This is a genomic window from Alkaliphilus metalliredigens QYMF (assembly GCF_000016985.1).
Classification (GTDB): Bacteria; Bacillota; Clostridia; order Peptostreptococcales; family Natronincolaceae; genus Alkaliphilus_A; species Alkaliphilus_A metalliredigens.
The window spans coordinates 1,326,443-1,384,113 of the sequence record NC_009633.1; the positions used below are offsets into that span (position 1 = coordinate 1,326,443).

Annotated in this window: 57 protein-coding genes and 1 pseudogene (2 of these 58 running past the window's edge); 38 read left to right on the forward strand and 20 right to left on the reverse strand. The window is 35.6% G+C overall.

Translation table 11 applies throughout. The features are described from left to right. Positions 1-500, forward strand: partial view of a PAS domain-containing sensor histidine kinase gene (locus AMET_RS06290; protein WP_012062522.1) — the 3' portion only. The gene continues 1,051 nt to the left of window position 1, outside the view; 500 of the gene's 1,551 nt are visible here — the last part of the coding sequence; its start codon lies beyond the left edge, outside the window; its stop codon occupies positions 498-500. Positions 501-745: 245 nt separating this feature from the next. On the opposite strand, the gene AMET_RS06295 is transcribed toward AMET_RS06290, so the two are convergent. Continuing rightward, entirely contained in the window at positions 746-1,567 is an 822-nt protein-coding gene (locus AMET_RS06295) for an ABC transporter permease (protein ID WP_012062523.1), read from the reverse strand. Between the two features lie 588 nt (positions 1,568-2,155). Here AMET_RS06295 and AMET_RS24880 point away from each other — a divergent pair. Next, a complete protein-coding gene (locus AMET_RS24880; protein WP_012062524.1) occupies positions 2,156-3,571 on the forward strand; it encodes a sensor histidine kinase in 1,416 nt (471 codons plus the stop codon). 217 nt (positions 3,572-3,788) lie between these two features. Here AMET_RS24880 and AMET_RS06310 read toward each other — a convergent pair whose 3' ends face one another. After that, complete coding sequence (locus tag AMET_RS06310) at positions 3,789-4,298, reverse strand: flavin reductase (protein ID WP_012062525.1); 510 nt, start codon at positions 4,296-4,298, stop codon at positions 3,789-3,791. A 372-nt stretch (positions 4,299-4,670) separates the two neighbouring features. Here AMET_RS06310 and AMET_RS06315 point away from each other — a divergent pair, with 372 nt between their 5' ends. From AMET_RS06315 to AMET_RS06325, 3 genes are read left to right on the forward strand one after another with little or no spacing between them, the layout of a single operon-like run. Beyond that, positions 4,671-5,141: a hypothetical protein gene (locus tag AMET_RS06315; RefSeq protein ID WP_012062526.1), complete on the forward strand. Its 471-nt coding sequence runs from the start codon at positions 4,671-4,673 to the stop codon at positions 5,139-5,141. Next, positions 5,116-5,808 carry an accessory gene regulator ArgB-like protein gene (locus AMET_RS06320; protein ID WP_083760865.1) on the forward strand — a complete coding sequence of 231 codons (693 nt, stop codon included), beginning with the start codon at positions 5,116-5,118 and terminating at the stop codon, positions 5,806-5,808. Before AMET_RS06315 ends, AMET_RS06320 begins: the two co-directional genes overlap by 26 nt. Further along, entirely contained in the window at positions 5,808-5,942 is a 135-nt protein-coding gene (locus AMET_RS06325; RefSeq protein ID WP_041720432.1) for a cyclic lactone autoinducer peptide, read from the forward strand. Before AMET_RS06320 ends, AMET_RS06325 begins: the two co-directional genes overlap by 1 nt. A 150-nt stretch (positions 5,943-6,092) precedes the next feature. On the opposite strand, the gene AMET_RS06330 is transcribed toward AMET_RS06325, so the two are convergent. From AMET_RS06330 to AMET_RS06355, 6 genes are all read right to left on the reverse strand, one after another. Continuing rightward, positions 6,093-6,587: a peptidylprolyl isomerase gene (locus AMET_RS06330; RefSeq protein WP_041721443.1), complete on the reverse strand. Its 495-nt coding sequence runs from the start codon at positions 6,585-6,587 to the stop codon at positions 6,093-6,095. Positions 6,588-6,914: 327 nt separating this feature from the next. After that, positions 6,915-8,012 carry a GerAB/ArcD/ProY family transporter gene (locus tag AMET_RS06335; RefSeq protein ID WP_012062529.1) on the reverse strand — a complete coding sequence of 366 codons (1,098 nt, stop codon included), beginning with the start codon at positions 8,010-8,012 and terminating at the stop codon, positions 6,915-6,917. Between the two features lie 6 nt (positions 8,013-8,018). Continuing rightward, positions 8,019-8,207 (reverse strand): hypothetical protein, encoded by a 189-nt coding sequence (locus tag AMET_RS06340; RefSeq protein WP_198135397.1) that lies wholly within the window; start codon positions 8,205-8,207, stop codon positions 8,019-8,021. Positions 8,208-8,246: 39 nt separating this feature from the next. Next, positions 8,247-9,404 carry a Ger(x)C family spore germination protein gene (locus AMET_RS06345; protein WP_012062530.1) on the reverse strand — a complete coding sequence of 386 codons (1,158 nt, stop codon included), beginning with the start codon at positions 9,402-9,404 and terminating at the stop codon, positions 8,247-8,249. A 38-nt stretch (positions 9,405-9,442) separates the two neighbouring features. Further along, positions 9,443-10,990: a spore germination protein gene (locus tag AMET_RS06350; RefSeq protein ID WP_012062531.1), complete on the reverse strand. Its 1,548-nt coding sequence runs from the start codon at positions 10,988-10,990 to the stop codon at positions 9,443-9,445. Positions 10,991-11,116: 126 nt separating this feature from the next. Continuing rightward, a complete protein-coding gene (locus tag AMET_RS06355) occupies positions 11,117-12,742 on the reverse strand; it encodes a recombinase family protein (protein WP_012062532.1) in 1,626 nt (541 codons plus the stop codon). Positions 12,743-12,926: 184 nt separating this feature from the next. On the opposite strand from AMET_RS06355, the gene AMET_RS06360 reads away from it, so the two are divergent. The 8 genes from AMET_RS06360 (at position 12,927) to AMET_RS06395 (ending at position 21,407) form a co-directional block, all read left to right on the forward strand. Further along, entirely contained in the window at positions 12,927-13,115 is a 189-nt protein-coding gene (locus AMET_RS06360) for a hypothetical protein (protein WP_012062533.1), read from the forward strand. Positions 13,116-13,363: 248 nt separating this feature from the next. Beyond that, positions 13,364-14,362, forward strand: coding sequence for a C4-dicarboxylate TRAP transporter substrate-binding protein (locus AMET_RS06365; protein WP_012062534.1), 999 nt, complete (start codon positions 13,364-13,366; stop codon positions 14,360-14,362). 196 nt (positions 14,363-14,558) lie between these two features. Beyond that, positions 14,559-15,047 carry a TRAP transporter small permease gene (locus AMET_RS06370; protein ID WP_012062535.1) on the forward strand — a complete coding sequence of 163 codons (489 nt, stop codon included), beginning with the start codon at positions 14,559-14,561 and terminating at the stop codon, positions 15,045-15,047. Between the two features lie 35 nt (positions 15,048-15,082). Then, positions 15,083-16,360 (forward strand): TRAP transporter large permease, encoded by a 1,278-nt coding sequence (locus AMET_RS06375; protein WP_012062536.1) that lies wholly within the window; start codon positions 15,083-15,085, stop codon positions 16,358-16,360. A 62-nt stretch (positions 16,361-16,422) separates the two neighbouring features. Continuing rightward, positions 16,423-17,841, forward strand: coding sequence for a glucuronate isomerase (gene uxaC, locus AMET_RS06380; protein WP_198135398.1), 1,419 nt, complete (start codon positions 16,423-16,425; stop codon positions 17,839-17,841). Positions 17,842-17,881: 40 nt separating this feature from the next. Beyond that, complete coding sequence (gene uxuA, locus AMET_RS06385) at positions 17,882-18,949, forward strand: mannonate dehydratase (RefSeq protein ID WP_012062538.1); 1,068 nt, start codon at positions 17,882-17,884, stop codon at positions 18,947-18,949. A 78-nt stretch (positions 18,950-19,027) separates the two neighbouring features. Beyond that, complete coding sequence (locus AMET_RS06390) at positions 19,028-20,644, forward strand: mannitol dehydrogenase family protein (RefSeq protein WP_012062539.1); 1,617 nt, start codon at positions 19,028-19,030, stop codon at positions 20,642-20,644. A gap of 91 nt (positions 20,645-20,735) precedes the next feature. After that, complete coding sequence (locus tag AMET_RS06395; protein ID WP_012062540.1) at positions 20,736-21,407, forward strand: GntR family transcriptional regulator; 672 nt, start codon at positions 20,736-20,738, stop codon at positions 21,405-21,407. A 55-nt stretch (positions 21,408-21,462) separates the two neighbouring features. On the opposite strand, the gene AMET_RS06400 is transcribed toward AMET_RS06395, so the two are convergent. Both AMET_RS06400 and AMET_RS06405 read right to left on the reverse strand, forming a co-directional pair. Then, entirely contained in the window at positions 21,463-22,077 is a 615-nt protein-coding gene (locus AMET_RS06400; RefSeq protein WP_012062541.1) for an ABC transporter ATP-binding protein, read from the reverse strand. A 190-nt stretch (positions 22,078-22,267) separates the two neighbouring features. Next, positions 22,268-22,468 (reverse strand): cold-shock protein, encoded by a 201-nt coding sequence (locus AMET_RS06405; protein WP_012062542.1) that lies wholly within the window; start codon positions 22,466-22,468, stop codon positions 22,268-22,270. 246 nt (positions 22,469-22,714) lie between these two features. Here AMET_RS06405 and AMET_RS06410 point away from each other — a divergent pair, with 246 nt between their 5' ends. The 4 genes from AMET_RS06410 (at position 22,715) to AMET_RS06425 (ending at position 25,196) form a co-directional block, all read left to right on the forward strand. Further along, the gene (locus AMET_RS06410; protein ID WP_408626400.1) at positions 22,715-23,218 is read left to right on the forward strand and encodes a DNA-deoxyinosine glycosylase; all 504 of its coding nucleotides are present in this window, start codon (positions 22,715-22,717) and stop codon (positions 23,216-23,218) included. 144 nt (positions 23,219-23,362) lie between these two features. After that, positions 23,363-24,577, forward strand: a complete 1,215-nt coding sequence (locus AMET_RS24200; RefSeq protein ID WP_012062544.1) for a ComEC/Rec2 family competence protein — start codon at positions 23,363-23,365, stop codon at positions 24,575-24,577. A gap of 18 nt (positions 24,578-24,595) precedes the next feature. Further along, entirely contained in the window at positions 24,596-24,796 is a 201-nt protein-coding gene (locus AMET_RS06420; protein WP_012062545.1) for a DUF3006 domain-containing protein, read from the forward strand. A gap of 211 nt (positions 24,797-25,007) precedes the next feature. Continuing rightward, a complete protein-coding gene (locus AMET_RS06425; RefSeq protein WP_041720437.1) occupies positions 25,008-25,196 on the forward strand; it encodes a DUF6199 family natural product biosynthesis protein in 189 nt (62 codons plus the stop codon). Between the two features lie 65 nt (positions 25,197-25,261). On the opposite strand, the gene AMET_RS06430 is transcribed toward AMET_RS06425, so the two are convergent. Further along, complete coding sequence (locus tag AMET_RS06430) at positions 25,262-25,441, reverse strand: hypothetical protein (RefSeq protein WP_012062546.1); 180 nt, start codon at positions 25,439-25,441, stop codon at positions 25,262-25,264. Between the two features lie 296 nt (positions 25,442-25,737). Between AMET_RS06430 and nagZ the strand changes: the two genes are divergently transcribed. The 8 genes from nagZ to AMET_RS06470 all read left to right on the forward strand — a co-directional run bounded on the left by nagZ (position 25,738) and on the right by AMET_RS06470 (position 34,962). Beyond that, positions 25,738-27,042 (forward strand): beta-N-acetylhexosaminidase, encoded by a 1,305-nt coding sequence (gene nagZ, locus AMET_RS06435; protein ID WP_012062547.1) that lies wholly within the window; start codon positions 25,738-25,740, stop codon positions 27,040-27,042. Between the two features lie 186 nt (positions 27,043-27,228). After that, a complete protein-coding gene (gene glnA, locus AMET_RS06440; protein WP_012062548.1) occupies positions 27,229-28,560 on the forward strand; it encodes a type I glutamate--ammonia ligase in 1,332 nt (443 codons plus the stop codon). 289 nt (positions 28,561-28,849) lie between these two features. Beyond that, a complete protein-coding gene (locus tag AMET_RS06445) occupies positions 28,850-29,557 on the forward strand; it encodes a response regulator (protein ID WP_012062549.1) in 708 nt (235 codons plus the stop codon). A gap of 257 nt (positions 29,558-29,814) precedes the next feature. Next, entirely contained in the window at positions 29,815-30,987 is a 1,173-nt protein-coding gene (locus tag AMET_RS06450; RefSeq protein WP_012062550.1) for an NAD(P)-dependent malic enzyme, read from the forward strand. Next, complete coding sequence (locus tag AMET_RS06455; protein WP_012062551.1) at positions 30,984-31,853, forward strand: radical SAM protein; 870 nt, start codon at positions 30,984-30,986, stop codon at positions 31,851-31,853. Before AMET_RS06450 ends, AMET_RS06455 begins: the two co-directional genes overlap by 4 nt. Before the next feature lie 231 nt (positions 31,854-32,084). Continuing rightward, positions 32,085-32,549 (forward strand): hypothetical protein, encoded by a 465-nt coding sequence (locus AMET_RS06460; RefSeq protein ID WP_012062552.1) that lies wholly within the window; start codon positions 32,085-32,087, stop codon positions 32,547-32,549. 29 nt (positions 32,550-32,578) lie between these two features. Continuing rightward, positions 32,579-32,770, forward strand: coding sequence for a hypothetical protein (locus tag AMET_RS06465; protein ID WP_041720439.1), 192 nt, complete (start codon positions 32,579-32,581; stop codon positions 32,768-32,770). Between the two features lie 332 nt (positions 32,771-33,102). Next, positions 33,103-34,962 (forward strand): IS1634 family transposase, encoded by a 1,860-nt coding sequence (locus AMET_RS06470; RefSeq protein ID WP_041720441.1) that lies wholly within the window; start codon positions 33,103-33,105, stop codon positions 34,960-34,962. Positions 34,963-35,088: 126 nt separating this feature from the next. Here AMET_RS06470 and AMET_RS27475 read toward each other — a convergent pair. Next, a pseudogene (locus AMET_RS27475) lies at positions 35,089-36,423 on the reverse strand (IS701 family transposase). A 77-nt stretch (positions 36,424-36,500) separates the two neighbouring features. Between AMET_RS27475 and AMET_RS06480 the strand changes: the two are divergent. Both AMET_RS06480 and AMET_RS25615 read left to right on the forward strand, forming a co-directional pair. Continuing rightward, entirely contained in the window at positions 36,501-37,022 is a 522-nt protein-coding gene (locus AMET_RS06480) for a hypothetical protein (RefSeq protein ID WP_012062554.1), read from the forward strand. Positions 37,023-37,169: 147 nt separating this feature from the next. Next, entirely contained in the window at positions 37,170-37,328 is a 159-nt protein-coding gene (locus tag AMET_RS25615) for a hypothetical protein (RefSeq protein WP_157047172.1), read from the forward strand. A gap of 268 nt (positions 37,329-37,596) precedes the next feature. On the opposite strand, the gene AMET_RS25620 is transcribed toward AMET_RS25615, so the two are convergent. Together AMET_RS25620 and AMET_RS06490 are read right to left on the reverse strand one after the other, a co-directional pair. Continuing rightward, positions 37,597-37,806: a hypothetical protein gene (locus AMET_RS25620; RefSeq protein ID WP_157047173.1), complete on the reverse strand. Its 210-nt coding sequence runs from the start codon at positions 37,804-37,806 to the stop codon at positions 37,597-37,599. A gap of 66 nt (positions 37,807-37,872) precedes the next feature. Further along, positions 37,873-39,732, reverse strand: coding sequence for an IS1634 family transposase (locus AMET_RS06490; RefSeq protein WP_041720446.1), 1,860 nt, complete (start codon positions 39,730-39,732; stop codon positions 37,873-37,875). 628 nt (positions 39,733-40,360) lie between these two features. On the opposite strand from AMET_RS06490, the gene AMET_RS26460 reads away from it, so the two are divergent. The 6 genes from AMET_RS26460 to AMET_RS06515 all read left to right on the forward strand — a co-directional run bounded on the left by AMET_RS26460 (position 40,361) and on the right by AMET_RS06515 (position 43,878). Next, positions 40,361-40,471, forward strand: a complete 111-nt coding sequence (locus tag AMET_RS26460) for a transposase (RefSeq protein ID WP_242661401.1) — start codon at positions 40,361-40,363, stop codon at positions 40,469-40,471. Between the two features lie 245 nt (positions 40,472-40,716). After that, positions 40,717-41,130, forward strand: a complete 414-nt coding sequence (locus tag AMET_RS06500; RefSeq protein WP_012062559.1) for an IS3 family transposase — start codon at positions 40,717-40,719, stop codon at positions 41,128-41,130. Further along, positions 41,127-41,237 carry a hypothetical protein gene (locus tag AMET_RS27310; RefSeq protein ID WP_157047175.1) on the forward strand — a complete coding sequence of 37 codons (111 nt, stop codon included), beginning with the start codon at positions 41,127-41,129 and terminating at the stop codon, positions 41,235-41,237. The genes AMET_RS06500 and AMET_RS27310 overlap by 4 nt, the downstream gene beginning before the upstream one ends. 315 nt (positions 41,238-41,552) lie before the next feature. Beyond that, a complete protein-coding gene (locus AMET_RS06505; RefSeq protein WP_041720449.1) occupies positions 41,553-41,747 on the forward strand; it encodes a GNAT family N-acetyltransferase in 195 nt (64 codons plus the stop codon). Positions 41,748-41,870: 123 nt separating this feature from the next. Further along, entirely contained in the window at positions 41,871-43,472 is a 1,602-nt protein-coding gene (murJ, locus tag AMET_RS06510) for a murein biosynthesis integral membrane protein MurJ (protein WP_012062560.1), read from the forward strand. A gap of 19 nt (positions 43,473-43,491) precedes the next feature. After that, positions 43,492-43,878, forward strand: coding sequence for a MazG-like family protein (locus AMET_RS06515; RefSeq protein ID WP_012062561.1), 387 nt, complete (start codon positions 43,492-43,494; stop codon positions 43,876-43,878). Positions 43,879-43,940: 62 nt separating this feature from the next. On the opposite strand, the gene AMET_RS06520 is transcribed toward AMET_RS06515, so the two are convergent. From AMET_RS06520 to nifV, 3 genes are read right to left on the reverse strand one after another with little or no spacing between them, the layout of a single operon-like run. Further along, the gene (locus tag AMET_RS06520; RefSeq protein ID WP_012062562.1) at positions 43,941-44,951 is read right to left on the reverse strand and encodes an isocitrate dehydrogenase (NAD(+)); all 1,011 of its coding nucleotides are present in this window, start codon (positions 44,949-44,951) and stop codon (positions 43,941-43,943) included. After that, the gene (locus AMET_RS06525; protein WP_012062563.1) at positions 44,952-46,889 is read right to left on the reverse strand and encodes an aconitate hydratase; all 1,938 of its coding nucleotides are present in this window, start codon (positions 46,887-46,889) and stop codon (positions 44,952-44,954) included. 34 nt (positions 46,890-46,923) lie between these two features. After that, complete coding sequence (nifV, locus tag AMET_RS06530) at positions 46,924-48,066, reverse strand: homocitrate synthase (RefSeq protein WP_012062564.1); 1,143 nt, start codon at positions 48,064-48,066, stop codon at positions 46,924-46,926. A 534-nt stretch (positions 48,067-48,600) separates the two neighbouring features. Between nifV and AMET_RS06540 the strand changes: the two genes are divergently transcribed. The 3 genes from AMET_RS06540 to AMET_RS06550 are packed head-to-tail and all read left to right on the forward strand — an operon-like array spanning position 48,601 to position 51,833. Then, complete coding sequence (locus tag AMET_RS06540) at positions 48,601-48,975, forward strand: GntR family transcriptional regulator (RefSeq protein WP_012062566.1); 375 nt, start codon at positions 48,601-48,603, stop codon at positions 48,973-48,975. Between the two features lies 1 nt (position 48,976). Further along, positions 48,977-49,876, forward strand: coding sequence for an ABC transporter ATP-binding protein (locus tag AMET_RS06545; RefSeq protein WP_012062567.1), 900 nt, complete (start codon positions 48,977-48,979; stop codon positions 49,874-49,876). Beyond that, positions 49,851-51,833: a DUF6449 domain-containing protein gene (locus tag AMET_RS06550; protein ID WP_012062568.1), complete on the forward strand. Its 1,983-nt coding sequence runs from the start codon at positions 49,851-49,853 to the stop codon at positions 51,831-51,833. The genes AMET_RS06545 and AMET_RS06550 overlap by 26 nt, the downstream gene beginning before the upstream one ends. Before the next feature lie 265 nt (positions 51,834-52,098). Here AMET_RS06550 and phnC read toward each other — a convergent pair whose 3' ends face one another. Genes phnC through phnD form a run of 3 tightly spaced genes read right to left on the reverse strand, consistent with a single transcriptional unit; the run spans position 52,099 to position 54,578 of the window. Continuing rightward, complete coding sequence (gene phnC, locus AMET_RS06555; RefSeq protein WP_012062569.1) at positions 52,099-52,854, reverse strand: phosphonate ABC transporter ATP-binding protein; 756 nt, start codon at positions 52,852-52,854, stop codon at positions 52,099-52,101. A 2-nt stretch (positions 52,855-52,856) separates the two neighbouring features. Next, positions 52,857-53,663: a phosphonate ABC transporter, permease protein PhnE gene (phnE, locus tag AMET_RS06560; RefSeq protein WP_012062570.1), complete on the reverse strand. Its 807-nt coding sequence runs from the start codon at positions 53,661-53,663 to the stop codon at positions 52,857-52,859. Between the two features lie 6 nt (positions 53,664-53,669). Continuing rightward, positions 53,670-54,578 carry a phosphate/phosphite/phosphonate ABC transporter substrate-binding protein gene (gene phnD, locus AMET_RS06565; RefSeq protein ID WP_012062571.1) on the reverse strand — a complete coding sequence of 303 codons (909 nt, stop codon included), beginning with the start codon at positions 54,576-54,578 and terminating at the stop codon, positions 53,670-53,672. A 375-nt stretch (positions 54,579-54,953) separates the two neighbouring features. On the opposite strand from phnD, the gene AMET_RS06570 reads away from it, so the two are divergent. Both AMET_RS06570 and AMET_RS06575 read left to right on the forward strand, forming a co-directional pair. Next, a complete protein-coding gene (locus AMET_RS06570; protein ID WP_012062572.1) occupies positions 54,954-55,637 on the forward strand; it encodes a TorD/DmsD family molecular chaperone in 684 nt (227 codons plus the stop codon). A gap of 56 nt (positions 55,638-55,693) precedes the next feature. After that, positions 55,694-57,671, forward strand: partial view of a molybdopterin-dependent oxidoreductase gene (locus AMET_RS06575; protein WP_012062573.1) — the 5' portion only. It continues 587 nt past the right edge of the window; 1,978 of the gene's 2,565 nt are visible here — the first part of the coding sequence; it begins with the start codon at positions 55,694-55,696; its stop codon lies beyond the right edge, outside the window.

Genomic DNA, 57,671 nt, shown 5'->3' on the forward strand with positions numbered 1-57,671 from the left:
TAGCAGAAATCAAAGGAATATCCATCACATTTGATACGGATGTGGAGGAAAAAATTATAGCCTGTGATATTAATATACTTGAAAGAATTATGCTGAATTTAATTTCTAATGCCATTAAGTATTCAGAAGTGGGAAGTGATATCAATGTAATGGTGTGTGGACAAGAGGAAAGTCTCTTAATCTCAGTAAAGGATACGGGGATGGGCATACCTGAAAACCAATTGAGTGCTATATTTGATCGGTTCGTACAAATTGATGATTCCCTTCCAAAGAAGACTGAAGGAAGTGGTATTGGTCTATCTCTAGTAAAGGAATTTGTAGAAAAACTTAATGGGGAAATATCTGTGAAGAGTAAAGTGGACTATGGTAGTGAATTTGTAATTAAACTTCCAGTTGAAGTTTTAGTGGAAGAGAGCATTGAACTGAATAGTCATGACTATGGCAAAAATCTTATTGAAAAGATTAATATCGAGCTTTCGGATATATATTTTTCACAGTGAGGAATATAAAATAAAAGTTGCGGGACCCCCCACAACTTTTACTTAAGTGCGCCATGAGTCGGTGCGATAGCATCAGACGAATTTTTAAGCACTTGAGATTTAAAACAACGCCTGTTTTAAATATAAGTGCGCTATGAGTCGGTGCGATAGCATCAGACGAATTTATTTAAGCACTTGAGATTTAAAACAACGCTCGTTTTAAATATAAGTGCGCTATGAGTCGGTGCGATAGCATCAGACGAATTTTATTGTCTTCCCTTTAAGAATCGATATTCAAGCCAAACAATGAGTTGGTACATGATTGCAGTTGCAATCGCCAATATAATCACACCTGCCATGACGATATCTAACCTAAATACTTGCCCTCCATATACGATTAAGTATCCTAAGCCAGCTTTAGAAACAAGGAACTCTCCGACGATAACACCGACCCAGGTCATACCGATGTTAATTTTCATGGTGTTAATCATTGTGGGAATACTTGCTGGAAAAATCACTTTTTGAAAAATTTGAAGCTTTGTTGCACCAAAGGTCTGTAGCATTTTAACCTTTTCCTCATCAACTTCTTTGTAGCCGTTATAAGTAGATAAAATCGTGACCACTAGAGAGATCATTAAGGCTGTGACAATAATCCCACGCATGCCAGCTCCTGCCCAAATGATAATGATGGGTCCAAGGGCGATTTTAGGCAATGCATGTAAAACGACTAGATAAGGGTCTAATACCCTAGCTACAAATTCAGACCACCAAAGGGCTGTGGCCAGGACTGTACCCAGGAGTGTACCAATGACAAAGGCGATGACGGCCTCTGTTACGGATACTGCCGTATGCTTAAATATAGATCCATCCTGAACAAGCCTTGTAATCAATGCAAAAATCGCTGATGGTTTACTGGTAAAGAATGGATCGATCCATCTCAAGGTAACCACCAACTCCCAAAGCAAAATAAATCCAACTAATAGGGCAACCTGTGAGAGTTTAATGTTTCTTTGGTATCTTTTAACTGAAGAAAGATAGGTTAGATGGCTTGGGGAGTAGGTTTGATCCTCTAAATCTTTACTTAACATAGACATCCAACTCCTTCCATATTTTATTGAAGTAATGCCTAAACTCAGGAGCCTCACGGCACTTCAAAGGAGTCTTTTCACCCTCACCACAGGTCAAATGAATATCGTGAATGTTCTTAATGTATGAGGGGCGATTGGAAAGAACAATAACCCGATCTGCCATGGAGATAGCTTCTGCTATGTACACATAAAAGCAAATAATTCTATCAAAATTCCAGATGAATAAGTGAAAGTAGGGGCACATGTGATACTACCCTTACTTATTTTATTGAGACATTGAACAATTTTTAATTTGATAAAATTCATGGAAGTATATATGAAGTTAAAATGGAACATTTACTGAGAAGATATTAAATCATTTAGAGAATCAATGATTAACTTAAATAAAATGTAGTCTTTATTGTTTATTTAGAGGTTTTTAGTTAATACTGGAGAATTATAAAATAGTTAAATTAAAAAAATATCTAAAAGATGGCGTGGGACGGATACTAAAAGATTCTGCTCTTATTCATAAATTAGCTACTGTGCAAGTTCTTCAAAGCAATATAATGACCCAAAGAGTCCAGAGTCTAAAGGGAAGGTGATGAAATGTATAATTTAGAAAAAATGAGGAGAAAGAAAATATACGAAATCATATCAACTGTAAAAATACTGTCTATATTATGTTGTTGTATGGTGATTTTCAGTATCTATGACGATGGAAAGGAAATCGGTATAGTTTCTAAAGTATATGAATTAGATTTGATTATATTAGGTTTAATTGGTATCATCATTCTTATACTTGTTTATCCCATATGGGTATTGTTATCTAAAGAAACTGAGGATAGGAGCATCGTAGGATTCAAGGGTAATTTGGAGATGGGTGGCTTCTTTCTTTTACTTGCTATTTTAACGCTTCTATCTGGTGGTCACACCAGTAATTACAAATTTTTATTTCTATTTATTATTATTATTTCCACCCTTCAGTATGGTAAGAAATATGGGGTTAATATTGCGTTATTATCATCTTTATTTATACTAGTTGTAGATTTGCTTTCCATGTCCTCCCTTGAGAGCAACACTTACTTTCAAATAGATATTGTATTATCTGCAGTATTTTTATTAACCGCCTGGTTATTAGGTGACTACGTACATATTGAAAAGGATTATGCGCAAAAAATGATTCTCTACTTCAATGAAAGAGAGGTAGCTGAAAAAGAGTTAGTAGCAACTTTAGAATTGGATAAAATAAAAAATGAGTTTTTTGGAAATATTTCTCATGAATTAAAAACACCAGTAAACGTTATCTTTGGAACGGTTCAATTGCTTGATGTACAGGCTAAAGAAGGGAATGTTTGTAACGATAAATATTTAAAAATAATGAAACAAAACTGTTATAGACTAATCAGATTGGTAAATAATTTGGTTGATACGACTAAATTAGATTCAGGGTTTTATGATTTGAATCTTCAAAATGTTAATGTTGTTAATGTCGTAGAAAGCATTACCCTATCAGTAGCCCAATACGTTGAAGGTAAAGGATTGACCCTAGAATTTGACACAGATGTAGAGGAGAAAGTATTAGCCTGTGATTCGGAAAAAATTGAAAGAATTATGTTAAACCTATTATCTAATGCGGTGAAGTTTACAGATATAGGTGGGAAAATTATTGTGAATATGACTGACAAAGGGAGTCATATTATCATTAGTGTTAAAGATACAGGGATCGGTATATCACCCAAAGACTTGAAAGTGATATTTCAGCGGTTCAAGCAGGTGGATAAGTCTTTGACTCGAAATTCTGAGGGTAGTGGCATAGGGCTATCTTTAGTTAAATCACTTGTTGAGATGCATGGTGGACGAGTCTATACTGAAAGTCAACTTGGGAAAGGTAGTAACTTCATTATTGAATTACCAGTAAAAATGGTGGATACTGAAGAAAATAATTACAAGGGTATATTTGAGAGAGGTGAATCCAGCGAAATAGAAAGAATAAAGGTAGAGTTTTCAGACATTTATCTTTAGCAACCTGTAGAGTAAAAGATTGATATGCTCTCCTTTATATAGACAGATCAAATAATAAAAAACTGTCACTGGAAGAGGAGTGTTTTAGTATAAAAAAAGCTGTGGATGACTTTCGTGAACGATTGAGTAATAAAATGTTAATAATAATTTCAATATGAGTAAAATAAAAACAGTGGATGTTATCGATGAAATAGATAGTAGCCACTGTTTTTTAAAATTATTTTTTGATAAGAATTTTTGATACCTCTGCAATATACATTGTATGATAATCTTTTTCTGGATAAGACTCTGCATCTACCGTAGAGTCAATAAAACATTGAGATTCATATTTTTGAGCGTATAGTTTTTTACATATAATCACTAAATTTGCATTTGTAAAGTAGGGTGTTTCACCAGAGTATTCAATTGATAGATTTAACTTTGAAATTTTATCTTCATCTCTACCTGAGACAGTGCCGAGATAACTTAATTGTTCTTTAAAATCTTTATCAAAAAAAGTAAGTGAAAAAGTATCGGCAGCATCGACAAAACCTTTAGTATAACGCTGAGGTCTAATCACGATAAAAGCAACATTCTTGTTCCACATCACACCAAATCCACCCCAGGATGCTGTCATTGTATTGACTTGACCATCTTTTTCAGCGGTAATGAGCATCCAATCGTTGCCAACGATTCTGAAAGGACTTTTATCAAGTTGTTGTGGCATAATTTCATGAAAACTTTTCATAAAATCTCCTCCTCAAATTGAATCTGATTTATTATAAGTAATAGATATGTATATTATAATACAAACAGCTCGTATAACAAAATCACTACTTTAGGTAAGGGGTAAATAATTATACTTTGTATTGAAGAGAAAATTTAAATCTTAGATAGACTCAGTTTAAATTGAACATCGATGAGTAGTGGTTTTAGTATATCCATTGTAGGTGATTATAAAAAAACGCATTTCTATTATTAAACTGCTAGAAAATTCTTTATTGACCATTTTATGCAAAAAAAAAAGAAGGGATTTCATATGAAATGTCGAAAATTAACTTTATTATACTAAGACTTATATTACTAAGAAAAGTACATAAAGAGAGAGGATGACATAAGCATGCTGAAATTACCAATAATATCATTATTTTTGAGAACAATCCCTGAGGGAATTATATTAGTTTTAGTAGGTTATATGATTTTAAATAAACCTCTAGAAAAGCAAAAAATATGTATAACGGGGGTAATTTTAGGAATAAGCACATACTTTGTAAGAATGCTTCCGATTAATTTTGGTATACATATGATATTGATTTTGTTTGTCTATATGTTTTTATTACATAAGATAAATATTATGAATTTTTACAAGGCTGTCACAGCCGGTATTGTTAGTTTTATTTTTATTGCTATTTCTGAATGGATTATGCTTGTCTTCTATATAGGTGTATTGGGTATGTCTACTGAAAAAGTATTAGATCAATCCTTATCAAGTATACTATTAGGTTTACCATCTTTAGTATTGCTATTTTGCATGGGAATGCTAGTACAAAAAATTATAAATATTAATGCTAGAAAAAGCAAGGTACATTAGCATGTGGAATATACAGAATGCCTCAAATTATTTAGCAGCTAAAATTGCTTTAATTCTAAAATTTGATGAGGACTTTGAAGAAGTGTTGGCATATGGTGCCTTTGTTATACTGCACACATTTTGGTCTATCGTTTTCACTCTAATATTTGGATTCATATTTAAAGTGCCAATGGAAGCAGTGATTATTTCCTTTGCAGCTTCTATTCTGCGAAAAAATTCTGGTGGAGTCCATGCAAGTACCCCGAATCGTTGTATAGCGATTGCAACAACTGTTTTTGTCATTATAGCTCTATTCATTAATCAGCTTGTTAGCTTGAGTATGGTAGTAAGCATCGTATATTGTAGTAGTGGTTTCGCTTTTTCATATTATATTGTATATAAGAAAGCACCGAAGGATACACCAAACAAACCAATAACAGAAGAAGCAATGAAAAATCATCTGCGGAGCAAAGCTATAAAAACGATTCATATATTTTTGTTACTAAGTATCATATTGCTGTTTATGTATTCTAAAGGTAAACATGAGTATTTATTAAAGATTATGCTTTCTCTGGTATCAGGTGTTTTATGGCAGTCTATTACATTAACTAATCTTGGAAGTCTAATAGTATCTAATTTAGATAGTTTATTAGAAAAAATAGCTTGTTTAGTAGGAGGTGAAAAATAATGAATAAAAGAGTACTTATGCTACTAGCTGGATTTGCAACTACTGTTTTAACTCTTGCGGCTAACACGATAACAACATCTGCATGTGCATGGGGAGTTTATCAACCTAAGGAACCCAAATTGTTGCGTAAATAGGTATGAGAGGTCTGAAATAGACCTCTTCCTATTTGTACTAGTGTATATCCATTATTGAACAGGATAAAGATCGTTTTAATAAGGGATAAACAACAAGCCCAAGAATCATGCTCTTGGGCTTGTTGTTGTTTTAAATAGTCAATATAATCATTATTGAATAATCTTTGGTGCCTCATAATTGACATCGAAGGTATCAACGGTTACCCTCTGCATTTTCTGATCTTCAACTGGTTTATCCTGGGTGCCGGTCTTAGAGTGGACAATTTCATCCACTACATCCATTCCTGTTACAACTTGACCAAAGCCTGCATAATCACCATCTAAGTGAGAAGCTTTTTCTGTCATAATAAAAAACTGTGAACCTGCAGAATTAGGATCCTGTGATCGTGCCATGGAAATCACGCCTCTTTCATGTAATAAATTGTTTTCAAATTGATTAGAAAGAAATTCACCTTCAATGGCATACCCTGGCCCGCCTGATCCGTTCCCATTAGGATCTCCCCCTTGAATCATAAAACCTGGGATGACTCTGTGGAATATGAGCCCATCATAGTGGCCATTTTCTATTAGAGAAACGAAATTCTTAACTGTATTTGGAGCTACTTCAGGATATAATTCTATTTCGATGATGCCTCCAGTTTCCATTTCTATCGTAACAAGGGGTTTTGCTTGTCCCTCAAAATTTTCAACTTCTTCTGCATCTCCAACAAGTTCAACATTTTCAACATCTTCATTGTCATCAATATCAATCGGAGTTGCATTGGTACATGCTGTTATACTCAGTAGCGCTCCAACTAATAATAAAATACATGATACTTTGAGTGCCTTGGATTTGGATATTAATTTCATATTTAGCCACGTCTCCTTCTAGTATGTTTATTGGTCATAATCGTAATGACCAATAAGACCATTGTACAATTATTGTTGCGTATAGGCAAGATAAAAAATTTATAATGAATATACAAAATCCATTTAATCAGAATAAGTAGATTCCTTATTTTGCGTTCTATCCTTTTTGAAAAAACTAATCAGTAATAGCAAAAGAGGGAATAGGATTTGAAAGGGTACGGAATAAAGAGGCCATATATCAATGGCCCAAGAAAGCATCTCGGATGCACTGTCATAGATCCATATAGATAATCCCATTAGGATAATCCCTACTGGATAAACAAACAAACGATGGTTATTTGAATTTGTTAACTGGGAGATACCAATCGTAGTCCCTAAATAGCAGACAGACAGTTTTGTCCATGAACTGATAAAAAACATAATCCCGATAACAGCATCAAAATCAACAAATGCAACATGCTTAGCCACTAGATGAGGAGCAAATATTTTTCTTTCAATACCCCGAGGCCCTAGTATCGTGATGTCTCTAATTAAGGTGATAAATAGAATCAATCCGACTATCAGAAAAGCTGATAAATATGTTTTTTTTAGTTGTGTAGGCTTATTTAAATAGGGGATAATCATTAGAAACACCACAGTTTCTCCAAAGGGGAAAGTAAGGGTAGAAAAAGCTGCTCTTAAAACTGGGGGAAATCCCTCTTGCAAAATGGGACGTAGTAATGACAAATCCACTTCAGTTATTAAAGATAAAGTTAAAATCAATTGAAACAAAAATATCAAAGGAACCACTAATTCTGCAGTACGAGAGGTTACTTCCAAACCACTTTTCGTTGCATAGAGAGAGATGATAAGCAGAAGAAAGATTGGAAACCATAAGGGCGTTTCAGTCATATGTGCAATGACAACATACTCTCCAAAGTTTCTCAATATAAGGGCTCCTAAATGGATAAAGTACCAAATGTATAGGATTGAAAGTGCGCTTCCTAAAAAATTTCCTAATAATATTTTATTGATTTCAACCAATGTCTTTTGTGGGAATTTTTTAGAAAGCAGCACATAACAAGCAAATAGTAGAATGCCACCTGACCAGCTTAATAAAAAAGCAATCCAAGCATTCTGCTCAGCGTGAAATCCAGACACGATAAATACTGTGGTACCAAATAGAAAACCCATTAAAAGAATAGTAAGTTGTATAGGAGATATCTGCACTTGCTTTGTCATTTGTCTCTACCTCTCTGTTATAAAGTTGATCAGGTCTTCGATTACCACGACAGGAGAATCAATAGGGAGGTCCATCAGAATAATATAGATTGTGATAATACCTATGGTGACTAAGCTATAGTAAGTAATCAACGTACGCTTTTGTTTGGACTGCAACAAAAATGGTAAATCAAATAGGGTTAATAAAAGAATCAACAATGTGATGATTATAAAAGGAAAAATGATAATTACCTCCTACCTAGGCACGGAAGGTGCCGATATAAGCCCAGTACTCCGAATTTTTGTCTCAACATTAATCTCAACAGAGGCATTTGAAAATGCTTCATTCCAATCCGCTTCAATTTCCTTATAAAGCTTAGGATACTTATGGTGAACAAGCTGTCCAAATCTAAACAAATCAACCTGAAGTTCTTTTTGAGCTTTAAAGAAGGCAGCTCCTATTTCACTACGAATTAATTTGTTTTTTTCTTCTTCCAATTGACTTAATGCCTCTGGGGTAGATAAATCCTTTGTTACTTGCTGCTCTCCTATATTCCCCTCTTCCTGAATATTGACAACCAAGACAAGCTTGTTATCCACCAATTTTACATCCATTTCCGATATGATATGAAGGATCTCCATGGACAAAAGTTTGTTTTTATCACCAGGAGAGGGAATGACTAAAATACCACCCTCTATTTCGCCTTTTATCCAGAGGTATCCTCTGGTTTCTGTTGGATTTAAATAATCGATAGATTGGTCTCCATCAAAAGCAATGAGACCCTCTATAGCAAGATCCTTAATTAATTCTGGTTTATCAGAGGTGCCACTTCCAATCGTACCTAAAACCAGTTCGCAACCAGGACAATTTAATTCATCGATAAAATCATGTAAAGTAAGAATTCTGGTATTTGCCACATTGACACTATTTTCGATAATGGAGGTGATGTGTATGGCTGGAATCGGATCTGCAATACTTTTAGTTTGTAAAACATCCTGAGCTGAGATTCCTTTAGAGGTCATAACCAAGGTTTCGCCACGGGTTTCGTGATCTCGTTCGAAGAAATCGATCACATCGTAAATGCCAGCCCTTGTTAAAGACTCCCCTAGGACAAGTACTTGGGTATGCCCAATAAAAATCCTACCATTAGCGATAGAACCCAACCGTCTCATGGCCTCAAAAACAGTACGACCAGTTGCGGTATAGACAAGGGTGGCATTTTCTTCTGCCAGATCATGTCTCAGTAAACGAGGGAGCACAATCTGGGCAGACACTTCAAATAAATCATTGTCCAATTGATCGACGCCAATCGCAACAGCGATGCTAATTTCATCCAGCTCTATACGATTCCAACAGCCGGTCATTATCATGCCAAAGGAAATGATAATGAGTAATAGAGTGCATTTTTTCATAAACTTCACCAATCCTTTGAATATTTTAGATTAAAAAATCATTTCTTATGTTGTTGAAACAATGATTTTTTATCTTTGAAAATGACCCATAGAGGAAGTCGGGCATAGGTATCAGTTAAGTGGGATAAGGATATAGGTGCTAATGGAGATAAATAATTTATGCCAAAGGATTTTAAATTGCACATATAAATCACAAGTATCATGACGGCAAAGGCCAGGCCATAAAAGCCTAAGAAGTTCGCTGTCACCAATAAAAACAGACGAATAAATGTGTTGGTTTCATCTAAAGAAGGCACAATAAAACCTGAAATAGCTGTCAGTGCTACTACGATTACCATCAGAGGACTTGTAATATTAGCTTCTACCGCTGCTTGTCCTAAAACCACAGCACCAACAATGCTGACAGCCTGACCAATAGGCTTGGGCATTCTAATACCGGCCTCTTTAATAAGTTCAAAAATAATAATCATCAGTAAAGCCTCAATAAAGGATGAAAACGGAAGCCCCTCCCTTGAAGCTGCCATGGAAATAAAAAGCTCAAAGGGGATAAACTCATGATGAAAGCTTTGAGCAGCCACGTAGACAGCGGGTAATGTGGTTGTAATAAACAATGCAAGCAGTCGCAGTGCTCTGATTGTAAAGGAAAATACATTTCGTCTATAATAATCTGCACCAGACTGAATTTGTTCTATAAACAATTGTGGTGCTGTCAGTACAAAGGGACTACCATCGCATAATATGGCAATTCTGCCCTCTAAAATTTTTCCCAAAACGATATCAGGTTTTTCTGTAGATCCTACCAATGGAAAAAGGGAAAGTGGACTGTCCTCAATATACTGTTCTATATACGCAGAATCAAGAACTGCATCTATGTCAATTCTGGCAATACGGCGCCTCATTTCTTTAAGCATTTCCTCGTCAGCTTTTCCTGAAATATAACAGATGTTTATTTCTGTCCGAGAATAACGACCCACAAACATGGATTCAAACCTTAATTTAGGACTCTTGAATTTTCTCCGGAGAAGGGCGATGTTTGTTTGTAAATCCTCCACAAAGCCTTCCCTGGGTCCTCTTATTACGGTATCTGTTTGGGGCTCTTCTACTGGGCGAATAGCCCAACCCTTTGCATCGATCACAATGGCTTGACTGGTGTCTTCAATAAAAACAAGGGCATTGCCTTCGAATAAGTATTCCATCGCCACATTCATGGAGTCGATCGTGAAGGAATTGGCGGCTGTGATGATTTCTTTTAATAGATTGGAGGAGATATCTTCATCAACTTTCTCTCCTGCACTTTCTTTAATCTTTTTGCTCATCAATGGTCTTAGTACATGAAATTCAACGGAGGCGGTGTCGGCCATACCATCTATGTATACCATCAAGGCTTCGGTATGATTGTGATGGATAACAAATGGTTTGATGATTACACCGCCAGTTTCGTGGCCTATTTTCTCTATATGTCTTCGAATGACATTGATATCTGAAGGGATTTTCTCCATCACTTTGTCTACCTTAGGCTTAGGGTAGGGAGCATTCTGTGGACTATACTTCATATATTTAATAAAATTCATGATTTTTCGAAACATGGACATCCCTCCATTTTGATTGTATATAGGTTGAAATAGAAAATGTCATTAAGTTATGGTTTCCCAAAACATGAAAAATATGAGAAGAATAGGATAAAAATGTTGCGAAGGCTAATAAGCAGTGATTTAGTATGTTAACGCGTTCTTATCCAATAGAACGATCTCTAATTGACCCCCATCCCATGTAATATGATCCACCACTTGTTTTAACAATTTTTTCTTTTCAAGGAAGCTGAGTTGGTCTGTATGAGCAGAGAAATTGTTGATGAGATTTAATAAAGAGTCAATATCTGTTTGCTTCTTACTAACTGCTACTTCATCGTCTTTTACTTTTTGAATCTTAAACTGATTTTCAGTGATTTTCAGATCTAACTCTTTAATTTGTTGGATAATATATTTTGTTACAGTATCATCCGTAGTTGTTGAAAGCTTTAGTGTTAGGTTGTAGATGGATTTCTGACTTTGCTTTAGTTCTTTTTTTAGATCTACTTCTTTAAAGTGATTAAATGACGTGAAATCATTAATGTTACCCTTTAATTGCCTGAGATGATGATAGAACTCGTGTTTTTCATAGCCTATATTCTTAATTTTATCAATCACATATTGATCTGCTCGCTTTCCATTAAGATTTTCTACGCAACATTTACTACCTTTAGATCTTTCTTTTAATAGACAACGATAATAATGATAGGTACCACTTTTTCTTCGATAGACAATTACCCTCATTCTAGACCCGCAGTGGCCACATCGTAAAACCTCTGCTAATAAGCCTACTTTTCCTGTAGCAGATCGGGGGGCTTTTTTACTATTGTATTGCAAAAGTTCTTGAGTTCTAATCCAGTCTTGTGAAGAGATTACTCCGGGGTGCCGACCCACTGCAATGATCCACTCTGAAACATCCTTCTTAAGGATTCGGTTATTTTTTTCATTATATTTATTAAATACCATCAAGCCATGCCTATCATTAAATTCATCGGGAGAATGAGTAATATCCGCTCCTTGATCCTTAAAATACCTGTAGATCAACTTATCTGCTATGGTATAAACTGGATTAGTCAAAATGATCTTCAGGATACTTTTGTCGAAGTCTTTACCATTCTTAGTTTTGATGTTATTTTCTAAGGTCCAACTTTCTAACTGAGTAAGTGACGATAATCCAAGATATTTATGATAGAGTTCTCTGACTATTTTCAATTCATCTGGAATAGGGGAAAGTGCATACATTTTTTTCTCACTGCCATTGTGATCATAATAGGCAAGGGGGTGACTGGTATAACCCATGGGGGTATTGCCCCCTAACCATCGACCTGTTCTAGCCAGCTGATACATATTATCTTTGATTCTTTCGGCAATGGTTTCTCTTTCTAAATGAGAAAAAACCGAAGTGATATACATCATGGCGCGACCCATAGGCGTTGAAGTATCAAACTGCTCCCGGATGGAAACAAAATCTACATTATATTTTTCGAGCAATTCCATGAGTCTAGAAAAATCAGATATATTTCTACTGACCCGGTCAAGACGATAACAGATAAGGAGTTTAATTTTGCGGTTTTTAATGTCTTTCATCAAGGACTTAAACATTGGACGGTCAACATCTCCCCCTGAGTATCCCTCATCCTCGTATATGGAAAAATCACTGCTGCTAAAATGCTTTTCAGCATATTCTTGACAAAGCTCAATCTGATTTTGAATCGATTCTCCTTTGCCGGTGAATTTAGACTTACGTGAATAAATGGCTACAGTACACAATGATTTCACCCCTTTGCAATCTTTTTTAAAATACTCATATGAGAAGATACAAGTCATGATATATATATGAGTAGAGAATGATCATTATGAGATCTGGATTGGTGGGTAATGCTTTGAATGATAGAAGAACGAAGGAATAGGACAAATTATTCCTCCAGTATCATTGATAATAGGGGGAGATGAAATGGGAAAGAAAAAAATGGAAGTAATTATGAATGTTCAGGATGTTAAGATAATAGAAAAGTGTATGGGAAAAGCACTGGCCCAATTAATCAGTGATAGAATAAAGGAAGAGCCCGCTGAAAACAGAAAGTTTATATATGAAACAATTTTGAATACGGGTAAGAAATTTACAAAAATCAGTAAAATGTAGGAAGGGGTAGCTACTCACTAAGTATATAGGTACAGGGAGTTTAATGAAGCTACTGGAGTTTCTGCAAGCTTGGTATTGGAAAGGATAGATAACACGTGTTCCATGGATAATCTTCTAAATTAATTAAGATATTATTGTCTGAGAAGCCTCAAATTAATGAGTAATAAAAGTAAACAACAATATTGACATACTAGTATACTAATGTTATAATGAGAACGATTACAGTACAAATACAAGGGGGAAGATGAATGAAAAAATTACTAGTACTATTATTAACGATTTTGTTGGCCGGAACTATTCTTGTAGGATGTTCGCAAGATAGCACATCTAATGAAGAGGGAGCGAAAACCTACTCTCTGAAATTGGGGAATGTACTTGCGGATGATGATCCAATTACACTTGGCATGAGAAAAATGGCGGAAAATGTAAAGGAACGTACAAATGGAGAAGTGGTTATTGATGTTTATCCTTCATCTCAATTAGGTGATACTGCTAATGTATTAGAGCAAGCTATAAGTGGATCTAATGTAGGTATTATTATTGACACAGGAATGTTGGCAGATTATGTACCAGAAATGGCAATCTATACAGCACCTTATATATTTGACAATGTTGATGAAGCTAGGGCATTTATTGAAACCGATGTTTTTGCAGGTTGGAATGAAGAACTAGAGGGTCATAACTTACGTAATTTAAGTGCTAACTGGTATCAGGGAGCAAGACACTTTTTAACAAACAAACCAGTAAATACACCTGAAGATTTAAACGGTGTTCGTGTTCGTACAATGGGATCCAGAGTAGCTCAAGAGTCTATGACAGCATTGGGCGCAACCCCTACATCACTTGCATGGAGTGAAGTATATTCAGGATTACAACAGGGAGTTATTGACTCTGCAGAAGCTCAACTTCCAGCTGTATATGGTTCATCATTGCATGAGGTTGTTGACTATATTTCTGAAACAGGACATTTCTATCTATATACAGGCCTTGTTATATCAGAGAGATGGTTCCAGACACTACCAGAAGAATATCAACAAATCGTTATCGAAGAATCAATTGCTAATGGTGACTATGCAACAGAATTAACCATTGAAAAAGAAGAAGAGTACAAGCAAGAGATGCAAGCAGCAGGAGTTGAATTTATTCAAGTTGACACAACTCCATTCAAAGAAGCAACAGAAAGTGTTTATGAATCAATGGGATGGATTGAATTAAAAGCAAGAATTGATGCAGAATTAGGTAGATAAAGGAACTACATAGGAAGGGCAGGGGCTGAAATAATCTGCTGCCCTTTTTATTGTAACTTTATCTTTATCTTAGGGTATAACCTCTACATCAAAGCCTAAAGTATATGGGATTTGTGATCAGAGGGGGGAGACTCCCAGCCTGATTCCTCGAGGTTTCAACTTGCTGAAATGAGTTTACTTGGAATGGAGGGTTAATGTGAAAAAGTTTAATGAAAAGGTCGGTCGAATAGAGACGATGATTGCTGTAGCAATGCTGGTTGCAATTGTTGTATTGGTTTTTGTATCAGCAATAACACGATTTTTTGGGAGTCCTATCATATGGAGTATTGACCTGGCACAATTATTATTTATATGGATTAGTATGCTAGGAGCAGATGCCGCACTAAAAAAGAAATCTCATATTGGAGTGGATTTAATAGTTAAAAAGCTTCCAACTAAATTTCAAAATACAGTTACTTTAGTAACATCCTTGTTAATTTTGGCATTTTTGTTCTTTATGTTATATCAAGGCAGTGTTTTATGCATTCAAAATTATTTAAGAAAATATGCTACTTTAAATATAAGTTATTCTTTTGGGACAGCAGCAGTTCCTATAGGAAGTGTCTTCATGATTTTGACAATGTTAGAGCAAATTATTGACTTAATAAAAAATTGGAGCAAACCTAGTGTGTCGAAGCTTATTTAAAAATTAACCTTAGTATTGAAAGGAGTTTATAGGTTATGGAACTTGTTGGTATTTTTTTCGTGGTTTTAATCTTATTGAATGTTCCCATCGGATTTACTATAGGGATTTCCAGTCTTGCATTCTTTTTCTTAAACACCAATGTTTCACTAATCACACCAGTGCAATCGATGGTTGCAAGTACGCAAAGCTTCCCTCTTTTAGCTGTTCCATTTTTTGTTTTAGCAGGTAATCTAATGAATGCCACAGGGATTACATCTAGATTAATTAAATTTTCAACTGTATTAACAGGACATATGAGAGGCGGATTGGCTCAGGTTTCAGTTGTACTTTCAACCCTAATGGGGGGAATCTCTGGTTCTGCAGTTGCAGATGCTGCTATGGAGGCTCGTATTCTTGGTCCAGAAATGGCCAAACGGGGATACCCAAAGGGATACGCAGCTGCTGTTATTGCCCTACCTAGTCTAATAACAGCAACGATACCACCGGGAGTGGGTTTGATTCTCTATGGTGTTACCGGAGGCGTATCGATTGGAAAGATGTTTGTTGGAGGTATTATACCAGGTTTTATTATGATGATAATATTGATGATTACAGCTGGTTTTATTGCCACAAAAAGGGATTATCCAGTAGAAAGAGAGACACCACCTTCAGGAAGAGAAGTATGGGAATCTTTAAAAGAATCAATTTGGGCGCTACTTTTCCCAGTAATTTTAATTGTTGGTATACGTTTTGGGGTATTTACAGCATCGGAAGCCGGTGCATTTGCGGTTATATATGCATTTGTGATAGGGAAGTTTGTGTATAAAGAGCTTAGTTGGCAAGGACTACTTGAAACATTAAAAATGACCATAGCTGATAATGGTGTTATTTTGTTTATCATCATGGCGTCGGGTATATTTGGATACGCCATTATATATGACAGAGTACCACAGAGTATGGCAACGTTGATTTTGGGAATTTCTGACAATAGCACTATTTTACTTTTAATAATACTAGCATTTGTATTTATTTGTGGAATGTTTATGGAAGCCACTGCCAATACATTGCTATTAACACCAATATTTTTACCGATTGTTATAAGTTTAGGAATAGACCCTGTACACTTTGGAATTATTTTCATGACAATCGTGACAATGGGAGGTATGACACCGCCTGTAGGGGCTGTTATGTATACAACCTGCTCCATATTAGACTGTCCAGTAGAAGATTATATCAAGGAATCAATGCCCTTTATTCTAGCAATTGTCATTCAGATCATTATTTTGATCGCTTTCCCAGGATTGGTTACATTCCTACCTAATTTAATATTTTGATAATTGAGATCGGTTTAGATTCAAAAGGCTAATTAAAATTAAAAAAGCTCAAGATGAAGGGGATGATAAAAATTTCTTTTATAAATAATGATTTCATGTTAGAAAATGAGATAGCAAGACATCTGTATCACACTTATGCTAAATCTTTACCTATTTTTGATTACCATTGCCACTTAAACACCCAGCATATAGCAGAAGATCATGAATTTGCGGACATAACGGAATTGTGGTTAGCTGGTGACCATTATAAATGGAGAGCCATGCGTGGAAATGGTGTTTCGGAGGAAAAGATTACAGGGAAAGCTAGCTCAGAAGAAAAATTTCAAGCTTGGGCAGAAACTGTTGAGTCGTGTGTAGGCAATCCATTATACCATTGGACTCATTTAGAACTAAAAGCGTACTTTGGCATCGATGAATTATTAAAGAGAAGTAACTGGAAAAGCATTTACGATAGAGCAAATAAAATAATAAAAGAAGAAGGATTAACTGTAAGAAAGTTGATTAAGCAGTCTAATGTAGATTTTATTTGTACAACTGATGATCCAATTGATTCTCTTGAGTTTCACGATGAAATAGCAAAGGATGAAGATTTTAAAGTTAAGGTAGTACCAACCTTTAGACCAGATGGAGCCTTTGGAATCGGAGAAGAAACGTTCATAGATTTTATTGACAAACTAGGAGACCTTACTTCACTACCTATTTCAAGTTATCAAGAAATGTTAGTTGGAATTGAAGCTCGTATTGATTACTTTGATAAAAAAGGAGCCCTTATTTCGGATCATGGATTAGAAAAATTAGTTTATATAGAATCCACAGATGAAGAAATAGAAAACATTTTTCAAAAAGCTTTAGGGAAAAAAGAAATGACAGAAGAAGATTATGGTAAGTTCATAACCCGCTTGCTAATTGACTTGGGAAAAATTTATTACCATAAAGATTGGATAATGCAGATTCACTTTGGTGCAATCCGTAATAATAATTCTAAAATGTATGAACTTGTTGGTGAAAATACTGGATTTGACTCTATTGTAGATCAGTCCAATGTTGCTTATGCTTTAAATCGTTTACTAGATGCGATGTCTCGAAAAAACTGTTTGCCTAAAACAGTGGTTTATAATTTGAATCCAGATTATAACCACATTGTAGCAAGTGCTGTATCTAATTTTCAAGATAATGAAGAGGGTATCAGGGGAAAGGTACAATTTGGTGCTGGCTGGTGGTTTAATGATACGGAACAAGGTATGCTGCGTCAGATGAGCACGCTTGCAGACCATGGATTATTGATGAATTTTGTCGGAATGCTTACAGATTCACGTAGTTTTATATCTTATCCTCGTCATGAGTATTTCCGTCGTATTTTATGTAATTATGTTGGTGTGCAAGTAGAAAACGGAAAATTTCCTAATGATGAAGAGCTATTAAAAAGGCTAATTGAAAATATTTGCTATTATAATGCAGTTAATTACTTTACCAAAAAATAAATAGTATAAGTTGAAATTTGAAGGGGTGATGTATTTGAAGATGATTTTACGCTGGTTTCCTGATGGAGATGATAGCGTGACATTAGAGCAGATTAAGCAGACACCAGGAGTATCAGGAGTTGCAACATGTTTGCCCAAGATACCTGTGGGGGATGTTTGGGAACTGGATGTTTTAGAAAAGTTGAAAAAAGAAATAAATGATGCTGGCTTGGAGATGGAAGTAATTGAAAGTGTAAATATCCACGAGGATATAAAGAAAGGACTTCCATCTAGAGATAAATATATAAATAATTATATAAAAACCATCGAAAATTTATCTAAAGTGGGTGTCAAGGTTTTATGTTATAATTTTATGCCTGTAATTGATTGGGCACGAAGTGATTTAGCCCATCGGATTGCAGATGGAAGCTCGGTTATGGCATATAGACATGATGAAGTGGTAGAAATGAATCCAGCTAGCATGGCGGAAGTGATGAAGAAAAAGGCCAGAGGTTATTCCTTGCCAGGCTGGGAGCCGGAAAGACTAAAACAAATGGCTATAGATATAGAAATTTACAAGAATATGTCTACTGAAGCATATTGGGAAAATATGAAATATTTCTTGGATGCAGTGATTCCATATGCTGAAAAATATGATGTTCAGATGGCTATTCACCCAGATGATCCACCGTGGCCTTTATATGGACTACCAAAGGTAATCAACAATGCAGATAATATCAGAAAGTTCCTTAGGTTGAATCCAAGTAGATATAACGGTTTGACTTTATGTACAGGAAGCTTAGGTGCCGATTCTAAAAATGATATCCCGGCAGTTATTCGTGAGTTTTCAGGAGAGGGCAGAATACATTTTGCACATATCAGAAATCTAAAACACCTTTCTGAAAAGGATTTTGATGAATCTGCACACTTAAGTGAATGTGGCGACTTGGATATGTTCGAGGTTGTAAAGGCATATCAGGATACTGATTTCGATGGCTATATAAGACCAGATCACGGTAGAATGATTTGGGGGGAAAAGGCCCGACCAGGTTATGGCTTGTATGACCGTGCCTTGGGTGCAAACTACATTTTAGGATTATGGGAAGCTATTGAAAAAATGAAAAAATAATAAATAATAAAACACTAGTTATACACCACCTGTTATACGTGGTGTATAGCTTTATCCAAAGAAAGGAAAGGTGATAAAATGTTAGAGTTGAAAGTAGAGAGTTTAAAGAACAGAGGAGCTTGGGAAGATAAAGGGGTAATACTTCCATCCTATGATTATAAAAAGATGATGGAAAAAACCATAGAGAATCCTACCTGGATCCATTTTGGTGCAGGGAATATATTCCGAGGCTTTATTGCGCAGTTACAACAGGAAATTTTAAATGAAAATCTTACTGACAGAGGTATTATTGCTGTTGAAACATTTGACTATGAAATCATAGATAAAATCTATACTCCATATGATAACTTGACTATGCTAGTCAGGTTGAATGCAGATGGCCGAATGGAAAATGAAGTGATTGCAAGTATCGCCGATTCGATTAAGGCAGATATGAATATTGAATTAGAAAAAAAGAAGCTAAAGGACATTTTCAAAAATGTCTCACTTCAGATGGTGAGTTTCACAATTACAGAAAAAGGATATGCCCTACAAAGTGTTAATAATGAGTTTATGCCGGTTGTTTTACAAGATTTTGAAGTAGGCCCTGATAAACCAAAGCATGCTATGAGCATTTTGACTTCTTTACTATATGAAAGATATCTTGTGGGTGAAGCTCCTCTAGCTGTAGTCAGTATGGATAATTGTAGTCATAATGGGGAGAAAATTCAGAATGCTGTGCTGACTATTGCTAAAGAGTGGAAGGAGAGGGGTTTTGTTGAAGAAAGATTTTTGTCTTATCTGAAGGATGAGCAAAAAATTGCTTACCCATGGAGTATGATTGATAAGATAACACCTAGGCCTTCGGAAGTTGTGAAAAACAATTTAGGGGAAATAGGTATTCAAGATATGGAACCTGTTATCACTTCAAAAAATACATTCATCGCACCATTTGTAAATGCAGAAATTCCTCAGTATCTGGTTATTGAAGATGCGTTTCCTAATGGCAGGCCGGCTTTAGAGGAAGCGGGTGTGTATTTTACAGATCGAGAAACTGTAAATAAGATAGAGACAATGAAGGTGACTACTTGTCTGAATCCACTTCACACTGCTCTTGCGGTTTACGGCTGCATTCTGGGTTATACCAGCATTTCAGCGGAAATGAAAGATCCACAGTTGAAGCTTTTGGTTGAGAAGATTGGTTATCAAGAGGGGATGCCGGTAGTCGTAGATCCGAAAATTATCAAACCTGAAGATTTTATCAAGGAAGTGATAGAAGAAAGGCTACCAAATCCTTATATACCAGATACCCCACAAAGAATTGCTACTGATACAAGTCAAAAGGTTGCCATCAGATTTGGAGAAACAATCAAGTCATATGTAGCAAGAGATGATTTGAATGCTGAAGAGCTTACTTTCATACCTTTGGCTATTGCTGGGTGGTTGAGATATCTTTTAGGTGTGGATGACTCCTTAAAAGAGATGCAGGTGAGTGCTGATCCGTTGCTTGATAATTTACAAAAAGTATTGCAAGGCATAAAAGTAGGTGAAAGAAAGTCTTATAGAGGTCAGGTGCGAGAGCTACTTGCCAACGAAAACATTTTTGGGTTAGATTTAATTAAGGCTGGCCTCGGGAATAAGATTGAAGGAATGTTTTTGGAGCTGATAGATGGTGAAAAAGCTGTTCGAGAAACACTAAAAAAATATCTTGTATAATTACGAAACAATACATTTATAGTTGTTATAGCATAGATAAAATGCAATAATAGTAGTAGACTATACGATAGTAAGGAGTGATGGGGATCTTATGCAGATAGCAGAGAGGTTAGCAAAAGAGACTACCCGAGATTATGCATTGCGCATTCTGAAATATAACATTATTATGTTGGAATTAAAACCTGGAAGTATTGTCAGTGAGAATGAGCTGGCCACTGAAATAGGTGTGTCTCGTACACCAGTACGAGAGGCTTTGATTGAATTAAGCAAAACACAAATTGTTGAAATTTATCCGCAAAAAGGCAGTGTTGTATCAAAAATACGCCATAATCTAATTGAAGAAGCGCGTTTTTTAAGACTTGTGCTTGAAAATGCCGTGGTAGAACTAGCGTGTGACTATGCCAGTGAAAGTGACCTGGAGATACTAAAAGAAAGTATAAAGTTGCAAGAGTTTTATACTGAGAACTATTCACCGGATAAGCTTTTAGAAGAGGACAATAAGTTTCACAAATATATTTTTGAGATATGCAACAAGGTACAAACATATTCTTTGATGGATAGTATGACTGCACATTTCGATCGAGTTAGAAACATGAGCCTGCATACTGTAAAAGACATTAAGATTGTGGAGGATCATAAAAAAATTGTGAGTGCTATTGAGAATAAAGACAAAGAAAAGGCCAAGGCATTCATGACAAAACATCTCTCCCGATATCAAATTGATAAAGATGAAATTATGGAAAAATATCCTGATTATTTTTAATTTTAAGTTCATAAAAGGTTGTATGGAAATAGAAAACGGTGTAAAAAAGTGGTCATTACATAGAAATAGCTTCTGCTATATCATGTGTCACCATAATAGCCGTTTTCTTTTCTTTTTTGATAATTCCTGCGATATCGTCACTAACAGCCAGACGACTTTGATAGTCTAAAGCTGAAAAGGGTTCATCTAATAGAAGTAACTCAGGTTCAATTGCTAAGGTTCGAATTAAGGCAACTCTCTGGCGCATACCACCGGAAAGTTGATTAGGGTAATGATTTTTAAATTCAGCCAAGCCATAGGTATCTAAGAGCTTCTCAACGCGATTTATGTTTTGTGCAGTTACTTTATTTTGGATTTCAAGACCGATCAATACATTCTCCATGATTGTTCGCCAACGAAAGAGGTGATCGCTTTGAAACATGTAACCTACACTTTTATTGGTGCTCTTGATTTGGTTTCCATTAATAAAGACTTCTCCTGAGCTAGGTTTCATAAGACCAGCTATAATAGACAGTATTGTAGACTTACCACAACCGCTGGGACCTACAATAATAACAATTTCACCACGATCCACATCAAAGGATAGCTTATCCAATGCCTTCGTTTCCTCGTCTAAGGTATGATAGGTCTTGGATACACCTCTAATTTCAACAAATTTTGTATCTCCCATATGTGTTCCTCCTCTTGAAACAAAATCAAGGCATAATAATCCATATGATATATTCTATGAAAAAGGCATGATTATGTGACAGTATACAGCTGATAGAGAAGGATTACCGTAAATTGATAACAAAAAAAGATGGCTAAATTAGCCATCTTTTTCTGGAAAGAAAAAAACTGCCCAAAGGGCAGTTATTTTACTATAATTTAGCTACGTTCTCAGCTTGAGGTCCTCTGTTTCCTTCAACTACGTTGAATTCAACTTTTTGTCCTTCTTCTAATGTTTTGAATCCGTCTCCAGTGATTGCTGAGAAATGTACGAATACGTCATCTCCACCTTCTACTTCGATAAATCCAAATCCTTTTTCTGAGTTAAACCATTTTACTGTACCTGTTTTCATTTTGAAACCTCCAAATAATTAATATGATTTGTTGCCATAGATGAATACAAAGAATTCACATATTACAAAGAGTACCAGTGGAGAAATATTTGATATCTGTTGCTTGATATCCTTTATAATATGTGAATCATGAACTCCTTCTATACAACTAAATATATTTTACCATCTTGATGGAATACTGTCAACAAAAATGATAAAATTTTCTTGAAAGAATTTTTTAATGGTTATTTAGTCATAAAACAAGGAGTGGGTTCATTGTCTAAAATCGAGTCTTTTAGTCCTATCATTGATGCAAACAGTCATATATTGATATTAGGGTCCATACCAAGTGTACAGTCATTACAGGAAGGTAAATACTATGGTAATCCTAGGAATCAGTTCTGGAAAATCATTTACGAGGTATTGGGACAACCTTTTCAGGAAGACTATGGGAAAAAAGTTCAATTTATTAAGGAACATGGGATTGCCATTTGGGATGTCATCGAATCCTGCCATCGGGAAGGAAGTCTAGACTCAAATATTAAAGAAGAGAGGCCAAATGATTTCAATACATTTTTAAAAAGTTATCCTAGGATAAAATATGTCTTATTTAATGGCACAAAGGCCCATGATACTTTCAGAAGAAAGGTCGGGTTTTCCTTTGAGGATAAGATATTTCACAAGCTTCCCTCTTCAAGTCCAGCCCATACCATGAAAATTGGGAACAAGATAGAAGAATGGAAAGTGTTACTAAAGTACACCCAAGGATAAGAGGAAAGAGTAAGCTGCTATTCATAGGATGGTAACTTTTCTGAATGAGGAGATGATCCTTTACCCCGAACGAATGTTCAGGTATAATGGCAGAAGAAGACAGCCAAGAAGACAGCCAAGAAGACAGCTCAAGGGGGGACAGATGTGCATATTATATTTGCAATACTTTGGTTTATTGCATTGCTCGGGGTGATCATTGGTGTCAACTATCCTGAAAAGGTGCTCTGGGGTTCAAAAACAAAAACTGAGGGTAAAGTCCTGAAAACCTATGGGATGGCATTGATCATATTTTTTCTTTTGTTTGGAATATCTCTAGAATATTTAGAGGGGATTAATGAACAAGGTGATTATGTTTTACAAGGGAACCTACACAACAAAGAGGATTCGGAAATAGGCGAAGATTATAGGGATTACGAAGAAGTTAAAGATAAAAAAATAAGTGAAGTGAAAGAGCCGGAGCAGGTAAAGCATCACGATGATGAATTGAATTTGTCAAATGAAGTATTAAAAATACATTTTATAGATGTGGGTCAAGGGGATGCGACATTGATCATGACACCGGCGGGGAAGACTATACTGGTAGATGCAGGAGATCGTAATCAAGGAGAGACGGTTGTATCTTATATAAAAGCACAAGGAATTGAAACCATCGATTTATTGATTGCAAGTCATCCCCATGCAGATCATATTGGTGGAATGGCTTCAGTGGTGCAAGTCTTTGAAATTGGAGAAGTATATATGCCTGAGGTGACGGCGAATACAAAAACATTTGAAACCTTACTATTGGCCATAAAAGAAAAAAATCTAAAGATCAAGAAAGCAAAGGCTGGGGTGGAATTTAACATTGACTCAAGCATAAGGGCATTATTGATCGCACCTCATAGTGAACATTATAGCAGTTTAAATGATTATTCGGCAGTTTTAAGAGTAGACCATGGAGAAAACAGCTTTTTAATTACAGGGGATGTTGAAGCGCAATCTGAAAATGAGATGCTTAAAAGTAAATATCCTCTTCAAGTAGATGTCCTGAGGGTCTCTCATCATGGGAGTAATAGTTCTACAATTCCAGCATTTTTAGAGGCAGTAGCGCCTACATATGGTGTGATTTCTGTAGGGGCAGAAAATAGATATGGACATCCGCACAAAGAGTTAATGGAAAGGCTAGGGGCATTCGGAATGACTGTGTATCGTACCGATGAGGCAGGAACAATTGTGGCGACATCAGATGGACGTGAGATTAGCTTTGATACAGTTCCTTCTATTCAAGGAGCAGGAAGACAACGTAACAGTGAATTGGGTGGAAACATAGATATTAAAGAGTGGCTTCTAGATGGAATCTTAAATAAGATATTTGATTAATCAATGGGGGTGAATCATATGAAAGTGATTATAGATCGTTTTGAAGGAAAATACGTTGTTGTGGAGCTTTTGGATCAAACAATGGTAGATATGCCTATTCAATTAGTTCCCTTAAATGCAAAAGAAGGGGATGTACTTGAAATAAAAGTAGATTCAGAAGAAACCAAAAGAAGAAAAGCAAGGATTACAAAGCTTATGGATGAACTATGGGATAAATAGCAAGGTTAAAAAGTACATTGTGATTAAATGATTAAAAAAACGTAGATAGGGAATGCTGAATATAAAATGAGACTTAATCTAGGGGGAGTCATCCATAATTATCCAACAATTTAAATGAGAAATTAGCACTATTTTGGAGGAAACTAGCAGGAAAACAAGAAAAAATGTTGAATAACTCATGATAGAAAACTATTTTGGAGGGTGTTTCAATATGCCAATATTTTTTAAGTTGAGTATCACGGTTTTTTTACTGGTTGGGATTCTAAAACCCCAAATAGCTTGGCAATTATCTGAGGAGTGGAAAATTAAGGGCCAAGAGCCTAGTGAAGGGTATTTGCTTATCACAAGGTTTATGTCTATTGGAGTACTGGCTGTCATATGGATCATACTGCCTAGTTGAAAAATGAATATAAGTGTATATATAAACAGGTAGTTTCGTTTGAAACTACCTGTTTTATCAATATTTTACTGCATATCGTCTCGATGCTCTACTAAATCTATGGCACCTAACACGACATGGGCCAATCCGAAACCAATTATACCAGCAGTAATCATTGGCGTCATCCTTTTACGCTTCATTACAGTTCCTGTGGCTGTTACAACAGTACCTAATACAGTTGGGATTAATCCTTCTTGAACTTTCATAAAAAGAACGCCTCCTTTTTTGTTAATGAAGTTCTCTAATAGTATCATACAATGAGTTGCTTTTTATCCATATCAGGCACAGTAAGATAATGTAAAAGATGGTTGCAAATGATTTAATAATACTTTAAATTGGTGTTCTGATTACCTTTAAAACAAATGGATAAATCTACAAAGGATATAAATGACTAAATTATGGTAAAAAAAGTGAATAAGAAGCTACTAAGGACAAAAATTGACGAAAGTGACTTTCGAGGATATACTTTCTCTAAAAGAAAAGCAATTAGGAGGTACAACAGATGAATTGGAAAATCATATCAATGATGGTTTTAATCATATTTTTTGCCACGGGTTTGATGGCATGTCAGCAACACAACGAGAGTACAGAGGAAGAAGAAACAGTTTTAATCATAGAGGAACCACAAGAAGGAGAATTACAAGTAGAAGAATTAGAAATAGAGGAAATCCAGATCATTGAAGGGTTGATTCAAGAGATGACATTAGAAGAAAAGATAGGTCAGTTGTTTATGCCAGCCTTTAGAAGTGATCATGAAGGACGACCTCTAAAGAAAATAAATGAATCGGTAAAAGAACAAATCAAACAGTATCATTTAGGTGGTATCATCTTATTTGCTGAAAACATTGAATCGATTGACCAGACAAAAAAATTGATCGATGACATGCAAAAAAACAGTCGCCTTCCTATGTTCATTGCAGTCGATGAGGAGGGAGGCAGAGTCACGCGATTGAATCATAGTCGATCTCAACTTCCTGCTACTCAACTTCCAGGAAATGAAGTGCTAGGAAAAACAAAGGATCCCACACTATCCTATGAGGTAGGGCGATTATTGGGAAGAGAGCTATTATCTCTTGGATTTAATATGAATCTAGCCCCGGTGGCAGATGTCAATACAAATGCCAAAAATCCCGTCATAGGAGACCGTTCCTTTAGTGATAATCCCCAAGAAGTAGGAATCATGGCAAGTGAGATGGCGAGAGGATTACAAAATGAAAATGTAAGTGCTGTATTCAAGCATTTTCCTGGACATGGAGATACTGAATTTGACACGCATCATCAAGCTGTTGTCATTAATCATGATTTGGAGCGGCTACAGTCGGTAGAATGGGTTCCCTTTCGGAAGGGAATCGAGGTGAGTGTTGATGCAATCATGACGGCCCATATACAAATGCCACAAATAACGGGAAATGATTTTCCCGCCACGCTGTCTAGCAAGATCATTACAGAAATCCTAAGGGAGGAAATGGGATATGAAGGGATGGTCATTACGGATGCTTTGGAAATGTCAGCTGTTTCCCAGCATTATACCTCGGCAGAAGCAGCAGTATTAGCCATTGAAGCAGGAGTGGATATTCTTTTGATGCCTAGGTCATTAGAGGAGGCCTATGGGGGGGTCCTTGAGGCAGTATCCCTTGGTTTGATCACTGAGGAAAGAATAGAGGAATCAGTTCGTAGGATTCTTCAAGTTAAGCTTAAAAGAGGTGTTTTAGAGGGATCCCAGACTAAAGAAGACCCATTTGAGGTGATTGGTTCTGCTTACCATGCAAAAATTGTGAAAGAAATAATGAATAAGCTAGGAAGATAGAAGATATGGTCCCATAAGGGAAGAATTTTATAGATAAGCCTGCTAATGTCTTGTGAGATTCGGTGAGAGTATGAGGAATATATATAGAGAGTATGAGGGAATTTGTGGGTAAAAATAGAATGTGATAGGCTATAGTAGGGTTGGAAAAACAAGAATCCCAAAAAAATTATAGGAGATGATTTTGTTTTGAGTAATTTGAATAGCGATGATGTTAGGCGGATGGTTAAAGAAGAGAATGTGAGGTTCATCCACCTGCAGTTTACGGACATTTTTGGAAAACTAAAAAATGTAGCCATCACACCACAACAATTGGATACAGCATTAGACAATGAAATTATGTTTGATGGATCTTCAATTGATGGTTTCACAGGTGTAGAAGAATCTGACATGTATTTAGCGCCAGACCCTTCGACTTTCGTTATTTTTCCTTGGGTTTCAAATGGTTTCGGAACGGTAGCAAGAATGATTTGTGATGTATATAAACCAGATGGAAGTCACTTTGAAGGATGTCCTCGTGGAATTTTAAAGAGAACATTAAGTGAGTTAAAAGAATACGGTTTTGATTACTTTGTAGGTCCAGAAGTGGAGTTCTTCTTATTTGAAAGAGATGCAAATGGAAATCCTACTAGGGAAATTAATGATCATGCGGGATATTTCGATTTAGCCCCAACTGATGAAGGTGAGATTGCCCGTAGACATATGTGTCTAACACTTGAAGAGATGGGATTCTATATTGAAATGTCACACCATGAAGCCGCACCGGGACAGCATGAAATCGGATTTAGATATGATGATGCACTGACTACAGCAGACAATGTGTCAACATTTAAGCAGGTTGTTAAAACCATTGCAAAAGAACATAAATTACATGCCACATTTATGCCTAAGCCCTTAACGGGAAAACATGGGACCTGTATGCATTTAAACCAATCCCTATATAAAGATGGTAAAAATGCCTTTGTAGATACAAATGATGAACTACAATTAAGCCAGGAAGCCTACTATTTTATTGGTGGACTGATTAAATATGCTAGAGAATTTGCAGCCATTACCAATGCCACTGTTAATTCCTACAAACGATTTGTACCAGGATTTGAAGCCCCTACAGACATTGCATGGGCAACGGCCAATCGATCACCTTTGATTAGAATACCAGCAAAGCGGGGAGAGGCCACAAGGGTAGAACTACGGAATCCAGATCCAACAGCCAATCATTATTTAGCCTTTGCGGCGGCATTGGCAGCAGGATTAGAAGGAATTAAGAATAAAATTATTCCTCCTGAATGCTGTAATGTAAATATGTATGATATAGATGAAAAAATTAAAGAAAAACAAGATATTGAAAAGTTTCCTAGTGATTTAAGAGAAGCCATCAATGAACTTGAAAATAGTGAATTGATGAAAAAGACATTAGGAGAACATACCCATAGAACATATATTGCGGCAAAGAAAGCCGAGTGGAATGAATATGCCCACCAAATCCATGATTGGGAATTCAAACGATATTTAAATGAATAGAAGTTAATATGATGAGAAGAATAAACTAAAATCAATCAATAATGAGAAAGGCAGGGATGCTAAGTCCTTGTCTTTCTCATTATTCAGAAGGAGATAGACTTAAGACTAAATCATTTTCGTTGGAGTGTATCAGAGAAATAAGCATCTCTTATGGATTATACTAGGGAAAAATGCAAAAATCTAGTATAATATAATGAATAAAACCAGACTTAATCTAGTGGAAGCTTTGACTCCCATGGAGATAACAATATTATTGATGACAAGGTAGACATACCAAAGGAGGGACAAAATGATTTCTGTACTGATCGTAGAAGATGATCAAATGGTAGCAAAACTAAACAAGCATTATGTAGAAAGTGTTCAAGGGTTTGAAGTTGTGGGGGTAGCAAATGATGGAGAAAAGGCATGGAAATTTATTAATCATAACAATGTTGACTTAATTATTTTAGATATACATATGGCTAAAGTCGATGGGCTTGCTTTCTTAAAGGAAATGAGGAAAAAACTGATTCAGGCAGATGTCATTTTTGTGACAGCGGCCCAGGAATCCGAAACGATAGACGAGGGTTTGAAATTAGGAGCGGTGGATTATTTGATTAAACCCTTTGAATATGAAAGAATGAAAAGTGCCCTGGAAAATTATGAACGAAGATATCATTTGTTGCGAAAAGAACATGTGATTAAACAAGAGGACATTGATAAGATCACAACAAAAAACCCAACACACAACCAAAGGCCATTACCAAAAGGGCTTCATGAGAAAACACTGAAAAAAGTAAGAAGATATATGCAAGATCACAAAGATGAGTTATTGACAAGTGATGAAGTCGCTGCAGAATTAGAATTTTCCAGAGTGACAGTACGTCGATATTTAGAATATTTAGTGTCCATTGGAGAGCTCACACTAGAAATAGAATATGGATCAATAGGCAGACCAAGTAACAAATATAAAATGAGACTTAATTCAGAGGGAGTCTCTGTTCCCACTGAATTGTAGCCGAATTTATTTCGAGGATACAGTGCTTGATCTCCTGCGAGAAAAGGAAGCGGGAGTCTAAGCAATGTACCGAAGATAAAATGAGACTTAATTCAGAGGGAGTCTCTGTTCCCACTGAATTGTAGCCGAATTTATTTTGAGGATATAGTGTTTGACCTCCTGTGAGAAAAGGAGCAGGAGTCTAGCAATATGCCGAAGATAAAATGAGACTTAGTTCAATAAGTAGACAAATAGATAAAGAAATGAGGATGGTTTTAATGAATTATGGTGAAAGAAGTTTGAAAATGCATGAAGAAAAGAGAGGCAAGATTGCTGTCGCATCAAAGGTAACGGTCAAAAATAGAGATGATTTAAGCTTAGCCTATACCCCAGGTGTAGCTGAGCCCTGTAAGAAAATTCATGAGGATAAGGAAAATGTATATAAATATACAGCAAAAGGGAATTTAGTGGCAGTGGTCACCGATGGAACCGCTGTTTTAGGGTTAGGGGATATCGGACCAGAGGCGGCGATGCCTGTTATGGAAGGAAAGGCAATCCTGTTTAAGGATTTTGCTGATGTAGATGCTTTCCCTATTTGTCTAGACACAAAGGATGTAGATGAAATTGTTAAGGCGGTCAAATTCATTGCGCCGACATTTGGGGGAATCAACCTAGAAGATATCGGTGCACCAAGATGTTTTGAGATTGAAGAAAGATTAAAAAAAGAGTTAGATATCCCAGTATTCCATGATGATCAGCATGGAACAGCCATCGTTGTTGTTGCCGGAATCATCAACGCTCTAAAGGTGGTTAATAAGAAAATAGAAGAGACGATTATTGTCGTCAATGGAGCTGGAGCAGCGGGAGTTGCCATTACAAAAATGTTGAATAATATGAATCCTAAAGATGTTCTACTCTGTGACAGACAAGGGATTTTGTATCCAGGATCTCCGGAAAACAATGAATACAAGGAAGCAATGGCTCAGGTGACCAATAAGGATAAAAGAAAAGGAAAACTGGAGGAAGCCATGAAGGGTGCAGACATCTTTATTGGTGTATCGGCGTCAAATGTTGTTACTGAAGAGATGGTTAGAACCATGAACCAAGATGCCATTATATTTGGAATGGCAAACCCAGTACCGGAGATTATGCCTGATTTAGCGTTAAAGGCAGGAGCTAAGGTTGTGGGATCGGGACGTTCGGATTTTCCAAATCAAATCAACAACATTCTTGCGTTTCCAGGGGTATTTAGAGGCGCTCTAGATGTGAGAGCAAGTGAAATAAATGAAGAAATGAAGCTAGCAGCTGCTCAAGGGATTGCCAGTATTATCAGTGAAGAAGAGCTAAGAGCTGACTATGTGATTCCAGATCCATTTGATAAAAGAGTGGCTGGGAGGGTGGCCCAGGCGGTAGCAAAGGCGGCTAGAGAGACTGGAGTGGCTAAAAAATGAAATATGAAGGAAGTGTGTATAGACCACCGAGTGAAGCCTATAGCCTAATTGTACAGACCACCATAGGATGTTCTCATAATGCGTGTACATTTTGTGACATGTACAAGGATAAAGTATTTAGGGTTAGAAAGCTAGGGGAGATTGAAAAGGATCTGATTGAAGCTAGAGAACAATATAATGAAGTGAAGAAAATATTTTTGGCAGATGGGAATTCTTTAGCCCTAAAAACAAGTGATTTGAAGTCTATATTGATAAAAATAAAAGAACTTTTTCCAGAATGTCAAAGAATTGGAGTTTATAGCGCCCCAAAGGACATTTTAAGAAAAACCACAGAGGAGTTAAGTGAGCTTCAGGACCTAGGATTAAAGATCGCATATTTAGGAGTGGAGTCCGGTAGTGATGAAATATTAAAGAAAATTAAAAAGGGTGTGACCTCAGCTGAAATGATTGAAGCGGGAAAGAAAATCGTAGGGTCTGGGATCAAGTTATCCGTTACATTAATATCGGGACTGGGAGGAAAGGATAAATCTCAAGAGCATGCTAAGGAGTCGGCACGGGTGATTAATGAAATAAATCCCCATTATCTAGGATTATTGACCCTTATGGTGCAACCTGGTACGGAAATGTATGAGGAAGTGAAAAGTGATAGGTTTCAACTCTTAAGTCCTAAGGAAGTTATGCTAGAAACCAAAATATTGATTTCGCACCTTGAGGTCAAAAATTGTGTCTTTAGAAGCAACCATGCTTCAAACTATATCCCTTTAGCAGGGACACTACCAGCGGAACGAGAAAAAATACTAGGGCAAATAGAAGAAATATTAAAGGAGGACCATGATTATAAGGAAGAGTATTTCAGGAGATTGTAATGAGAACGATACAATCATAGATTATGATATTGACAGTATAAGCATAATATATCAAAATTTAGCACTCCTTCTAGAAGCCACAAGGAGTGTTTTTTTGTAAATAGATGTTGTTTATACCGATATAAGTACCGTTTGTCCATCGTGGGTTGAAGGATGGATTGCTTGATGGTAGTATATGGGTGAGAACAGAAAGGTTAAATAACAAAACTTTTAAGAAAGGGGGAGGTGAGAATGTTGAATCAAGATAAAAATAAAGGGATCATATACATGATTGTTCTTTTAGTATTGTTAGTTGTAATCATGACAGGATTTAAGAACGCTGATGATTCATATGCAATTGAGGTAGAGGACATAAGGCAGGATCTAGAGGTGAAAATGGATGAGCTTGTAGAAAGAGAAAAGGAAGTTAGAAATCACATTCAGGAGCTATTAGATAATCCACCTCGAGAGAATAGACATACCCATGGATTAAAGGATGGATGTGATTTAAAAGCTTGTGATCAAGAACTATTACTGAACAGGATGGAGCCAACAGTAATTCCCGATGCACATTGGTGTCATACAGGTGACTATCATCAGCGTTGCTTGTTCAATGATCACACTAAAGTGTGCGGTTGTTATTTGTATGAATATAAATGTTGCTGCGGGAAGCTAATGTTATTTGGGACAGAGTATTGCCAGAGACATGTGATTTAAGTAGTGAGAAAACTGAGGAGGAGATGATTTTGGATAGTGCTAGACATAGTGCAAAAAATTGGGTGAGACTTATCTTGTGTTTAGTTCTTCTGTTAAGTCTTGCGAGCGTTCATGTAGCTGCCAATAGTAAAGATAGCATAAAAGTATCTTTCAATAGGGAAAATGATTCAGAAATGAAGTATATGATAGGACAAAATGAAGCTGAAATTTGTAGTGGATAGAACAATATATGTAAAAATACTCCCTATATAGGTCATAGGGAGTATTTCTTATGCAAAAATGCCAAACGATTGTTTAATCGTTAAAGAATAAAGTATAACACCAGTTTACAAGTTTGATTAAGCTACCCAATCCTTATTGAGGAAGCCCTGAACAGATTCTTTAATTTTAGAATAAACTCCTGACTTCAGAACATAAATTCAGAACAAATGATGAGTAAATGTTTAAATTTGAACATTTCTCATTATTTTTTTGTTTATTTACGCCCACGACTTGTCGTGGTGAATAATATGATGTATAATGTAGTTAGAGGGATTTTATGGAGGGATTGTGCATGTATATTAGTAAATCTAAAAGACCAAATGGTAAGTATTTCATATCAATTGCTAAGGGGATTAGAGATCCTGAAACTAAGAAATCAAAAAAAATTCAGATTAAAGGTTTTGGTACTCATGATTTGGATTCTAAATCAGGTAAGAAAGCTCTTGTGCAAGCTGAAGCTGAGCTAAAAGAAATGATTAGACTAGATGAAGCTTCTCGAGGATTTGAAAACTTTGAAGATTTTATTGTATCCATGTCAAAAGATAAGCTTTCTCTTAAGCATAAAAATATTGGCTATCTACCATACTTAGAAATCTTTAACCAATTGAAATTACAAAGTTTCTTTTCTAAGATGGTCAAAGACTCTAAACTTGATTATTCTTTTAGCGATATGATGTTCTATCAAGTACTTGGTAGATTATTCAATCCTTCTAGTAAGCTTGAAGTAGCTACTAGAAAGGATGATTTCCTGTATGATTTTAATTTTGTAAATAACGATAATATTTATTCCTCTTTGGATGTTTTTTCTGGATTTAATAAACATAAATCTAAAGCGTTACAAGATGGCATTCAAGTCATAAACGATATGGAGATTCTCTTAGATACCGTTGATTCAGAGGCTAAAAAAATATTAGAAACTAACATAAACAATACCTCTCACGAATTAGAAGAACTAATAACGTCTTATGATAGTAATTTTGAAATGAATGAAAACAAACTTTTCAAACATCTCAATAAACATATGGAAAAGATTGTTCCAGAAAGAAATATATCTTTAGCCTTTTATGACTGCACAACCTATTACTTTGAGTCTTTTGATGAAGACGGTTTTAGAGAAAGAGGCATGAGTAAGGATAATAAAAGAAATGAAACACAAGTGGTTATGGGTTTATTAATAGACACAAATGGCATCCCTATTTCCTATAGGCTTTTCAAAGGCAACAAACATGAATTACATACCATGAAAGAGGTCATTGACGATATATTAAATAATTACACCATAAAAGAAATTATTATCGTTGCTGACAGAGGCTTAAATTCAAGGGCTAACTTAGAAATGATCCGTGGCAAAGGGCTTAACTACATTGTAGGTTCTAAGGGCAGTGCAGTGCCTAAAGATCTAAAAGAGAAGAAATTCAATTCATCTTGGAACATCACTTCTAAAGCCGAGGCTAAATATAAAAGCGGCTATATCACCAGTAAAAGAAAAGTGAGTCACAATGATGAAACCTATGATGAATTAATCATAAAAAAATATTCAGATGTCTACAAAGAACGGGAGATGTTTAAACAAGATAAAATGCTTGAAAGAGCGAAAAAAAATATAAAAGATTTTACAATTAATTCAACAACTAAATCTAAAAGCAAGTATTACAAAGCTGTTGATAATCCTAAAGAGAAAATAAACATTGAGATCGATGAAGAAAAAATTAAACAAGAACAAGAGAATTTCGGATATTTTTACATCGTTACCAATAAAGTAGAGATGAATCCAGCAGATATAATGGTGGCTTATAAATCCCTGTATAAAATTGAAGAGTCCTTCAGAATATTAAAAACAAATTTAAAAGCAAGACCTGTGTATCACTTTAAAGAACGAAGAATCCGGTCACATTTTTTAATTTGTTATTTGGCCTTAGTCATCCAGAGAGTATTAGAGTATAAATTAGAAGAGAAAAACGTTGAAATATCTACCCATGAAATAATCAATGGTCTAGAAGGGTTTGTTATAGATGAGATTGATTACAAAGTAGACAAATTATATATGATCTCAGACAAATTATTTAAGAGCAAAATAAACCAAGACATATTTAAAATTGAAAAGAATGTTCTACTGAGTAATGAAATCTCCAATATAATTAAAAAGATGTAGTGAGTGCAAAACAAAAATAAAAAGTACTGAAACCTCTGTAAACAGATGGCTTCAGCACTTTTTATTATGAATGATGTTCCGAAGTCAGGTTAAAGAATAAAGTATAACACCAGTTTACAAGTTTGATTAAGCTACCCAATCCTTATTGAGGAAGCCCTGAACAGATTCTTTAATTTTAGAATAAACTTTAGCACTTTCGAAGCTCAATACGAAACTGTCAAATATTAATTCTTTTGTAATTTTAACGCCTACAGCTCTTTTGATCAATTGTGGACTTTTGAATTGATACTTTTCGTATCTTCTGCCCATGAAAGGTAACAAACAAGCAAAAGTATATGCTACAAACAATAGATTAACATATCTTTCTATCGCGGCCTTGTTTCTAACCATATAGTTACCGAAGGACCAAAAGAATTTATGTTGGTAAAACATCACCTCGATGTTCCGTCGCATTCGATAAGTAGTCAGTATTTTACTTATGTATTCATCTTCATTTTGATCATTCAATGCTCCTTTGCTATTTAGGGCGGTATTTATAGTTTTAATTTCATCAGGATTGATACTGCTAATAAAAACTCTTATGGATGAAAATGCTTCAATATCTGTTGTCGTTACTGTAACGTAGATAGAATATTCAAATAGATTAGTCATTACTTTCTTTTCAGCAACATAGTATTCACCTATCTTAGTATAGGGAAATTCTCTGGCGTTTAGTTTTCTACCTTTTTTCCTAGGTCTCCCTCTTTTCCCCGTAGGGGTTGGAGGAAGATCATTTATTGCGGTATCATGTCGTACTGCTGCTACTATCTCTAAATTGTCAAATTCTTTAACCGTGTCTAGGATAGCTCCTTTGCTATATCAGCTATCACACAGTAAAATTACTTGAAACATTTCAAGTTGAGGCATAATACACTTAATTATTTGTGATGCCATTTCAAGTTTGTTCTGCTCCTTCGAATACAGGCGATAGCCTATTGGTATGCTTAAGTACTTCACTTTATTTTGGCAATATAAAGGAATATTTAGTACTACAGATACAAAGCAATGTCCTTTAAGGTATTGACTTCCTGTCTTTCTTGTATGGTCAAAGTGTTTAGCATAACAATCAAATTTATTGCCATATTTAGATTGAAGGGTATCATCAATTGTTATAAATAATGTACTCTCTCTTAATTCTTCTGGTATCAATGATAAGGCAATTGAAACTGTGGTAGTAGTTAGAGCTTCTACTGGAAATTTTGAATAGGATAAAAAGTAATATATTGAATTCAGCACCTTATCGGTGTGTTTCTTGATAAAACTATCATAGACGAATTGTATGGAGCGGACCTCTTCTGTGCAGAGGATCCCCATAATGAGCCAGTAGAAAATATCAAATCTCCGCTTCTTGAAAACTGTTCTATATTGAATTAAATATTGATGTAATGTTTGTTTCATTGAATTACTGGAAATACTAATCATATCAGGCGCCTCCTAGGGGTTTTGATTTATGCTAAGATTAGTATTCCTAGGATTAAGGTGTCTGATTTTGTTATTTTATGGAATTATTTTCGAATCACTACATTACTTGTAAAGTGGTGTATTATAAAGATGATAAGATATTAAGCAATGGAGACAATTTAGTATCTGATTTAGAATTTGAAGCCAGAAGAGATTTTATTGTTCCAAATGGATATGCCCATATAACATCACGGATTTACAGTGTATATGAAACAGGAAATATGTATACAGGCTCTTTTTCATATGAGGATTTTACACCATATTCCACAGATAATGCTTTAATAATTGAAATAGAAAGAGCTGGGTATTCTTATATCGATCGCTACTATCAAAATATTAATGGAGATGTGACAAGCTGGATGCGTTGGGAAGATCCTGTAACAGGTCTAACCACACCAAGAACTTTGGGAGATGGTCCAGATGATGAATATTACGGTCCACACTATCTTGTTATCGATCTTGATACTAATCAAGTAGTAGATTTTGTAAGTGTATTTAACTATTTCTATGTAATTCATGGCAGAATACCCACAATGAGTAATCTTACTCAGATTAACTAAATATTTACTGTTCTATAGCTATTTAATGGTAACAACTTCAATAATTTGTATCAATTTCAAAATATAGTTAAAGTATTTGAAAAAAAATTACGATATTATAGATACAGGGTTTATAACCTTAATCAATTGAATGAAAGGAGGTCTTGTATGAGAATTGCTGGAATTTCTAATTTCTATGTTCCTACAATCAATAATCGCTTGGATTTAAGTAATGTTAAGCGTGCTGAACTTGAAGTAAGCGATACACCTGAACCACATATCAAAAGTGTATATACCTATGAAGGGGGGGGGTGGAACATACTCTAATAAATCAAAGGGTGAAAACATAGAAAACCTGCTCAAAATACTTAAAAATATTAAATCAAAGGAATGTGAATGGCAGGGTGATACAATGACACTACCTACAGGTGAAACATTTCAATTTAAGTATATTAACTCAGTAAATTTACGCAAGGGTAATATGATTGATATGCAAATTTAATCATAGGCTACAATAAACAAGGAGTATGTCAAAATAGATATACTCCTTTTCTTATTTGAGAAGGCAAAGCCCGACTAAGAAAAAAACAAGAGATCAGCTTTTCTCTTTTTTAATTTTTAAAAATCTATCATATTCAGCCATTTGCTTATATAACAAATGAATCATTGGAGTGATAACAACTAATATTAATATACCAAATAGATATAACTCTGGCATTATAAATATTCTAACCCCTCTAAAAAAAAGGTTGCCACTTACATAAACTAATAAAGTTATAAAACCTGACTTCGGAACATCATTCATAATAAAAAGTGCTGAAGCCATCTGTTTACAGAGGTTTCAGTACTTTTTATTTTTGTTTTGCACTCACTACATCTTTTTAATTATATTGGAGATTTCATTACTCAGTAGAACATTCTTTTCAATTTTAAATATGTCTTGGTTTATTTTGCTCTTAAATAATTTGTCTGAGATCATATATAATTTGTCTACTTTGTAATCAATCTCATCTATAACAAACCCTTCTAGACCATTGATTATTTCATGGGTAGATATTTCAACGTTTTTCTCTTCTAATTTATACTCTAATACTCTCTGGATGACTAAGGCCAAATAACAAATTAAAAAATGTGACCGGATTCTTCGTTCTTTAAAGTGATACACAGGTCTTGCTTTTAAATTTGTTTTTAATATTCTGAAGGACTCTTCAATTTTATACAGGGATTTATAAGCCACCATTATATCTGCTGGATTCATCTCTACTTTATTGGTAACGATGTAAAAATATCCGAAATTCTCTTGTTCTTGTTTAATTTTTTCTTCATCGATCTCAATGTTTATTTTCTCTTTAGGATTATCAACAGCTTTGTAATACTTGCTTTTAGATTTAGTTGTTGAATTAATTGTAAAATCTTTTATATTTTTTTTCGCTCTTTCAAGCATTTTATCTTGTTTAAACATCTCCCGTTCTTTGTAGACATCTGAATATTTTTTTATGATTAATTCATCATAGGTTTCATCATTGTGACTCACTTTTCTTTTACTGGTGATATAGCCGCTTTTATATTTAGCCTCGGCTTTAGAAGTGATGTTCCAAGATGAATTGAATTTCTTCTCTTTTAGATCTTTAGGCACTGCACTGCCCTTAGAACCTACAATGTAGTTAAGCCCTTTGCCACGGATCATTTCTAAGTTAGCCCTTGAATTTAAGCCTCTGTCAGCAACGATAATAATTTCTTTTATGGTGTAATTATTTAATATATCGTCAATGACCTCTTTCATGGTATGTAATTCATGTTTGTTGCCTTTGAAAAGCCTATAGGAAATAGGGATGCCATTTGTGTCTATTAATAAACCCATAACCACTTGTGTTTCATTTCTTTTATTATCCTTACTCATGCCTCTTTCTCTAAAACCGTCTTCATCAAAAGACTCAAAGTAATAGGTTGTGCAGTCATAAAAGGCTAAAGATATATTTCTTTCTGGAACAATCTTTTCCATATGTTTATTGAGATGTTTGAAAAGTTTGTTTTCATTCATTTCAAAATTACTATCATAAGACGTTATTAGTTCTTCTAATTCGTGAGAGGTATTGTTTATGTTAGTTTCTAATATTTTTTTAGCCTCTGAATCAACGGTATCTAAGAGAATCTCCATATCGTTTATGACTTGAATGCCATCTTGTAACGCTTTAGATTTATGTTTATTAAATCCAGAAAAAACATCCAAAGAGGAATAAATATTATCGTTATTTACAAAATTAAAATCATACAGGAAATCATCCTTTCTAGTAGCTACTTCAAGCTTACTAGAAGGATTGAATAATCTACCAAGTACTTGATAGAACATCATATCGCTAAAAGAATAATCAAGTTTAGAGTCTTTGACCATCTTAGAAAAGAAACTTTGTAATTCCAATTGGTTAAAGATTTCTAAGTATGGTAGATAGCCAATATTTTTATGCTTAAGAGAAAGCTTATCTTTTGACATGGATACAATAAAATCTTCAAAGTTTTCAAATCCTCGAGAAGCTTCATCTAGTCTAATCATTTCTTTTAGCTCAGCTTCAGCTTGCACAAGAGCTTTCTTACCTGATTTAGAATCCAAATCATGAGTACCAAAACCTTTAATCTGAATTTTTTTTGATTTCTTAGTTTCAGGATCTCTAATCCCCTTAGCAATTGATATGAAATACTTACCATTTGGTCTTTTAGATTTACTAATATACATGCACAATCCCTCCATAAAATCCCTCTAACTACATTATACATCATATTATTCACCACGACAAGTCGTGGGCGTAAATAAACAAAAAAATAATGAGAAATGTTCAAATTTAAACATTTACTCATCATTTGTTCTGAATTTATGTTCTGAAGTCAGGAAACAAGAGATCAGCTTTTCTCTTTTTTAATTTTTAAAAATCTATCATATTCAGCCATTTGCTTATATAACAAATGAATCATTGGAGTGATAACAACTAATATTAATATACCAAATAGATATAACTCTGGCATTATAAATATTCTAACCCCTCTAAAAAAAAGGTTGCCACTTACATAAACTAATAAAGTTATAAAATAAACTGAAAGATACTTGATGTACTTGGGTATATGCTTTCTTATCAATACTTTTATATAAAGCAATTCAATTATAATTGATGTGATGACGGCAATACATATTGAAAAAATATACGATGAAGGCTCTTGAAAAAATGTATTTCCAGATATCCAATCAATAAAAAAAGCAATTAGCACACCAGTCAATAATGATAGTAGAATATAAATAGGACAAGTTAAATTGAGTTTTCTTTCATGTTTGATGTATAATAAATAAACAAACAAAGGAGACGAAATTTATGGGAAAGCAAAACAAACATTATGATGCTGAATTCAAACAGGATGCAGTTAATTACTATTACTCATCGGGTAAAACAGGAGACCAAGTTGCAAAAGAATTAAAAATATGAAAATCTACTTTGAGCAAGTGGATCCGGGATGCAAAAAATAATGAGGGTATTGTTCAACATCGAGGATCTGGAAATTACAGCTCTGACATAGAGAAAGAAAATGCACGTTTGAAAAAAGAATTGCGAGATTCACAAAACGCATTGAATATTTTAAAAAAGGCTATAAGCATACTGAACGATTAGCTGAAAATATCTATAAGAGTGTAGATGAAGCTACTAAGAAACGCAAAATTTCAGTTAGCAGTGTGCTTAAAATTATCGGCGTTTCGACAACTGGTTATTACAGCTTTAAAAAGCGAAAGCCTTCAAAACAGAGTATTCGCAAGCAAGAAGTAAAGAAAGAAATTGTTGAGATATATAACGAATCAAAGCAAATTTATGGAGCACCCAAAATCACAGAAACATTGCTCTCAAGAGGGCACACCATTGCTGAGAAGACTGTAGGCAACTATATGCGAGAAGAAGGCATAAAAGCTATATGGGTAACTCGTTATGTTAGAACAACAATTGCTCCTGATTTTGATACTAAACTTAAAAATATACTTAATAGAGAGTTTAACCCCACTTCTCCAAACACGATTTGGGTAACTGATTATCCCGATGTCGGGATAAGATTGATATTACTTACATTGAAACCCCTACAGGCTTTGTTTATATGACCGCTATAATAGATTGGAGTACTAGATTTATAGTCGGGTACACAATCAGTAATACTTTACAAGCAGATGTTGTAGTAAGAACCGTTAAACAAGCAATAAAGACCTAGTGAAATGTATTATTCAACAGAAAAAATCGCTGCATAGCGTTAAAACAAGAAGGAAGGTTTATCTTAGAAAATTCGATTTCGTGTCTTGACAAGCGTGCACATTATACTTTTTGGTGTACCTATCATCGGAAATTGGATATGGATTTTTCATTTTACTTTAACTTATTCAAGATTTCATTTAATTATACATTTTAAAGGATATTAAATGCTTATGAAGAATAATATAATTCAAACTACTTTAGGGAATGAATTACCATAGGAGTAGGAAATGATTCATAACGGGGGATGAAGACATGAAAGAAATTAAATTAAAGGATGGAATATTTAATTCAATGGGGTGAAACTTCAGAGATAATAGGTAAAATAAACTTGAGGGTGAGAACAGATAATGTATCAGCAATTCATCTATATGAAAAAATGGGCTTTCAAATAGAAGGAACAATAACAAGAGAGTTCAAGATAAACGATACTTATTATGATGCCCTCTTCATGGGGTTAGTGATTGATTAATATGATACATAGTGACAAAATCAAGGGGGGTAAAACCTCTACATGGCAGGACAATGGTTAATGCACCGGAGGATTACCAACTGCCGTCATAATTGGTAAGTGGGCGATACAGAGAATCCCTAAGTGGGAAAAATAATAGTAAATGAAAAGAAAGAAGGCAACCAAATGTCAGTAGCACGAAAAACTGCTAAGTCTGCCATGACGATTATGGTATTTCTATTGTTCAGTAGGTTTCTTGGTTTTTTAAGAGAGCAGCTCATTGCAGCTCGATATGGAGCTGGGGTGGAAGCGGATGCTTATTTTATTGCGGTGGCAGCCAGTACTTTTTTAGGGGCGGCTATCAATGCAGTTTTACATACTACCCTGATTCCTATTTTTTCGGAGATAGAAGAGAAAAAAGGGAAGCAGGCCAAAATTCAACACATGAATAATATTCTCAATGTTGTTGTCTTGGCGATGCTAGGTCTTACGATTATTGGGTGGATTGGATCCCCTTATATTATTAGAGTGATGGCTAGGGGGTTTGAGGGAGAACAATTTCAGTTAGCAGTAACGCTAAATCGAATTGGATTCCCCATTATCATTTCTATCGGAATGGCATCGGTTTTGACAGGATTTCTACAAAGCAATGGAAAGTTTGGGGTTCCAGCTGCTACGGGTATCCCGATGAACATCGTTTTTATTGGTTTTTTAGTATTCTTAGCCCGCTCCTATGGGATAGAAGGACTCATGGTGGCCTCCCTAGTAGGCTGGTTTACGACGGTATTAATACAAATGCCATCATCATATAAATTAGGGTACGCTTATCAATGGCGACTTGACTTAAATGACCCATATTTAAAAAAGGTACTTATCTTAGCAGGACCCATTGTAATCGGAACCGCAGTCCAGCAGTTGAACACAATTATTGATAGAAGTTTGGCTTCTGGGCTAGAGGTAGGAAGTATTTCTGCACTGAATTTTGCCAGTAAGGTAGATACCTTAGTGATTGCTCTGTTTGTATCTGCAATTACAACGGCAATTTTTCCCACTCTTGCCCAGGAATATGGAAAGCAAAATATTTCTGGAGTGAAGAATGTAATGGGCCATGGAATCAATATGATTTTATTGATTATGGTGCCTGCTACAGTAGGTATCATAGTTTTGGCGCGTCCATTAATTCAAGTATTATTTGAGCGTGGTGAATTTACAGCTCGGGGAACTGAGATGACTGCTATTGCCTTGGGCTTTTATTGTGTAGGGCTAGTGGGCTTTAGTATCAGGGAATTGCTCAGCAAGGTATTTTATGCAATGCACGATACACGAACGCCTATGATTAATGGGGTGATTGCAGTTGGCATTAATATTATCTTTAACTTTCTTTTGATTGGTCCATTGAAGCATGGAGGTCTAGCATTGGCCACCAGTATATCTGGTCTAACATCTGCTGTTTTATTGGCCGTAAACCTGAAAAAAAGATTGGGTAAAATCGGGGGTAGAAATATAATCATTAGTTTCTTAAAAGTTAGTTTTGCAGCCTTAATGATGGGAGTTATGGTATATTTAACTCATCAGGTGACTAGTGGGTATTTGTACGGAAGTTTTTTGTTAAGTGTCACTAGTTTGGGTATAACCGTATTGGTAGGATTTTTGGTGTACTTTGCACTGTGCTATTTTTTAAAGGTAAGGGAATTTCATATCCTACTAAATCAGTTGATGGGAAAGGTTAGGGGAACTTTGAACTAATAAATGAAGGGGTGGCAACTTGAAAAACACAATTAATTTAAAAACAATTTCTCTTCCTCAGTTAAATGGTCTATGTCCAACGCTTGAATCTACTGCGCTTAAAATAGCAGAGGAAAATGGAGAGTTATGTAGAGCAATCGGAAAATTCAGGGGATTAAGTGGAGAAAGAGATACACTAGAGACCCAAGAGGCATTTAAGGAAGTGGCAAAGGAACTATTAGATGTTGCACAAACTTCTTTTACAATGATGTTTTTATTAGAAAAAGAGCATGGGATCGATATTGAGTCTTATATAGAAGAGCATATAGAAAAACTAATTAAAAAGGGTTATATCAATACTGGTTTAGCAGAAGAGGAAAGTGCTTGTAAATTAGAAGGGCTACCAAAAAAATTAAGAGAAGAATAAAGAAGACCAAAAGGTGTGTCATTCCTATTAGGGAGACACACTTTTGGTCTTCTAATAAATAATTAATGATTTTTACTTTTAATATACTGACATATTGCCTCGGTCATATCCTTGGTGGTAGCTGTACCCCCGATATCACTTGTAGTATATCTACCCTCCTTGATAACGAATTCTACAGCTTGGCGGATTCGTTTTGCAGCGGATTCCTCTCCTATATAATCTAGCATCATGGTGGCGGAGAGAATGCAAGCTGTCGGGTTTGCCATGTTTTTTCCCGCGATCAAGGGAGCACTACCATGAACGGCCTCAAAGATAGCGATATCGTCTCCTATGTTGGCACCGGGAACAAGTCCTAAACCACCTACTAATCCAGCCGCTAAATCAGAAATAATGTCACCGTAAAGGTTTGGGAGTACCAGCACATCATATCTTTCGGGGTACATGACCAGCTGCATGCACATATTATCTACGATGACCTCTTCGTATTCAATTTCTGGATATTCTTTTGCCACACTTCGTATGCAGTCTAAAAATAACCCATCGGAAATTTTCATGATATTAGCCTTATGAACAGCTGTGACTTTCTTGCGTTTATGCTTTCTGGCATATTCAAAGGCTGACTTTCCAATTCGCTTAGATGCTTTTTCGGTAATCACCTTGATGGCTTCTGCTACACCCTCGGTAACCAAATGCTCGATACCACAATATAAGCCTTCGGTATTTTCTCTAAAAATGACTAAATCAATATTATCAAAGGGCGTTTTAATACCGGACATACTTTTTACCGGTCGAACATTGGCATAAGTATTATATTTTTGTCTTAGGGTAACATTAATACTTTTAAACCCTGTGCCAATAGGGGTTGTGATGGGTCCTTTGAATGCAATTTTGTTTTTTGAAATACTGTCTATTAGTTCATCGGGAATGTATTGACCAGTTTCAAGATAAGCAGTTTCTCCGCCATTGACGACCTCCCAATCAATTGCCACATTAGCAGCCTCGATGACCCTTTGTACTGCTGTGGTGACCTCGACCCCAATGCCGTCTCCTGGTATCAGTGTAATTGTTTTCATTTAGTTTTCCCCCATTGTGGTCATTTTGGTTTTAATATAATTTAAATATCCCCCAGCTAAGAGAATATCAATATCTCGTGATGAACCTGTAAATGCTGCATTAAAAGTAATGTCTTTTGATTTATTATAAATTGTGAATTCAGAGTCATTGGTTAGTGAGTACTTTAAACTCTTGATTTCTAAATCATCCATTTCGTCGATGGCATTATAATCCTTTAAATTAACAAACTCCAAAGGAATAATACCACTATTGATTAGATTTTTCTTGTGAATTCTAGCAAAAGACTTAACAATGATTGCCTTAATGCCTAAGTGTAGTGGGGCTAGGGCGGCATGCTCTCTACTGGAGCCTTGACCATAATTTTCTCCTCCTACCACAATTCCTCCGTTATTTTCGTCACACTTTTTCCAAAAGTTTTCATCTATGGTGCTGAAGCAAAACGTTGAAAGATAAGGAATGTTAGAACGATAAGGTAACAGCTTTGCATGGGAGGGCATGATATCATCGGTGGTGATGTTGTCACCGGCCTTCAATACTGCCTTTCCGGTCATTCCTTCTGTCAGCATATGATTAAGTGGAACGGGTTTAATGTTAGGACCCATGATGACGGGCGTATCGATGTTTTTATTGTATAGAAAATAACTGTCACTGCTGGCATAGGAAAGGGGCTCATCAATGTATATGTCAGCGCCTAAACTAATGGGATCCTCAAGACATCCCTTAATAGCAGATATGGCTGCGGTTTCTGGACTGACTAAATATACTTCAGCATTTTCTGTACCACTTCTTCCGCAAAAGTTACGATTGAAGGTTCTTAGGGAAATGCCGTTGTTTTTAGGGGACTGCCCCATGCCAATACAGGGACCACAGCTACATTCTAATATTCTGGCCCCGGCACTGAGAAAAGTAGAAAGGGCACCATTATCCGCCAGCATCTTTAAAATTTTACTAGATCCAGGTGAAATTCCTAAATCCACATCTGGATGCACTGCACTGTTCTTTAAGATGGCAGCAGCCTTCATTAAATCCTTATAGGATGAGTTGGTACAGCTACCAATGAGGACCTGATCTACCTTCATTCCTTTGATGTTTTCTATGGTGTCAACATTGTCAGGACTGTGGGGCTTGGCTGTCATGGTGGTGATTTTTGAAAGATCTATTTCCATGGTTTCATCATATACTGCGTCTCTATCTGCCGACAATGCGACCCAATCCATTTCCCTACCTAATGATTTTAAGTAGTAACGGGTATTTTCATCACTGGGGAAAATTGAGGTTGTAGCACCTAATTCAGCTCCCATGTTGGTAATCGTGGCTCTGTCGGTTAAGGATAAACCTTTTAAACCTTCGCCAGAATATTCTACTACCTTTCCGACCCCACCCTTTACAGATAACTGCTTTAAGATGTATAGGCTTAGGTCCTTTGCGGAAACCCATGGATTCAATGCCCCAGTCAGTTTGATATTTAGAACCTTCGGTACTGTTAAGAAATAAGACCCACTAGCCATGGCAGTGGCAACATCTAAACCGCCGGCACCTATGGCTAACACCCCCATGCCACCGCTGGTAGGGGTGTGACTATCAGACCCCAACAAGGTCTTGCCTGGTATAGAGAATCCTTCTAAATGCAATTGGTGGCAAATCCCATTGCCTGGCTTTGAAAAATGAATGCCATATTTACCTGCAACACTTTTAATAAAGGCATGGTCATCGGCATTTTCAAAACCGATTTGAAGTGTGTTGTGATCGATATAGGCCACTGATAATTCTGTCTTGATCTCCTTGATATCCATGGCTTCTAATTGAAGGTAAACCATGGTGCCCGTAGAATCCTGCGTTAGGGTTTGGTCTATTTTAATCTCTACTTCACTTCCGGGTATTAACGTTCCTGAAATTAAATGATCTTCTAATATTTTATAAGTTATATTCTTGCCCATTTATATCACCTCATTCATTAATATTGTAATTGGCTTATGCAGTTAAATTTCTTTCCCTAAGGACTTCCTCATATAAGCTGAGTAATTCCTTGTCGTTCAAGGATCTCTTAAGTGCAATGGATACATTTCTCACCTTTATGAGTAATTCATAAGATGAAGCGTCATCTATATGGATGCCATGGAAGGATAATCTGTTTTTGATGGCAGCTGATCCTGAATGTTTTCCAATGAGTATTTTTCTCTCGAGGCCTAGATCCTCAGGTTTGATGATTTCATAGGTTAATGGATTTTTGAGGGCACCATCTGCATGAATTCCAGACTCGTGATAAAAAATACGTTCTCCTGTGATTGCCTTCCAAAAAGGAATCTCTCTATTAGAAGCCTTTGCCACATAAGCACATAGGTCTTTTATTTTTTCAATGTGATAATTGGCGTGTTCAAGGTTCATTGCATATTTTAAAGAAAGGATAACCTCTTCTAATGATGCATTTCCTGCTCGCTCTCCTAGACCATTGACGGTGGCTCCTAAGTATGTGGCACCAGCCATAGCACCTGCGATGGCATTTGCCGTTGCCATGCCTAAATCATTATGTGTGTGCATTTCGATGTCGATGTCTACTGCTTCCTTTAAAAGCTTAATTCGATTATAGGTCGTGATTGGATCTAAAATTCCAACGGTATCACAAAATCGAACTCGATTGGCGCCAGCTTCCTTTGCAGCTTTGAAAAAATCAATTAAAAATAGGTCATCTGTTCGAGATGCATCCTCTGCATTAACAGAAATATATAAACCATTGAATTTTGCAAATTCTGTGGCCTTGACCATTTGTTCTAGAACTCGATCTCTGGTGGAATTTAATTTATGTGTGATATGGATGTCTGATGTAGATATGGATATGGCAACAGCATCTACCCCACAATCAATAGAAGCTTCGATATCCTTAATCACAGCTCTATTCCAGCCCATGATGCTGGCCTTCAAGTTACTCTTCACAATTTTTTTGATAACATCCTTTTCATCGCTGCCCATGACAGGAATACCAGCTTCGATTTGATCTACTCCTAATTCGTCTAGCATTTTTGCAATGAAGACCTTTTCTTCATTGGCAAAGACCACCCCAGCAGTTTGTTCTCCATCTCTTAAAGTGGTGTCTAGTAATTTTATTTTTTTTGTCATAATCCTTCCCCCCAAAAATTTAAAATGATTTAATTAGGATTATATATGCAATATTACAAAATGTCAATTGCAATTTACTAAAAAATGAATTATTTATTTAAAGATATTGCACTATGGGGTTAAAATGAGCCTTGTAACTTCTATAAATCGACAAAAATGAATGTTGAAAATTAAAATAAGTCAAATTATTGCAATTTGAAGGATTTCACTTGGAATAAATAGGTTTTAAGTCATAAAAAAAGGAAGTAATATCATTATTTAATAAAAATGCTTGGAATGTAAGGTAAGATGGAACTTTTGGAGCGTAGAAGGTTTGCTTTAAATGAAATTTATAAATATATAAAAGTCATTTGTGCTATATTAAAAAAAATTCAATGCTCAAAGTATCTTATTATTCTGATTTTGCCTACTCCCAATGAAAACCCCAAAAAAGCTGTTGATTTTTTAAAATATGTATTGACAGTTATTTCAAGATCCTGTATGATCTAACTGTATTAAGTGTATTACATCTTTTAATACAGTCGGGAGGTACATATGATCTATTTAGATTTGAAAGATCGCAGACCCTTATATGAACAGATTAAGGAAAAAATGAAACTCTTGATGATCAAAGGAGTGTTAAAATCCGATGAGAAAATCCCTTCGGTAAGAGAGCTGGCTCAGTCATTGACCATTAATCCAAATACAATTCAAAAAGCCTATCGGGATTTAGAAAAGGAAGGATTTATCTATTCTGTCCGTGGCAAGGGAAGCTTTGTAGCGCCCTTAGAAAATGTCATCAATCCCGTTAGACAAGATGAATTAACAGAGGAATTAAAAAAGATTATTGCAGAGCTGATGTATATGAATACCTCTAAAGAACAGTTAATTGATTACATTAATGAGATTTATAAAAAGGAGGTTCGATGAAATGATTGAAGTAAAGAATTTAAGTAAATCCTTCGGAAAGTTCAAGGCACTAGATGATCTAAGTGTTCATGTGAAAAAAGGCTCGGTATATGGACTGCTTGGACCCAACGGTGCGGGTAAAACAACTTTAATCAAACACATTGTAGGGGTTTATCGTCAAGATGAAGGCGTGGTCACAGTAGGGGGTGCGTTGGTTTATGAAAATCCTACAGTTAAGTCAACAATCGTATATATACCCGATGACTTATACTTTTTTTCTCAATATAGCATTGCGGAAATGGCAAAATTTTATGCCAGTCTCTACCCCACATGGAATCAAGAACGCTATGAATGTCTAAAGAAGGTATTTCCCATTGATGACAAAAGAAGAGTCACAAAGCTATCTAAGGGAATGCAAAAGCAAGTTGCCTTTTGGCTTGGCATATGTATTATGCCCCAGGTGATGATTCTTGATGAGCCTGTGGATGGTTTGGATCCTGTAATGCGAAAAAAAGTGTGGAATCTCATGCTTCAAGATGTAGTCGAGAGAGAAACCACAATATTAGTTTCCTCCCATAATTTACGAGAACTAGAGGATGTGTGTGATCACGTAGGAATACTCCATAATGGCAAAATTGTAGCGGAAAGAGAATTAGATAACATGAAGTCAGATATTCATAAGCTACAGGTAGCTTTTCCAAATAAAGTGCCTAAAGATTTCTTGAAGGAAGTGGAAGTGCTCCACAGATCAGAAAGTGGAAATGTATTGTTGCTTATTGTAAAAGGAGATAAAGAAGAATTGCTTTCTATCATACAAAAATCAAATCCAGTCATACTAGATGCACTGCCATTAACATTAGAGGAAATTTTTATTTATGAGTTAGGGGGGATGGGCTATGATATTGAAAACATCATTATTTGATAAAGGGTTAATATTAAGTGATGTAAAACGTTTCTGGTGGGCCAGTGCCCTCTATACGCTATTATTATTCTTCATCCTACCACTGAAACACATCATGCTAAAAAATGCCATGCACGAGGAATGGATTAGAAATCAAGTGGTGGATTCATTAATAATGAATGTACATCAAAGTGAATTTCAAATCATATTAATGTTGGTAATGCCGGTGATCTTGGCGGTACTGGTATTCAGATACATGCAAAAGAATAATGCAGCTTCCATGATGCACAGCCTGCCCTACACGAGAAAGACCCTGTATTGTAGTCATAGTGCTGCGGGATTTGTACTGCTTGCTCTACCTATCATCTTAAATGGTCTTGTATTGATGATTTTGCAAGGCACTACGAATTTAGGAGAATACTATTCCTTCTTAGATATAGTAGGGTGGGGAGGACAGACTTTAATTTTAAATATTTTATTCTTCAGTGTGACCATTTTTGCAGGGATGTTTACCGGGAGCTCCATAGCTCAAATGGTGTTTAGCTATATTGTACAAATACTACCTGCGGGAGTATATATATTATTCAAACATAATATAGGACAGTTAATTCATGGCTATAGTAGTGCTGGTAGGCTCCGTGATCCTATTTTAGATAGACTTCCGATATTTGTATTACTGAACAATCGAGCAGGAGTCCGATATATTTCCACATGGAGTGTAATAAGCTATTTATTGATTGCAATTGCGCTTTTTATCATAGGCTACTATGTATATAAATTAAGAAATTTAGAAGCATCAGGAGATGTGGTGGCTTTTATAGCCATTCGTCCGGTTTTCAAATTTGGGGTAACAGTTTGTAGTATGTTATTGGGTGGAATTTATTTTACAAGTATTGCAAGAGGTAGTTTCCCTACTTTGATCTTTGGATATGTACTGAGCTCCTTTTTAGGCTATTGGATTGCTGAAATCCTGATGGAAAAGTCTTTCAAGGTTTTAGGAGCCTATAAGGGTTATGTGGCTTATACCGTCATCATGTTGGTGGTGTTAATGGGAGTCCAAACCGATGTGACAGGTTATGTAGGACGGATCCCGGAAGCTGAAGAGGTTGAAAAAGTTTATTTGGGTTACAATGGAGACGTATGGATGGATATTGAAAGCGAGGTTCAAAAAACAAGAGATAGTAGTGATGTAATGGATTTTAGTGGAAAATTATTTGAAAGTGAAGCCAATATAGAAAATATGATAGCCTTTCATGAGGAATTAGTGAAAGAACCAACAAATAAAATAGGAAGATACCAATACATCGTTTATGGCTTGAAAAATGGTCAATATCTAAAGCGATACTATGCCATAGATGAGCAAAGATATGCAGATCAGTTAAGGCCGATTTATGAATCTCTAGAATATAAACAAACAAGATTTCCTGTTATTGAGCAAAGGGAATCAGATATTAAATGGATTGAAATAACCGATGAGCGGATACAAAAGAAATCTGCAATGCTTATAGATTCCGCAGAAATTCATGGGTTCATCAAAGCACTTCAAATGGATATAGAAAATGCCACCTATGAAGATTTAGTAATGGATAGGGGGAGATCCGTAAGGGCAATCATTATGGATCAAAATGAAAGGATTATAGAATACGCAATCAGAAACCAAAATAAGTTTGTGGAGCAATGGTTGAAGGATCAAGGTTATTATGAAGAGGTGATCCTCATGCCAGAGGATGTGGAATATATCGTTCTTGATAAGGTTAATTCAAGTGATTCACGTAAAAGGGTGGAAGTAAGAGATAAAGCAGTGATAGAGGAACTCGTTAAAGTTAGTGCTGAATTTGGATATGACCACACGAAGGAAAATGTAAGTGTTGCTTTTTATATGACGGGATTCTCAAGGCATCCAGAATATATGTACATACAAGCAAATGATTCTAACTCTGAGAAGTTGAAGGCGTATATCAATCAATTAAATGAGTAAAGAACAATGTGCAATTTCATGGTGTACCACCCCTGAAATTTCTAGGTTTCCAAATCCTTTGATGATGTTTGCCAGAGTTCACTTTAATAATAGTAGCTTGTGGATATGAGCCCAGCAGTTGAACTAGATCACTGTGTAAGGGTGATTATTGAAACGTTATGTGATGAAGCAGAAGAAAAAATACAAGGATAGAGAAACGTCATGTAAGGTGGTGAAAAAGTAGGCTAATCAATTAATGGTTAGCCTACTTCTCCATTGGTCTAGCTTATAAAGTAACTTTATCTGATTTATATATTGTGTTAATTTTCGATTCGCATAGTTCCTCTGGTGAACCATCAAATACAATTTTTCCTTGATTGATTCCTATAATTCTTTTGCCATAGATTTTTGCCAATTCAACCGAATGGAGGTTGATGATCATGGTTATTTTGTCTTGTTCATTAATTTTTTGTAATAAGCCCATAACTTCTTTAGCAGTGACAGGATCGAGACTGGAGACAGGCTCGTCACCTAAGATGATTTGAGGTTGTTGTATAAGTGCTCTAGCAATACCAACTCTTTGCTGTTGACCACCGCTTAATGATTTTATAGGTCGCTTTGAAAAACCAACGAGACCTACCTTTTCCAAGGACTCCTCCGCTTTAACGATACACTCTGGAGGAAATCTTTTGAAAATAATGTATAATTGTGAGAGGTATCCAAATCTCCCTGTCAGTACATTGGTTAAAACATCCATTCTAGGAATTAAATTATACTGTTGAAAAATCATAGCCAGATTGCGACGATACAGTCGCAGTGATTCTCCCGTTAAACTCATAATTTCTTTTTCTTCAAAACATATTTCTCCTTGAGAAGCATCAATTAATCGATTGATACAACGAATAAGTGTAGATTTACCAGAACCACTCAAACCTAGTATCGCAACGAACTCACCTTTTTCCACATGAAGATTTACATTATCTAAAGCAAAGACTTCACCCTTCGTATATTGTTTGCTCAAATTTTTGATTGCTAATTGCATATCTAAATCACCCTTCTTCGAATAATGCCACCAATGTAATCGATGATAATAACCATTGCCATAATGACTAGACAATCCACTGCAACTTTATTATACTGGAACATTTTAAAATGGATACTTAAAAGTTGTCCTACTCCACCAGCTCCGACTAAACCAAGGACAAGAGAAGCTCGAACACTTACTTCTAAACGATAGAAGGAGTTGGATAATACATGAGGAATAACTTGGGGAAGAATACCATACAAGATAACAATATTCTTTTTTGCACCTGTTGAAGTCATCGCTTCTTGGGGACCTATATCAGCGGATTCTATAATTTCTGAGAAAAGTTTTCCCATTACGCCAACATTATGGAGGGATAGGGCCAGCACTCCTGCAAATGGACCTAGACTGACTGTGGGAACAAATATAAGTGCAAAAACAATTTCTGGTACAGAACGTAAAAAACTGAGCATTCCTCTAAGTGTCGTATAGATAGACCAATGAGGAGAAGTGTTTTTTGCACTCAAAAAACTAAGTGGAACAGCTAATAAAAATGCCACCGCGGTCCCCATAATAGCTATCTGAACGGTAATAACAGATTCACTTAGGGCTAAAGGCAGAACACTCCAATCTGGATTTAGAAAGCTTCTCTTTAGAAAGTGCAAAGTGTTTCCAAAGTCTTTAAACATTAAGGGATTGAAATTTGTTCCCAAAGCACTCCAAATAAGAACCACAAGAAGGCCTATCCAAAGATAGACCTTTTTATAATTATGGGGGGGATTTAATTGAATTTTATTTGAATCCTTTACTTTTACTTCTTTTATCATCTTGTACTACAACCTTCCGTCAGCTTTTGCAGCCTGTCTTACTGGCTCATAGTCCTTATCTTCTGCTGGTGCAAATCCACTGGCACCAAATACATCTAGTATTTCGCTGTCATCAACTGATAAAAATGCATTGACAAAGGCTTCTTTTAACTCATCAGAAGTTCCCTTTTTTACAGCCCAAGGATATTGAAATAATGGTTCTGATTGCCAGATTACTCTAAATTGTTCTCCATCAATTACATTATTTCTCTTCATGACTTCAAATATGGCACTATCAACAGCACCCACTTCTACTTTTTTCTCTTGCACTGATAAAGCAGCAGCATCATGGCCTCCAGTATAGAAGATTTGTTTGAAATCAGTATCGGTTTGGTCTCTAAAAACGCCTCTTTCCTTTAAAGCAAGGGTGGGGATTAGAGAACCAGAAGTAGAGTTAACATCAGCAAATGCAAACTGAAGATCTTCTACATTATCAATAATATCATCTAAACTATTGATGTCAGAATCTGCGTGAACAACCATATAAGAATAGTAGTAAGGCTCTCCATTGACTAATAAAGTCATAATAGCCTCAGCGCCACCTGTTTCATTGGCAATAATATAGGTTAATGGACCGAAGTATGCCATGTCAACCTGGCCATAGTTCATGGCTTCTACGACTCCATTGTAATCAGGATAAACTTCTACGATCACTTCAGTGCCTAATTCCTCTGAAAAATGCTCCCCCAGTTTATCCATGGCAGCCTTCATATCTCCTTGATTTTGTGTAGGGATAGCTCCAATAATGATTTTTTCAGGGACAATAGAGGCTACCTCTTCTTCTTCCATAGAAACACTAGGTGTATCTTCGGTGCTGCAGGCAATTAATGACGCGCTTAATATTAAGATTAAGATAAGTAGTAAGACCTTTTTCATTTTTTATTCAATCCTTTCTTCTTGTAGTTTTGATTAGTTCTGATGAAAATTTGTTAAATATTTCTCGTAACGTATACTATATTAATTCCAAAAGAAAATTAAAGCAACAGAAAAGTGCTTGTATTCAAATATTTGATAGTTTTCAATAAAGTCATAGGAATTTGAAATAGTGCTGTTTAAATATTAAATATATCAATGAGAGGTGCTTTGATTATTGATTTTTGCAATACAGTGTTAAAACTATTGCAAAGCAAAGTTAACTCTTATAATATTGGTTCAGTCAACACTGGGATTATCCTAGATCATTAAATATAGTATGGGAGAGAAGAAAGAGAAGAAAGAAAAGGGAAGGATCGCAGAGAGGGGACTTTAGTTATGATCGGGACTGATAATAAGAAAATTATTTTCTTACTTGAGATGAGAATGTTTGCTTATGATCTACTAAAACATACATTTTGTCAAGAACCATCTAAAAACTTCATTGAAAATCTAATAAAAGAAGAAATAATGGAAAATTTTCCTTTTATTGAAGACAGTCAATCCATTGGCCAAGGAATAAATGAAGTTAGTGGCTATTTCATTAACATGTCAGAATTTCAAGATGAAGAATATGAAAAATTACACTGGGATTTTACTAAAATGTTCATTGGTCCTAACTTTTTACCAGCTCCACCTTGGGAATCGGCATACTTGAATGAGGATCGTTTGTTATTTCAAGAAGAAACATTAGAAGTAAGAAAAAAATATTTGAAATATTACTTTTTACCTAAAAATTATCCTCATGAACCTGATGATCATATTGGTTTGGAACTAGATTTTATGTATAGATTAAGCAAGCTGACTATTGAGCTAGCAGAAAAACAAAATACAGAAGAAGTAATAAAAGTATTAAACGATCAAGACACTTTTTTAACAGAGCACCTACTACAGTGGATTGATAGATTTACTGATGATGTCATATACCATGCCGACACAGATTTCTATAAGGGAATGGCTAGAGTACTAAAGGGGTACTTAGAATTAGATAGAACAATTATAAAAGATTTATTAGGATTTTAAAAAAGTATACAAGATTGTTCTGAAAATAATCTATACCAAGGGGGATAGTATAAAGAATGATAAACTTTATAGAGCGGACAATAAATCATAAATTGAGTAGGCGTTCATTTTTAAAATGGAGCGCTATTTCTTCTACTTCAGTCATGTTGGCAGGATATGAAAATGTATTGGCTGAGATGTCAGTAGAAGAGGCCCAGGAGATAAAAAAAGAAGAAGGAAAGTGGGTAACAGCAGCTTGTTGGCATAACTGTGGTGGGAGATGTTTAAATAAAGCCTATGTTGTGGATGGAATGTTGATTAGGCAAAAGACCGATGATACCCATGAGGACAGTACTGAATTCCCACAGCAGAGAGCTTGTGCCCGTGGAAGAGCACAACGAAAACAAGTTTTAGGAGCAGATCGCTTGAAATATCCTATGAAAAGAAAACACTGGGCTCCAGGGGGAGGAAATAAAGAACTTCGTGGTAAAGATGAATGGGTAAGAATTTCTTGGGAAGAAGCAATAGACATCGTTGCCGATGAGTTAAAGAGAACCAAAGAAAACTATGGAAATGAATCGATATATTTACTTAGAGGAGCAGAAATGCAAAGACCTATTTCTCTATTTGGAGGATATGTGTCTAACTATGGGAGTCGATCTAGGGGCGCTTGGGAACAAGCGATGAAGCCTATATTGGGCGTCAGTAGAAAAAGTCACATCATTAACGATAGGATGGATTTATTAAATGCGAAACTAATTGTTTTATGGGGAAATAATCCAGCTTGGAGCTCTGCAGGATTACCTATGTATAATTTATTACAGGCTAAAAAGGCAGGAGTCAAATTCATTTCAGTAGATCCCTTCTATAATGCCAGTGCCAGCGTTTTGGCTGATGAGTTTATACCAATCCGACCTGCAACGGATACACCCCTATTGTTAGGAATCGCATACGTAATGATCACTGAGGATTCTCCAGAAAGACCATTAATAGATTGGCAATTTCTAAATCGATGTACAGTGGGCTTTGATGCAGAACATATGCCCCAAGGAGCAGATCCCAAGGAAAACTTTAAAGATTATGTATTGGGAACCTATGATGGAACCCCAAAAACACCTGAATGGGCATCTGAAATTACTGGAACACCCATAGAAGTAATACGGTCTTTTGCATTAGAATTAGGAACAACAAAACCTGCAACTGTTTTATTTGGGTGGAATTCTGCAAGGATAGAAAAGGCACAGCATGTACCACTTGCACAAGTAGCTGTAGGTGCCATGACTGGAAATATGGGAATACCGGGAGGGGCGTTTGGAGTAAGCTGTCAAGAGCCCGCAACCAATGGTGGACCAGCTTTGGTTAGACCAGGAGATAGTCAGTTACAAGCAATAAAGAATCCTTTATCTAGCGTTAAACTTTGTAGTAATGAACATTGGAATGCCATTTTAACAGGGAAATATACTGCTGGAAAAGATGATATAAAGGATATTGATATTCGAATGATTTATCATAGTGGCCACTCTAGCTTAAACCAAACCAATAATACAAATAAGGGTATCAAGGCACATAAAAAAGTTGAGTTTGTTGTTACGAATCAGTTTTCACTTAATCCAAACGCAGCTTATTCAGATGTTGTACTTCCCATTACAACTCAATGGGAACGTTATGGAACGGTACTGACAGGGAATAGAGAAATATTAATTTGGGCAAGTCAAGTAATCGAACCTTTATTTGAAGCAAAAGATGATATGTGGATAGCAAAAGAAGTTGGTAAACGTTTAAGTATTGATTCTGTAGAAATAGAGCCACTATCTTTGAAACAACAAATATTTAATGAAATTGCAGGTGCAAGTGTCATGAAAGAGAATGGTACAGGCTACGAGCCTTTAGTCACGATTACTGAGGGGGATATTAGTGAATTTGATGTAGAAGGGACACCTCAATTAGGCAGAATTTCGATTATGGAGTTCAAAGAACAGGGGATTTATCAAGTTCCTCGAAAGCAAAATGACAAGTTTGTTTTTATTAGCAATGATAAGTTCAGAGAAGACCCTG

Excerpts from the sequence above, each read along its gene's own strand:
- AMET_RS06330 (WP_041721443.1), bottom strand. The coding sequence starts at position 6,587 with ATGGAAACTGGAGGCATCATCGAAATAGAATTATATCCTGAAGTAGCT.
- uxaC (WP_198135398.1), top strand. The coding sequence starts at position 16,423 with ATGATAAAAATTTCTTTTATAAATAATGATTTCATGTTAGAAAATGAG.
- AMET_RS06520 (WP_012062562.1), bottom strand. The coding sequence starts at position 44,951 with ATGAAAACAATTACACTGATACCAGGAGACGGCATTGGGGTCGAGGTC.
- AMET_RS06365 (WP_012062534.1), top strand. The coding sequence starts at position 13,364 with ATGAAAAAATTACTAGTACTATTATTAACGATTTTGTTGGCCGGAACT.
- AMET_RS06345 (WP_012062530.1), bottom strand. The coding sequence starts at position 9,404 with ATGAAAAAATGCACTCTATTACTCATTATCATTTCCTTTGGCATGATA.
- AMET_RS06360 (WP_012062533.1), top strand. The coding sequence starts at position 12,927 with ATGGGAAAGAAAAAAATGGAAGTAATTATGAATGTTCAGGATGTTAAG.
- AMET_RS06425 (WP_041720437.1), top strand. The coding sequence starts at position 25,008 with ATGCCAATATTTTTTAAGTTGAGTATCACGGTTTTTTTACTGGTTGGG.
- AMET_RS06390 (WP_012062539.1), top strand. The coding sequence starts at position 19,028 with ATGTTAGAGTTGAAAGTAGAGAGTTTAAAGAACAGAGGAGCTTGGGAA.
- nifV (WP_012062564.1), bottom strand. The coding sequence starts at position 48,066 with ATGACAAAAAAAATAAAATTACTAGACACCACTTTAAGAGATGGAGAA.
- AMET_RS25620 (WP_157047173.1), bottom strand. The coding sequence starts at position 37,806 with ATGAATGATGTTCCGAAGTCAGGTTTTATAACTTTATTAGTTTATGTA.
- nagZ (WP_012062547.1), top strand. The coding sequence starts at position 25,738 with ATGAATTGGAAAATCATATCAATGATGGTTTTAATCATATTTTTTGCC.
- phnC (WP_012062569.1), bottom strand. The coding sequence starts at position 52,854 with ATGCAATTAGCAATCAAAAATTTGAGCAAACAATATACGAAGGGTGAA.
- AMET_RS06310 (WP_012062525.1), bottom strand. The coding sequence starts at position 4,298 with ATGAAAAGTTTTCATGAAATTATGCCACAACAACTTGATAAAAGTCCT.
- AMET_RS06525 (WP_012062563.1), bottom strand. The coding sequence starts at position 46,889 with ATGGGCAAGAATATAACTTATAAAATATTAGAAGATCATTTAATTTCA.
- AMET_RS06395 (WP_012062540.1), top strand. The coding sequence starts at position 20,736 with ATGCAGATAGCAGAGAGGTTAGCAAAAGAGACTACCCGAGATTATGCA.
- AMET_RS06430 (WP_012062546.1), bottom strand. The coding sequence starts at position 25,441 with ATGAAAGTTCAAGAAGGATTAATCCCAACTGTATTAGGTACTGTTGTA.
- AMET_RS06540 (WP_012062566.1), top strand. The coding sequence starts at position 48,601 with ATGATCTATTTAGATTTGAAAGATCGCAGACCCTTATATGAACAGATT.
- AMET_RS06320 (WP_083760865.1), top strand. The coding sequence starts at position 5,116 with ATGCTAGAAAAAGCAAGGTACATTAGCATGTGGAATATACAGAATGCC.
- AMET_RS26460 (WP_242661401.1), top strand. The coding sequence starts at position 40,361 with ATGGGAAAGCAAAACAAACATTATGATGCTGAATTCAAACAGGATGCA.
- AMET_RS06445 (WP_012062549.1), top strand. The coding sequence starts at position 28,850 with ATGATTTCTGTACTGATCGTAGAAGATGATCAAATGGTAGCAAAACTA.
- AMET_RS06470 (WP_041720441.1), top strand. The coding sequence starts at position 33,103 with ATGTATATTAGTAAATCTAAAAGACCAAATGGTAAGTATTTCATATCA.
- AMET_RS06545 (WP_012062567.1), top strand. The coding sequence starts at position 48,977 with ATGATTGAAGTAAAGAATTTAAGTAAATCCTTCGGAAAGTTCAAGGCA.
- uxuA (WP_012062538.1), top strand. The coding sequence starts at position 17,882 with ATGATTTTACGCTGGTTTCCTGATGGAGATGATAGCGTGACATTAGAG.
- AMET_RS06505 (WP_041720449.1), top strand. The coding sequence starts at position 41,553 with ATGGAATATTTAATTCAATGGGGTGAAACTTCAGAGATAATAGGTAAA.
- AMET_RS06480 (WP_012062554.1), top strand. The coding sequence starts at position 36,501 with ATGGAATTATTTTCGAATCACTACATTACTTGTAAAGTGGTGTATTAT.
- AMET_RS06450 (WP_012062550.1), top strand. The coding sequence starts at position 29,815 with ATGAATTATGGTGAAAGAAGTTTGAAAATGCATGAAGAAAAGAGAGGC.
- AMET_RS06405 (WP_012062542.1), bottom strand. The coding sequence starts at position 22,468 with ATGAAAACAGGTACAGTAAAATGGTTTAACTCAGAAAAAGGATTTGGA.
- AMET_RS06325 (WP_041720432.1), top strand. The coding sequence starts at position 5,808 with ATGAATAAAAGAGTACTTATGCTACTAGCTGGATTTGCAACTACTGTT.
- AMET_RS06420 (WP_012062545.1), top strand. The coding sequence starts at position 24,596 with ATGAAAGTGATTATAGATCGTTTTGAAGGAAAATACGTTGTTGTGGAG.
- AMET_RS06460 (WP_012062552.1), top strand. The coding sequence starts at position 32,085 with ATGTTGAATCAAGATAAAAATAAAGGGATCATATACATGATTGTTCTT.
- AMET_RS25615 (WP_157047172.1), top strand. The coding sequence starts at position 37,170 with ATGAGAATTGCTGGAATTTCTAATTTCTATGTTCCTACAATCAATAAT.
- AMET_RS24880 (WP_012062524.1), top strand. The coding sequence starts at position 2,156 with ATGTATAATTTAGAAAAAATGAGGAGAAAGAAAATATACGAAATCATA.
- AMET_RS06550 (WP_012062568.1), top strand. The coding sequence starts at position 49,851 with ATGATATTGAAAACATCATTATTTGATAAAGGGTTAATATTAAGTGAT.
- AMET_RS06455 (WP_012062551.1), top strand. The coding sequence starts at position 30,984 with ATGAAATATGAAGGAAGTGTGTATAGACCACCGAGTGAAGCCTATAGC.
- AMET_RS06295 (WP_012062523.1), bottom strand. The coding sequence starts at position 1,567 with ATGTTAAGTAAAGATTTAGAGGATCAAACCTACTCCCCAAGCCATCTA.
- AMET_RS06375 (WP_012062536.1), top strand. The coding sequence starts at position 15,083 with ATGGAACTTGTTGGTATTTTTTTCGTGGTTTTAATCTTATTGAATGTT.
- AMET_RS06570 (WP_012062572.1), top strand. The coding sequence starts at position 54,954 with ATGATCGGGACTGATAATAAGAAAATTATTTTCTTACTTGAGATGAGA.
- AMET_RS06350 (WP_012062531.1), bottom strand. The coding sequence starts at position 10,990 with ATGTTTCGAAAAATCATGAATTTTATTAAATATATGAAGTATAGTCCA.
- AMET_RS06335 (WP_012062529.1), bottom strand. The coding sequence starts at position 8,012 with ATGACAAAGCAAGTGCAGATATCTCCTATACAACTTACTATTCTTTTA.
- AMET_RS27310 (WP_157047175.1), top strand. The coding sequence starts at position 41,127 with ATGACCGCTATAATAGATTGGAGTACTAGATTTATAGTCGGGTACACA.
- phnE (WP_012062570.1), bottom strand. The coding sequence starts at position 53,663 with ATGATAAAAGAAGTAAAAGTAAAGGATTCAAATAAAATTCAATTAAAT.
- AMET_RS06400 (WP_012062541.1), bottom strand. The coding sequence starts at position 22,077 with ATGGGAGATACAAAATTTGTTGAAATTAGAGGTGTATCCAAGACCTAT.
- AMET_RS06490 (WP_041720446.1), bottom strand. The coding sequence starts at position 39,732 with ATGTATATTAGTAAATCTAAAAGACCAAATGGTAAGTATTTCATATCA.
- AMET_RS06315 (WP_012062526.1), top strand. The coding sequence starts at position 4,671 with ATGCTGAAATTACCAATAATATCATTATTTTTGAGAACAATCCCTGAG.
- phnD (WP_012062571.1), bottom strand. The coding sequence starts at position 54,578 with ATGAAAAAGGTCTTACTACTTATCTTAATCTTAATATTAAGCGCGTCA.